This is a genomic window from Actinomycetospora lutea, from assembly GCF_028737205.1.
Classification (GTDB): domain Bacteria; phylum Actinomycetota; class Actinomycetes; order Mycobacteriales; family Pseudonocardiaceae; genus Actinomycetospora; species Actinomycetospora lutea.
In genome coordinates, this window is the sequence record NZ_JAQZAL010000017.1 from 55,877 (window position 1) to 113,547 (window position 57,671).

Here is a 57,671-nt window from a genome sequence, read left to right on the forward strand (position 1 = left end):
TCGGTCACCTACGGCGCGGGCGGCTCCAGTCGGGACCGCACCGTGCGGACCACCGGGCGCATCGCCACCGACACCACGCTGACGGCGATGGCCCACCTCACGGCGGTGGACGCCTCCCTCGACGACCTGCGTCAGGTGATCGGCTCCTACGCCGCGGCCGGGATCAACAACGTGCTCGCCATCCGGGGTGATCCCCCCGGGGACAAGGACGCCGACTGGGTGCCGCACCCGGCCGGCCTGAGCTACACCGAGGAGCTGGTGCACATGGTGCGCCGCCTCGGCGACTTCTGCTGCGGCGTCGCGGCCTTCCCCTACCTGCACCCGCGCTCGGTCGACGAGGACTCCGACACCCGCTTCTTCATCCAGAAGGTGAAGGCGGGCGCGGAGTTCGCCATCACCCAGATGTTCTACGACGCCGACCAGTTCCTGCGGATGCGTGACCGGATCGCCGCCGCGGGCTGCGACATCCCGATCATGCCGGGGCTGATGCCGGTGACCACGCCGAAGTCGGCCGAGCGCGGCGCCGACTTCGCGGGCGCGCCCCTGCCGAAGGCCATGTCGGACCGCCTCGACCCGCTCGCGGACGACAAGGCCGCCTACCGCGACGCGGGCATCGACCTCTGCGTCGAGCTGTCCCAGCGGATGTTCGACGAGGGCGTCACCAACATCCACTACATCAGCATGAACCGCTCGCCGGCCGTGGTGGACGTGGTGCAGCGCCTCGGCATCGCGGCCCGGCCGGGCACCTGATCCGTCCCGTCGCCGACCCCGTCCGCACGCTGCGCGGGCGGGGTCAGCGGCGGGCGCGCGAGTGCGTGTGGGTGCGCGACGCGTTGGCCAGCGCGAACACGATCGCCACGGCCACGGCGACCACGGCGAGCAGCAGCAGCGCCCAGAGGATCCAGGACGGCGCGTCGGGGTCCGGGTACTCGACCACCGCGTTGACGTCGGTGACCGTGCCCGGGTTGAACGTCCAGCTGATGACGCCGTTCGCGGCGGTGCCGTCGGTCTGGCGGATCTCGCCCGGGAACGCGATCTTGAGCTGGACGTCGGAGCTCTCCGGCGACACGCGGGTCAGGTCGACCTGCCCGGTGACCACCACGCGGTCGCCGGCGCGGCGCATCTGCACCCGGATGGCCTGGCCGGTCGACGGGCTGACCGCGGGCAGGACCCGGGTGACGTCGTCGAAGGACAGGTCGTCGAAGCGCAGGCGGGAGCCGATGTACCCGTCCTGCTCGTAGCGCTCGACCGAGACGTCGCCGCTGAGCTCGTCGGGCACCTGCAGCGGCGGGCCCGACCCGCCCGGCGCCCCGTCGGGCGTCGCGATGTCGACGACGCCGGAGACGCGGTCCTCGGGGGAGACGGCCATGCCGGCCCGGACCCGCACGCAGCCGGCCCCCGTGACGCCGACCAGCGCGAGGACGACCGCGAGGAGGACCAGCGCGCGGCGGCTGCGGCCCGTGCCGGTCCTGGGCGTCGTCCCCGGGTCGGTGCCGGCGGTCGGGACGGGAGCGGTGTCGGGCACCCGCGCATGGTGCCAGGCGCCCCCGACGGTGCTCCTCAGGCGCGGCCCGGGTGCCGGGGCTCACTCCCGGGCTGGTCCCCGGGCTCGCCCCCGGACGGTCCCGAGGGGCCCGGCGGGTCGAGCGGCAGCGGGCGTCCGAGCACGGCGAACGGCCGGGGGTCGCTGGTGAAGCGGTGGTGGCGCAGCACGTCGCGGAACCCGAGGCGCCGGTAGAGCGACCACGCCCGGGTGGGGTTGTCCGCCTCCGGGGTGGAGAGCAGCACGTGGCGATCGACGGGGTGGGCGAGCAGCCGGCGGGCGAGCGCCTCGCCGATCCCGCCGCCCTGGACGTCGGGGCGCACGTGCAGCTCGGTGAGCTCGAAGTAGTCGGCGAGGACGGTCTCGGCCAGCTCGCGGCCGGCCGCCCCGGAGCCCAGCAGGCCCCGCCGCACCTCCTCGTACCACCACTGGCCGCGCGCTCCCGGGTAGCCGTAGGCGATGCCCCACAGGGAGCGGTCGGGCCCGATCGCGGCCGCCGCGTGCCAGCCCGGGCGGCGGGAGTGCTCGGTCCACATGGGACGGCGCTGGCGCACGGTGCCCGCCGGGTAGCCCATCGCGCGGACGTAGACGGTCAGCGCCTCGTCGAGCCGCGCCGCGAGGTCGTCGGGCGTCAGGTCGACGACGGACGCGCGGGCGGGGGCGGCGGTCACCGGCCGGCTCCCGGACCCGCGGAGGCGGGGTGCGACACCCCGTCATCTCACCACGACACCACCCCGCGGCGCGGCCCGCCGGGCGACCCGTGGGCGGCCCGTCGCCGGCCCGCGCCGCGGGTCCTGACCGCCGTCCCCGCACCCCCTCGCGGCGACTTGACGGCGCCGGACCGAACGGGTTCACTGGTCCCTATCGAACACATGTTCGATGGCTCGGGCGGCGGGGCGGGGGAAGCGCCCCGTCGCCCGGGAGTGCCGCCGGCTCCCCACGGTGGCAGGCACCCACCCGGCCCGAGCCACGGGCCGGGGAGCACGAGCCGCCGTGGAGGAACGCATCGTGGTTCGCAGTCCCTCGCCGGTCCAGGTCCGCTGCGCGGACGGCGACCCCGTCGAGTTCCATCGCCGCCCCAACCGGCGAGACAGTCACTACCTGGTCACCGAGGTGCGCGATCGCTGGATCGAGGAGTCGCGCTGGCCGTTCCTGTCGGCCATGCCCGTCGGGGGCGACCGGTGCCGCTGCTGGCGGGTGCTCGCCTGCCGCACCGACGAGCCGAACCTGCCGCCCGGCGAGTTCGTGCTGCGCATGCGCTCCGGGCCCGGCGTGTGGGACCTGCGCTGGGCCGGTGCCTGACCCCTGCTCGCCCCGCCTCGGAGGAGACCGACCGTGACCAGCGCTCTCGCGATGCCCGGACTGTTCGACACCACGCCGGCCGACGGCCCCCGCGCCGGCCTGCCCGCCGGCCCGCCCCCGCCCCCGACCGCCGTCCCGGCCCCCGCCCCGGGACGCGAGGGCCGCCCGGTGCGCTCCGCCACGCGCGGGGCCACCGGCCGGTCCGCCGAGCCCGCCCCGCCGCCACCGCCGCCCTCGCGCACCGTGGTGCAGCTGCTGGGCGCGGCGCGTGACGAGCTGCGGGCCGCGCAGGCCGAGGACGAGCCCGCCGAGCGCTTCTGCGCGGCCCACCTCGGAGCCCTGCGCGCCGCGGCGGCGGTGCTCGCGCTGCGGGCGCGCACCAAGCGCGCCTCGCGCCCCACCGACGCGTGGACGCTGCTCGCGTCGGTGGCGCCCGAGTACGGCGAGTGGGCGGCGTTCTTCGCGGCCCACTCGGCCACGCGCTCGGCCGTGGAGGCCGGGGTGCGGGGACGCGTGTCACAGCGTGACGCCGACGACATGGTCCGCCAGGCCGACCTGTTCCTCGCCCTCGTCACCCGCACCGTGGCCGGCCGGGCGCGCTGAGCCGGGGCCCGGCTCAGGCGTCCGGGGCGTGGCGGGCGCGGGCGCGGTGCGACCGCCCCGAGCGCGACCGGACGATCCGGCCGAGCAGCCCGTCGAACTGGCTCGCGATCTCGCGGGCGCCCGGGGTGTCCCACCGCTGGATCGGCACCCCGGCGCCCTGGGCCTGCTGCACGGCGCTCCGGTCGGGCAGCACGCCGGAGAGCACGAGCGGGCCGAACAGCTCGCGCAGCTCGGCCACGCGGAACTCGTGCTCCGAGGACCGCGAGCGGTACTTGTTCACCAGCACGCCCAGCGGCTGCAGGTCCGGGTTGTTCTCCCGCTCGGCCTGGACGGCCTCGAAGGCGCGCTGCACCCCGGACACGGCGAAGATCGTCGGCTCGGTCACGAGCACGGCCCGGTCGACGGCGACCAGCGCGGAGCGGGTCAGCTGGCCCAGCGAGGGCGGGCAGTCGATGAGCACCAGGTCGTACGCCGCGACACCGGTCTCCGTGGCGTCCTCGCCGTCCTGGGGCAGGGCGGCGAGCAGCCGCGCGAGCCGCCCGAGACGCTGGGAGTTCGGGTCGGGGTGGTTGTGGCGCTCCACGTCCTCCGACCCGACGAGCACGTCGACCTCGTCGCCCCAGGCACTCATGCCGATCGAGGACGCGAGCAGGGCCGCCGAGGGCTGCTCCATCGCGTGCGCGATCGTGGTCTCGGTGGGTTCGGGCTCCAGCGCCGTGGTCGCGTTGCCCTGGGGGTCGAGATCGACCACCAGGGTGCGCAGACCCGCCCGGAGCGCCGCCCCGGCCAGGCCCAGGACCACGGTCGTCTTGCCGACACCGCCCTTGAGGCTCAGGACCGCCGTGACGTGCACGCGGCGAACCTACCGGCCGGGGGCGCGTGATGGCCCATCCGGACCGCGTCGACGGACATCGGGTCCGGCCACGCGGGCCGATGAGTCGGTGACGCCGGACACCCGCCCCACGTTCTACGGTGTCGTGGTGACCCGTGCCGCGTCGTTCGCCCCGGTCGACGTCGTCGCGCGCACGCTGCGCGTCGAGCTCACCGCGGCCCGCGCCCGGCGCGACGGCGCCGCGCCGCGCGTGCTCGACGTCGGCGGCGGCAGTGGCACGTGGGCGGTGCCGCTGGCCGCGGACGGCTGCGAGGTCACCGTGGTCGACTCCAGCGCCAACGCCCTCGCCGTGCTCCAGAGCCGGGCCCGCGAGTCCGGGGTCGCCGCGGGCGTGCGCGCCGTCCAGGGCGACGTCGACGCGCTCGCCGACGCGGTCGGTCACACCGAGGCCGACCTCGTCCTCGGCCACGGGCTGCTCGAGTACGTCGACGACCCCGCCGAGTCGTGCCGTGCGCTGGCGGGCGCCGCCGCGCCGGGCGGGGCGGTCTCGCTGCTCGTCGCCGGGCGCTTCGCCGCCGTGCTCTCGCGGGTCGTCGCCGGCCGGCTCGTCGAGGCGCGCCGGGTGCTCGTCGACCCCACCGGCCGCTGGGGCCCGGACGACCCGCTGCGCCGGCGCATGGACGTCGAGGAGATCCGCACGCTCGTCGAGGCCGGCGGGCAGCTCGCGGTCGAGCGGGTGCAGGGCCACCGGGTGCTCGCCGACCTCGTGCCCGACGGCGTGCTCGAGTCCGGCTCGTCGGACCCGCTCGCCGAGCTCGAGGACATCGCCGCCGGCACCCCGCCCCTGCGCGACATGGCCGCGCGCCTGCACGTCCTCGCCCGGCGGCCGGGCTGAACGGCTCGCCCCACGGTCCCGGCGCCGACGCCGGGTGCGGCGTCCTGCACGTCGACATGGACGCCTTCTACGCGGCGGTGGAGATCCGGTCCCGGCCGGAGCTGCAGGGCCGCCCGGTCGTGGTCGGGGGCGGGCCCGAGCGGGGCGTGGTGCTCTCGGCCAGCTACGAGGCGCGCGCCTACGGGGTCCGCTCGGCGATGCCGTCGGCCCGCGCCCACCGGCTCTGCCCGCAGGCCGTGTTCCTGACGCCGGACTTCGCCACCTACGCCGAGGTGTCCCGCGCGGTGATGGGCGTGTTCCGCTCGGTGACCCCGCTCGTGCAGCCGCTGAGCCTCGACGAGGCGTTCCTCGACGTCTCCGGCGCGCTGCGTCGTCTCGGCACCACCCCGCTCGGCGTCGCGGCGCGGGTCCGCGAGGAGGTGGCCGCGAGCCAGGGGATCACGTGCTCGGTGGGCGTCGCCTCGACGATGTTCGTGGCCAAGCTCGCCTCCCGCGTCGCGAAGCCCGACGGGGTGCACCTCGTCCCCGCCGACGGTGTGCGCGCGTTCCTCGACCCGTTGCCGGTGGGCGCGCTGTGGGGCGTCGGCGCGCGGACCGAGGAGGTGCTCGGCCGCCACGGGATCACCACCGTCGCCGACGTCGCCGCGGCCGGTCCCGCGACGATGCGGCGCGCGGTGGGTCAGGCGCACGCGGCGCACCTGATCTCCCTGGGGCACGGGATCGACGAGCGCCGGGTCGACCCGCACGGCCGCGAGAAGTCCGCGGGCGCCGAGGAGACCTTCGCCCGCGACCTCGTCGACCCGGCCGTCCGGCGCCGCGAACTGCTGCGCCTCGCGGATCGCGCGGCGCGGATGTTGCGGCACCGCGGCATGCGCGCGCGGACGGTCGCGCTCAAGATTCGCTTCGACGATTTCACGACGATCACACGGGCGCGGACCCTGGCGGCGCCGACCGATCTCGCCCGCGACCTCCACGCCACCGCGGTCGAGCTCCACGACGCGCTCGGTGACACCGCGCCGGTCCGATTGCTCGGCGTCCGCGGCGAAGGACTCGTGCCGGCCGACCGCGCGCCCGAGCAGATCGTCCTCGGCGAGCCCGAGCACGGGTGGTCCGACGCCGAGCGCGCCGCTGACCAGGCGCGATCGCGGTTCGGGGTCGCGGCGATCCGCCCGGCGAGCCTGCTCGGTGATCCGGACCCGGAGCGCGCGCGATCACCGGTCGAGGCCGCGGACCCGGGCCGGGACCGTCACCGACAGCATCCGCCCGCCTCCCGTGCGGCATCGGCCCGGCGCCGAAAGGATGATCAGTGACGGCAACACGCCGGTCCGGGTAGTCGGACTGACGACGGACTCGTAGGATGGTGCTGGGTCATCAGGACGATGCCCGCCGGACCCTGACGGGTCGGGCGAACTTTCCCTTCCGGTGCCGGAGGAATCATGCCGCTCTCCGAGCACGAGCAGCGTCTGCTCGAGCAGATCGAGCGCGCTCTCTACGACGAGGACCCGAAGTTCGCGTCCACGGTTCGGGGAGGCAAGCTCCGACGCCCGTCGCGTCGCCGGCGGATCCAGGGCGTCGCGCTCTTCGTGATCGGTGTCGTGGCGCTCGTGCTCGGCGTGGTGCTGTTCAGCACCTCGACCGCGGGCATCATCGTCAGCGTGGCGGGCTTCCTCGCCATGTTCGGCGGCGCCGTCCTCGCGATCACCTCGTTCGGCGCCCGCAAGAAGGAGGCGGCCGCCGAGGGTGACGCCGCCCAGAGCGCCGCCGGCGAGAAGGAGCGCAGCCGCTTCACCTCGCGCATGGAAGAGCGCTTCCGCCGCCGCTTCGAGCAGGAGTAGCCCGCTCCGCTCGCCCGTACCCCGACGCGCCGCCGACCTCCGTGGTCGGCGGCGCGTCGTCGTTCGCGGGGACGCCGCGCCGTGATCAGGAGAGCACGGTGCGCCTCGGAGGCGCGCTCGAGGCGCACCAGGTGCTCCTGATCACCGCGACGGGCCGGGGCGCCCCACCTCGCCCCACCCCCGCTCTCCACGCCCGCGCCGAGCCCCCCACGTCCCCCCACCGGACGCCCCACCCCGCCCCACCGGACGCCCCACCCGGCGCATCCGCCCTGCTCAGACGCGGAAAGGCGGGGGAGTGCGCGGCGTGTCGGTGGACCTCCGGGTCCTCGGCCCGTCATGGTCACGTCCGGTTCCCCCACGGCTCCCCACCGTCGCTGACCAGCAAGAACTCGCACGATCGGGGACCACCACACCCACAGAATGGTTTGGCTGTGGGGCGTGGTGGGGTATGGTGGTGGACAGTGGGGCGAACGGGGCCTCACCGGGGAGGTGGGCGCCGTGTTCCTCGGCACCCATACCCCGCGATTGGACGACAAGGGCAGGTTGACGCTGCCCGCGAAGTTCCGGGACGAGCTGGCAGGGGGGCTGATGATCACGAAGGGTCAGGACCACTGCCTCTACGTGTTCCCCCGTGACGAGTTCGAGCAGATGGCCCGCAAGGTGGCCGAGGCGCCCTTCACCGACGAGCGGGTGCGCGCGTACCAGCGCTACCTGTTCGCCGGCACCGACGAGCAGCGCCCCGACTCCCAGGGCCGTATCCCGATCGCGGCCGAGCTGCGTCGCTACGCCGGGCTCGGGCGGGACTGCACCGTGATCGGTGCGGTCAACCGCCTCGAGATCTGGGACAGCGAGGCCTGGTCGCGCTACCAGGACGAGCACGAGGCCGGCTACGCCGAGGCCCAGCAGGAAGTGCTGCCCGGCGTCTTCTGACGCCGACCGCACCGACGACAAGCGAACAGGGAGCGCCCCCGCGAGGGGCGCACGGTCCGGTGCCGTGAGGCCCCGGCCCGCAGGGCGACGGCCCTGGCGCACCTTCCCCGGCGCCAGGTCCGTCGATCTGCGGACCGGGACGTGACGACATCGGACCTCGGGACACGGAGCTCGGTCGAGCCTGCCCGTGTCCCGGCAGGCGAAGGGCCGATCCCGGCCCGGGCGACGAGTCGGTGGAGGGATTCGGTGGACGAGCACGCGGAAGAGCCCCCGGGGGGAGACCCCGCGGACCGCGAGCGTCACGTCCCGGTCCTCCTCGACCGCGTCCTCGCCCTGTTCGAGCCGGCCCTCGCCGACCGCGACGCCGTGCTCGTCGACGCCACCCTGGGGGCGGCCGGCCACTCCGCCGCGCTCCTTTCTCAGCACTCGAGACTCACTCTTGTGGGTGTTGATAGAGACGAGTCGGCGCTGCGGCTTGCCCGAACGCGCCTCGCGCCCTACGCCGACCGGACGCATCTCGTGCACGCCGTCTTCGACGCGCTGCCCGAGGTGCTCGACGACCTCGGGTACGACGCGGTGCAGGGCGTCCTGTTCGACCTCGGTGTGTCGTCGATGCAGCTCGACGAGGACGAGCGCGGCTTCTCCTACGCCCGCGACGCGCCCCTGGACATGCGCATGGACCCGACGACGGGGCCGACCGCCGCGGACGTCCTCAACACCTACGCGCCCGGCGACCTGATCCGGGTGCTCCACGACTACGGCGAGGAGCGTGCGGCCCGACGCATCGTCGAGGCCGTCGTGCGTGCCCGGCGGCGGGCTCCGCTGCGCACCAGCGCGGAGCTCGTCGCCCTCCTCGAGGACGCCATCCCGGCCGCGGCCCGGCGCACGGGCGGCCACCCCGCGAAGCGCACGTTCCAGGCACTGCGGGTGGAGGTCAACGGCGAGCTCGACGCGGTGGCGGCGGCCGTCCCGGCCGCCGTCCGCGCGCTCGCGGTGGGCGGCCGGGTGGTCGTCATGTCCTACCAGTCCCTGGAGGACCGCATCGTCAAGCGCGTGCTCGCCGAGCACAGCCGCTCCAAGGCCCCGCCGGACATGCCGGTGGTGCGGCCCGAGGACGAGCCCGACCTGCGCCTGCTCACCCGCGGCGCCGAGAAGGCCGACGACGACGAGATCGCCGCCAACCCCCGGGCGGCGTCGGTGCGGCTGCGTGCCGCCGAGCGAGTGCGGGAGGCCGCAGCATGAGCAGCGCGACCCTGGCCGAGCCCCGCACGGGGACGAGCACACGACCCGACACCCGGCGCGACAGCCGACCCGACACCGGGCGCGACACCCGGGGCGACACCCGGCCCGACACCGGGCGCGACGCCGGGCGCGACGCCGCCCGCCGTGCCGGGACGTCCACGCACCCCGCCGGGCGGGCCACCGTCACGACGACCGACACCCGCTCCGGCGGCACCGCCCCCTTCGTGCTCCTGATCATGGTGCTGCTCACCGGCGGCCTGGTCGCAACGCTGTGGCTGTCGACGGCGGCGGCCGCCGACTCCTACCGCCTCGACGAGGCCCGACAGGTCGCCCGGGACCTCTCCGAGCAGACCGAGCGCCTGCACCGCGACGTCGCGGCCGCGCAGTCGGCGCCCGCCCTGGCCGCGGCCGCCCGCGCGCAGGGGATGGTGCCCGCAGGGGAGCCGGCGGTGCTGCTGGTCGCGCCGGACGGGTCCTCGCAGGTGATCGGCGACGCGAGGCCCGCGCAGGCCCTCGCGCCGCCGCCCGTGCCCGCGGCGCCGGTCGGCCCCGCCCAGAGCTCCACCGCCGCGCAGGCCGCCACCGACGGCCAGCCGGCCCCGGCGCCTGCCGGCGCCGCCGCGGCGGAGGACCAGCTGGCCGCGGTCCCGAGCCGGACCGCCGACGCCCAGAACGCCCAGAACGCCGACGCCCAGAACACCGACGCCCAGAACACCGACGCCCAGAACACCGATGTCCAGGGCGCCCAGAACGCCGACGCCCAGAACGCCCAGGACACCCCGGACGCCGACGCCGCGCCCACCCCGGCCGGTCGGTGATGGCGCGCAGCGCGCCGACCCTGAGCCGGCCGCCCGCCCGCGCGCCGGGCGGTCGCGCCCCGGGCGGCCGCCGGCCGTCGCCGCCCCCGCCGCCCCCGCGCCGTCCCGCGCGCCGTCCCGCGGCCCGCCCGCCGGACCCGCGGCGCCGACTGCGCGTCGGCCGGGTGCTGCTGGTCGCGGTGCTGCTGCTGTGCACGCTGAAGCTGATCGAGGTCCAGGGCCTGCGGGCCGGCGAGCTGTCCGCCGACGCGGCGCAGCAGCGCACCACGCGGCTCAACGTGCCCGCCGAGCGCGGCGCGATCCTCGACCGCTACGGCACGCCGCTGGCGTTCAGCGTCGAGGCGAAGGCGCTCGTGGCGAACCCGCGGCGGATCACGCAAGACTGGGACGAGCCGGCCGTCCGCGCGCAGCCGGGGGCGCCGACGCCCGACCAGCGCAAGTCGGCGATCGCGATCGGGATGGGGCGCATCCTCGGCCTCGACCCCGGCCCGATCTTCGCCTCGCTGACCTCCGACCGCAGCTACGTGGTGCTGGCCCCGCTGGTCGACCCCGGCGCGGCGCGGCAGGTGCGCGAGGCCTTCCCGGAGATCGCCGAGGAGGACCGCGAGTCGCGCCAGTACCCGGCCGGCGACGTCGCGGCGACCGTCGTGGGCAGCGCGTCCTGGAACATGGACCGCCAGAAGATCCGCGGCTCGATCGGGCTGGAGAGCGCGCTCGACACCACGCTCGCGGGCACCGACGGCTTCCGTGTCGTCGACACCGCTGAGGGCAGCGACGCCGTGATCCCGGGCACGACCCGGGCCGAGCAGCCCGCGCAGGCCGGCCGCGACGTCGTCCTGACGATCGACACCGACCTGCAGTACGCCGTCGAGCAGCGCCTGCGCGACTACACCGCGCGGGTCGGGGCCCGCAGCGGCAGCGCGGTGGTCCTCGACGCGCACACCGGCCAGGTGCTCTCGATGGCGAACTCGGGGTCGTTCAACCCCGCCGCGCCGGGCGCCGCCGGCGCGCAGCTGAGCAACCCGTCGGTGACGTCGCCGTTCGAGCCGGGCTCGGTGAACAAGATCGTGACGATGGCGGCCGCGATCGAGAACGGCATCGCCCGGCCGGAGGACGTCCTGCAGGTCCCGGGCAGCATCCGGGTGGCCGACCGGACGATCAGCGACGCCTGGTCGCACGGGACGATCAACCTGACCCTCAACGGCGTCCTCGGGCGCTCGTCGAACGTCGGCACGCTGATGACGGCGCAGCGGCTCGGGCCGGACCGGTTCGACGCGATGCTGCGCGCGCTCGGGATCGGGCAGCGCACGGGCATCGAGCTCCCCGGCGAGAGCTCCGGCTCCGTGCCGGCCCGCGAGGACTGGTCGGGCAGCACGTTCGGCAACCTGCCGATCGGGCAGGGCCTGTCGATGACGACCCTGCAGATGGCGAGCATGTACCAGGCGGTGGCCAACGACGGCGTGCGCGTGCCGCCGCGGGTGGTCGAGGCCGAGGTCGGCGGGGACGGCGTGCGCATCCCGTCGCCCGCGCCCGAGGGCGTGCGGGCGATGAGCCCGGAGACCGCCCGCACGATGCGCGACATGCTGCAGTCGGTGACCCAGGACGGCCGCGGCGGCAACCGCGGCACCGGTCCGGCGGCGGCGATCCCCGGCTACCCGGTGGCGGGCAAGACCGGGACCGCCCAGCAGGTCGACCCGGGCTGCGGCTGCTACTCGCAGTCGAACTACTGGATCACCTTCGCCGGCATGTTCCCGGCGCAGGACCCGCGCTACGTCGTCGCGCTGATGCTCGACCGCCCGCCGGGCGGCGACTCCGCGGCGCCGCTGTTCCACGAGATCGGCGCCTACCTCGCCCAGCACGGGGCCGTGCCGGTGTCGACGGCGCCGCCGCGCGAGGTGCCCCTCACGCTGCCCTGACACACGGGTCCCGCACGCCCCGCAGGCCACAGGGCCTGCGGAGTGGGCCCGGAGACGGTGAGTAGCCTGCGCGATCGTGCCCGCCGCACCGCCGAGGACGTTCGACGACACCGCCGGCCCCGCCCGGGGGCCGGTCGGTGACGGCGATTCCGCAGGCGGCCCCGACGCCACCGACGCGGGCTCGCTGCGGCCCCGCCGGACGGAGCCCGTGATGATCACTGCCGTGGCCGAGCGCATCCGCTCCGCCCGCCCCGCCGACGGGCCGGTGGAGATCGTCGGCGACGCCGACGCCCGGGTCACGGGGGCCACGCTGCGCGCCCACGAGGTCCGCCCCGGCGACCTGTTCGCGGCGCTGCCCGGCGCCCGGGCCCACGGCGCGGACTTCGCCGACCAGGCGCTGGCGCGCGGTGCCGCCGCGGTGCTCACCGACGCCGACGGCGCCGCGCGCGCGGCCGTCCGGGACGCCGGCGTCCCTGTCCTCGTGCACGCCGACCCGCGCGCGGCGATCGGGCCGGCGTCCGCCCTGGTCTACGGCGACCCCTCGAGGCGCCTCGACGTGCTCGGCGTGACGGGTACGGCCGGCAAGACCACCACCGTGTACCTGCTCGAAGCGGCGCTGGCGGCGGCCGGCGCGACCACGGGCCTCATCGGTACCGTCGAGACGCGGCTCGGCGGGCGGCGCCTGCATCCAGGGGAGCACGCCGATAGGGCGTTCACCACGCCCGAGGCGCCCGACCTGCAGGCCCTGCTCGCCCGCATGGCCGACGACGGCGCGACCCACGTGGCCATGGAGGTCTCGAGCCATGCGCTGAGCCTCGGCCGCGTCGCCGGCACCGGCTTCGCGGTCGGCGCCTTCACCAACCTGTCGGCCGAGCACCTCGACTTCCACGCCGACATGGAGGACTACTTCGCGGCCAAGGCGCGCCTGTTCGACGGGCGCGCGCGCGTCGAGGTGGTCTGCGTCGACGGGCCGTGGGGTCGCCGGCTGGTCCGCGAGGGCGGCGGGAAGCGCACCGTGACCGTCGGCGCGCCCGACGCCGACTGGCGCGCCGAGGACGTCGTCGCGCTCCCGGACGGCACGCAGCGCTTCACCGTCCACGGCCCCGACGGGCTCGTGCTGCCGGTGGCCGTGCGGCTGCCCGGCGCCTTCAACGTCACCAACGCCCTGCTCGCCCTGGCCTGCGGCGCGGCCACCGGCCACGACCCGGCGGTGCTCGCCCGCGGGCTCGCGGAGGTCCGCGTCCCGGGCCGGATGCAGCGCGTCGAGGTGGGGCAGCCGTTCCTCGCGGTCGTCGACTACGCCCACAAGCCCGCGGCCGTCGAGGCGCTGCTCGAGACCCTGCGGGCCGGCACCGAGGGGCGCCTGCTCACCGTGCTCGGCTGCGGCGGCGACCGCGACCGCGCCAAGCGCCCCGTCATGGGCCGGCTGGGCGCCCAGCTCTCCGACCACCTCTGGGTCACCGACGACAACCCGCGCTCCGAGGACCCGGCCGCCATCCGCGCCGAGGTCCTCGCGGGGGCGCGCGACGTCGACGGCGCCCTCGTCGACGAGATCGGCGACCGGCGCGCGGCCATCGCGGCCGCCGTCGCCGAGGCGCGGCCCGGCGACGTCGTCGTCGTGGCGGGCAAGGGCCACGAGACCGGCCAGCAGATCGGCGACGAGCAGCTGCCGTTCTCGGACGTCGAGGAGCTCGAGCGCGCCCTGCGGGCCGGTGATCGCCCGTGATCGACCTGACCCTCGCCGACGTCGCCCGCATCACCGGGGGACGGCTGCACGGCGCCACGGGGAAGGAGCGGGTTACCGGCTCCGTCGAGTTCGACAGCCGCGCGGTCGGCGCGGGCGGGCTCTTCGTCGCCCTGCCCGGCGAGCGGGTCGACGGCCACGACTTCGTCGACGCCGCGATGGCGTCGGGCGCGGCCGGGGTGCTCGCGGCCCGCGAGGTCGGCGCGCCCTCGGTGATCGTGCCGCCGCTCGAGGCCGTGTCCAGCTCCTACGTCCTCGCCGCCGACTCCGGCGGCGCCGGGGCGGGGGTGCTCGCCGGCCTCGCCCTGCTGGCCCGCCACGTCGTCGACGTCCTCGCCGCCGACGGCCTGCTCGTCGTCGGCATCACCGGCTCGTCGGGCAAGACCTCGACGAAGGACCTCACCGCGCACCTCCTCGAAGGGCTCGACGACCGACCGGGCGAGACCGTCGCCCCGCCCGGGTCGTTCAACAACGAGCTCGGCCACCCCTGGACCGCGCTGCGCGCGACGCGCTCGACCCGCCACCTCGTCCTCGAGCTCTCGGCCCGCGGGCCGGGGCACGTCGCCGCGCTGTGCCGGGTGGCGCCGCCGCGGATCGGCGCGGTGCTCAACGTCGGGTCGGCGCACCTGGGCGAGTTCGGGTCGCGCGAGGCGATCGCGCAGGCCAAGGGCGAGCTGGTCGAGGCCCTGCCGAGCGACGGTGTCGCCGTGCTGGGCGCCGACGACCCGGTGGTCGCCGCCATGGCGCGGCGCACGGTCGCGCGCGTCGTGCACGCCGGGCGGGCGCCGCAGGCCACCGTCCGCGCGGACGACGTCGTGATCGACGACGCCGGGCGCGCCGCGTTCCGCCTGGTCACCCCGGCCGGCGAGGCCCCGGTCCGGCTGGCGCTGCACGGCGCCCACCACGTCGACAACGCGCTGGCCGCCGCGGCGATCGCGCTCGAGGCGGGCCTGCCCGTCGCGGCGATCGCCGAGCGTCTCGGCACCGCCGCGCCCCGCTCGCGCTGGCGCATGGAGCTCACCGAGCGCCCCGACGGCGTCCGGGTGCTCAACGACGCCTACAACGCCAACCCCGAGTCGATGCGCGCGGCGCTCGCGACGCTGCGGGCGATGGGCGGGCGCCACACCGCGGTGCTGGGCGTCATGGCCGAGCTCGGCGACGACGCCCCGCGGGCCCACACCGAGATCGGGCGCGAGGTCGCCCGCACCGGGGTGGAGCGGCTGATCGTCGTCGGGGACGCCGCCCGGCCCCTGCACGAGGCGGCCGCGTCGGAGGGCGTCGACTCCCGCCTGGTGCCCGACGCCGCGGCGGCCGCCGAGCTGGTGAGCGCCGGCATCGCCCCGGGGGACGTGGTCCTGATCAAGGCGTCACGGTCCGCCGGACTGGAGAAGGTCGCCGAGACGCTGGTGAACGGAGGATCCCGATGAGGGGCGTGCTGGTGGCGGCGGGGGTCGCGCTGGCCGTGTCGATCCTCCTGACCCCGTACGTGATCCGCCTGTTCATCAAGCAGGGGTTCGGGCAGGAGATCCGCGAGGAGGGGCCGCAGAGCCACCGCGGCAAGCGCGGCACGCCGACCATGGGCGGCGTCGCGATCCTCGCCGCGGTGTGGATCGGCTACCTCGCCGCGCACCTCGTCGGCGACGTCGCGATCTCGGCGTCGGCGCTGCTGGTGCTGATGCTGATGACGGCGCTGGGGGTCGTCGGCTTCCTCGACGACTTCATCAAGATCCGGCGCCAGCGCAACCTGGGCCTGAACAAGACCGCGAAGCTCGTCGGCCAGTTCGTCAGCGCCGTGGTGTTCGCGGTGCTGGCGCTGCAGTTCCCCGACGAACAGGGCCTGAGACCGGTCTCCACGAACCTCTCGTTCGTCCGCGACATCGCGGTGGTGGGCTTCGGCGCGGTCGGGTTCGTGCTGTTCTGCTACCTCATCGTCACGGCGGCCTCGAACGCGGTGAACCTCACCGACGGGCTCGACGGCCTCGCCGCGGGCACGTCGGCGATGGTGCTGGCGACCTACCTGATCGTGTCGTTCTGGCAGTTCCGCAACGCCTGCGGGGTGCAGATCGAGGCGGGCTGCTACCAGGTGCGGGATCCGCTCGACATCACGCTCGTGGCGGCCGCGGCGATGGGGGCGTGCATCGGGTTCCTGTGGTGGAACGCCGCCCCGGCGCGCATCTTCATGGGCGACACCGGCTCGCTCGCGCTCGGCGGGCTCTTCGCCGGCCTGGCCATGGTGACGCGCACCGAGCTGCTGCTGGTCGTGCTCGGCGGCGTGTTCGTCGTCGAGGCGCTCTCGGTGGTCATCCAGGTGGCGGTCTTCCGGACGACGCGCCGGCGACCGTTCCGGATGGCGCCCTTCCACCACCACTTCGAGCTCGCGGGCTGGGCGGAGACCACGGTCATCATCCGGTTCTGGCTGCTCGCGGCCATCTGCTGCGCCCTGGGGCTGGGTCTGTTCTACAGCGAATGGCTGGCGGCCTCGGGTGGCTAGCCGGACGCGAAGCGCAGCGGAGCCGGACCATTGAGCTGGCCCGACCGTCACGTCCTCGTCGCCGGGGCGCGCCGCACCGGGATCGCCGCGGTCGACGTGCTGCGCTACCTCGGCGCGCGGGTCACCGTCGCCGACGGCGACCCCGCCCAGCTCGACACCCTCGGCGAGCGGCCCGTCGGGCGGACGCAGGACATGGCGAGCGTGCCCGACGGCGTCGACCTCGTGGTGACGAGCCCCGGCTTCCGCACCGACTCCCCGCTGGCGCAGGCGGCGCGGGCCGCGTCGGTGCCGATGGTCGGCGAGCCCGAGCTGGCCTGGTGGCTGGGCGACGACCCGGCGGTGTGCCCGGACGGGCCGCCGCGCTGGCTCGCGGTCACCGGCACCAACGGCAAGACCACCACGACGACGATGCTCGAGGCGATCCTGCGCGCGGCGGGGGAGGACACGGTCGCCTGCGGCAACATCGGCCTGCCCGTCGTGGACGCGCTGCGCGCCGGGCACCGGGTGCTCGCCGTCGAGCTCTCCAGCTTCCAGCTCGAGTGGTCGCCGTCGGTGCGCCCGTACGCCGGCGCGGTGCTCAACCTCGCCGAGGACCACCTCGACTGGCACGGCTCGATGGCCGCCTACGGCGCGGCCAAGGCGCGGGTGCTGCGCGGGGAGGTCGCCGTCGGGGGCCTGGACGACCGCGAGGCGGCGGCGCTGCTGCTCGCCGCGCCCGCGCCGCGCCACGTCGGCTTCACCCGCGGCGAGCCGGCCCCCGGCGAGCTGGGGATCGTCGACGGGCACCTCGTCGACCGAGCCTTCGGCGACCGTGTCGTGCTGGCGGAGGTCACCGACGTCGCCCCGCCCGGCCCGCCGGGGGAGGCCAACGCGCTCGCGGCGGCCGCGCTCGCGCGGGCGCACGGGGTGCCCCCGGAGGCGGTGGCGGACGGGCTGCGCGCGGTCGCGCCGGGCCCGCACCGGGGCGCCGTCGTGGCCGAGGCCGGCGGGGTCCGCTGGGTCGACGACTCGAAGGCCACCAACCCGCACGCCGCCGCGGCCTCGCTCGCCGCGCACCACCGCGTCGTCTGGGTGGCCGGCGGGCTGCTCAAGGGCGCGGACGTCGCCGACGTCGTCGTGGCCCACCGCGGGCGGCTCGCCGGGGCCGTCGTCCTGGGCCGCGACCGCGCGGTGGTGGCCGCCGCGCTTCGGCGACACGCCCCCGAGGTCCCCGTCCTCGACGTGGGCGGGGGCGACGATGGGCCGGTGAGCGAACCCGAGCACGGCACCGACGGCATGCTGCGCGCGGCGCGGGCGGCCGCCACCCTGGCCCGGCCCGGCGACACCGTGCTGCTCGCCCCGGCCGCGGCGTCGATGGACATGTTCCGCGACTACGCCGCGCGCGGGGACGCGTTCGCCGCCGCGGCGCGCACGGTCGCGGGCGGGGTCGGTCCCCACGGGGCGGCGACCACCCCCGACGTCGAGACGTCGCCGACCCCGTGAGCGCGCCGGCCCGCGGTCCGGGCCGGCAGCGTGGTGCGGGGCGGGGTCCCTCCCGGCCCGGCGTCCTCGCCGCCGCCCGCTCGGCGCTGCACCAGTGGCTCGAGCGCCCGCTGACGTCGCTGCACCTCGTGCTCGCCGTGTTCGGGCTGCTCACCGCGCTCGGGCTGGTCATGGTGCTCTCCGCGTCGGCGGTGTCGGCGTACGCCGCGGGCGGGTCGTCCTACGGGGTGTTCTTCCGCCAGGCCGTGTTCGCGCTGGTCGGCCTCGCCCTGTTCTGGCTGGGTCTGCGGGTTCCGCCGCGCAAGCTGCGCGCGGCGAGCCCGTGGCTGCTCGCCGGCTGCCTGGTGCTGCTGGTCCTCGTGCTCGTACCCGGGCTGGGCGCGGTGGTCAACGGGTCGCGCAGCTGGTTCCGCGTCGCGGGCCTGTCGCTGCAGCCCTCCGAGCTGACGAAGATCGCGCTCGCGCTCTGGGGCGCCCACGTCCTCGTGCGCCACCGGCCCCACCCGCGCACCTGGCGGGCCGCGCTGATGCCGCTGCTGCCGGTGTCGCTCGCGGTCCTCGGGCTCGTGCTCGCCCAGCCCGACCTGGGCACCACGGTGTCGCTGATGATCATCGTGTTCGCGCTGCTGTGGTTCGCGTGCGCCCCGCTGGGCCTGATGGCCTTCATCGTGTCGAGCGGCGTCGTCGCCGCGGTGGTGCTCGGCGTCGTCGCCACCTACCGGCAGAGCCGCATCACCGCGTTCCTCAACCCGGACGCCGCCGACCCGCTCGGCCCCGCCTACCAGGCCCGCCAGGCCCTGTTCTCCCTCGCCGACGGCGGCCTGTTCGGCGCCGGGCTCGGCCAGGGGCGCGCCAAGTGGGACTACCTGCCCAACGCCGACAACGACTTCATCTTCGCGATCATCGGCGAGGAGCTCGGGTTCGTCGGCGCCGGGGCGGTGATCGCGCTGTTCGCGACGCTCGCCTACGTCGGCCTGCGGATCGCCGTGCGCAGCGTCGACCCGTGGATCCGCGTGGTCGCCGCGACGCTGACGGTGTGGCTCGTCGCGCAGGCCTGCATCAACATCGGCTATGTCGTCGGCCTGCTCCCGGTGACCGGCATCCCGCTGCCCCTGGTGTCCTCGGGCGGCACGTCGCTCGCGCTCGCGCTGCTCTCCGGGGGCCTGCTGGCCAACTTCGCGCGCCACGAGCCCGAGGCGGCGCGGGTGCTGCGCGCCCACGGCCAGGGCCGGCTCGCCCGCCTGCTGCGCCTGCCCGAGCCCGAGGTCGCGGCGCGTCCGGCGGCCCGGGGAGGGGCCCGGTGAACCGCGCCGAGGGCGAGCCGGACGATGGGGGGATGGACACCCCGTTCTCCGTGGTCGTGGCCGGCGGCGGCAGCGCCGGGCACGTCGAGCCCGCCCTCGCCACCGCCGACGCGGTGCGCCGCCTGCGCCCGGACGCGCGGATCACGGCCCTGGGCACGGAGAAGGGCCTCGACACCCGCCTGATCCCCGCGCGCGGCTATCCCCTCGAGCTGATCCCGCCCGTGCCGCTGCCCCGCAAGCCGAACGCCGACCTCGCCCGGCTGCCCTGGCGCGTGGCGCGCTCGGTGCGCCGCACCCGGGCCGTGCTGCGCGAGGTCGGCGCCGACGTCGTCGTCGGCTTCGGGGGTTACGTGGCGCTGCCCGCCTACCTCGCGGCCGCCTCGATGCGCCTGCCGATCGTCGTGCACGAGGCCAACGCCCGGGCCGGGGTCGCGAACAAGGTCGGCGCCCGGTTCGCGCGCGAGGTCCTCGCCGCCGTGCCGGGCAGCGGGCTCGCCGGGGCCCGGGTCATCGGGATCCCGCTGCGCCGGGCGATCACCGACCTCGACCGGGCGGGGCTGCGCGCGCAGGCCCGTGAGCACTTCGGGCTCGACCCGCAGGCGCCCGTGCTGCTGGTCTTCGGCGGGTCGCAGGGCGCGCGCTCGCTCAACGAGGCCGTGTCCGCCGCCGTGCCCGCGCTCACCGCCGCCGGCGTGTGGATCCTGCACGCGCACGGCCCGAAGAACGCGCCGACCGTCGGGGCGCCCGGCTACGTGCCCGTGCCCTACCTGGAGCGGATGGACCTCGCCTACGCCGCGGCCGACGTCGCCCTGTGCCGGTCCGGGGCGATGACCGTCGCCGAGGTCTCGACGGTCGGGCTGCCCGCGGTCTACGTGCCGCTGCCGCACGGCAACGGCGAGCAGGAGCTCAACGCGAAGCCGGTCGTGGACGCCGGCGGCGGGGTGATCGTGCCCGACGCGGAGCTCACCGGGGAGAAGGTCGCCGACCTCGTCACCGGGCTCGTCGCCGACCCCGCACGGCTCGCCGCGACCGCGGAGGCGGCCCGGCGTTCGGGGCACGCGGGGGCGGACGAGACACTGGCGCGGACGGTGCTCGACGTGGCGGGTCACGTGGGCGCGAGCGCGACGGGGAGGACGTAGGCATGGGCGCGACGGACCAGGCGGAGCAGGCCGGACGCGAAGCGCAGTGGAGCCGGTCCCATGACTCCGTCGAGCCCGGCGTGCCGCCCCTGCCCCGGCTGCTGTCGCGCGTGCACTTCATCGGCGCCGGCGGCGCGGCGATGAGCGGCATCGCCCGCATCCTGCTCGCGCGCGGCGCCCTGGTGTCGGGCTCCGATGCGAAGGACTCCCGCGCCGTGCTCGCCCTGCGCACGCTCGGCGCCGAGGTCACCGTCGGCCACGACGCCCACAACCTCGACCTGCTGCCCGGCGGCCCGACGTGCCTGGTGACGACGAAGGCGGTGCACCAGGCCGACCCGGACAACCCCGAGCTGGTCGAGGCCGCCGCCCGCGGCATCCCGGTGCTGCACCGCTCCGCGGTGCTCGCCGAGCTGATGGCCGACCACCGCGCCGCCTGCGTGTCGGGCAGCGCCGGCAAGACCTCGACGACCTCGATGCTCGTGGTCGCGCTGCAGGCCTGCGGCGAGGACCCGTCGTTCATGATCGGCGGCGACCTGCTCGCCTCCGGGTCGAGCGCCCACCACGGCCTCGGTGACGTCTTCGTCGCCGAGGCCGACGAGAGCGACGGGTCGTTCCTGGCGTACTCCCCGGCCGTCGCGATCGTCACCAACGTCGAGCCCGACCACCTCGACCACCACGGCACCGCCGAGGCCTACATGGCCGTGTTCGACGCCTTCGCCGCGCGCATCGAGCCCGGTGGCGCGCTCGTGGTGTGCGCCGACGACCCGGGCTCGGCGACGCTCGGCGACCGCGCCGCGGAGGCCGGGGTGCGCGTACGCCGCTACGGCCGGGCGGCCACCGGTCCCGACGACGTCCGCGTGCTCGACTACCGCGCCGAGGGGGCCACCGGGATCCTGCGGATCGCGATCGCCGGGCAGGAGCACGAGCTGCGCCTCGGGGTGCCGGGGGAGCACCAGGCCCTCAACGCCTGCGCCGCCCTGCTCGCGGGCCTGGACCTCGGCGCCCCGATCGACGGCCTGCTCGGCGGGCTCGCGGGCTTCGACGGCGTGCGCCGGCGCTTCGAGTACCGCGGCACCGCGGCCGGCGTACGGGTCTACGACGACTACGCGCACGCGCCCACCAAGGTCGCCGCCCAGCTGCGCGCCGCCCGCCCGGTGCTCGGCGAGCACGGCCGGCTCATCGTCGCGTTCCAGCCGCACCTGTACTCGCGCACCCGCGACTTCGCCGCCGAGTTCGGCGCCGCGCTCTCGCTGGCCGACGAGGTCGTGGTGCTCGACGTGTACGGCGCCCGCGAGCAGCCCGAGCCCGGCGTCAACGGCGAGCTGATCGCCCGCCAGCTCACGCTGCCCCAGGAGAACGTGCACTACGAGCCCTCGTGGGGCCAGGTGCCGGCGCTGCTCGCCGACCTCGCCCGGCCCGGCGACCTCGTCGTGACGATGGGCGCCGGCGACATCACCGTCCTCGGTCCCGAGGTCCTCTCCGAGCTCGAGCGCCGCGAAGCGCAGGCCGACCCGCGGTGACCGGCGCAGCATGACCGGCGCAGGATGACCGGCCCGGCCCGACCCACCGGACGACCCGGCCGCAGCGGCCGGGCCAGCCGGTCGGGACGGGCGGGCCGCACCGAGCGGGGCCCGCGCCCCGAGAAGGCGGCGCGCGCCGACCGGCGCTCCGGCGGGGCCGGCGCCCGGCCCGAGGGGGCCGCGGCCGGCTCCCCGGGGCGGGCGCGCCGCCCCCGGCCCGCGGCCCCCGGGCCCGCCCGGCCGCGTCGCGGGCTCTGGATCGGGCTCGCCGTCGGCGTCCTGCTCGTCGCCGCGGTCGTGGCCCTGACAGTGTTCTCGCCGCTGCTCGACGTGCGCGAGGTCCGGGTGGCCGGGGCGGCGCCCGACCAGGACGAGGCGGTGCGCGGCGCGGCGGCCGTCGCGCCGGGGACCTCGCTGCTGTGGCTCGACGGCGACGACGTGGCCGAGCGCGTGCGCTCGCTGCCGCGGGTGGCGACCGTCGACGTGTCCCGCGACTGGCCCGGCACCCTCGTCGTCACCGTCGCCGAACGCGAGCCGGTGCTCGCCGCGCCCGCCCCCGGCGGCGGCGTGGTCCTGATCGACGCCACCGGCTTCGGCTACCGCACGATGCCCGCCCGCCCGCCGGGCGTCCCGGCGCTCATCCTGCCGCCCGGGGTGCTCCCGTCGCCCGACGACCCGGGGACCCGCTCGGCCGCCGACGTCGTCGTCGCCCTGCCGGCCTCGCTGCGCGCCGATCTGCTCGAGGTGCGCGCCAACGGTCCCTACGACGTCGCGTTCCTGCTCACCGGCGAGCGCGAGGTCCGCTGGGGCGCCGACGGCGACAACGAGCGCAAGGCCGCCGTGCTCGCCGCGCTGCTGACCCGTCCCGGCTCGGTCTACGACGTCTCGACGCCGGACCTCGCGGTCGTGCGCTGACTCGCTTCGCTCAGATCGGGCGAGCGCTCAGCACCGGGCGAGTTCAACCGTCAAGGAGTGGTCGAGGGTTCGCGGCGTGCGACGACCGTCCGGCGAGCGGGTGACGTGAGGTCGGGACACGCCCGGCGCGCCTCGTGGAAATGCGGCGTGGGGCCTGCCTACCGTGCGCGTGTCGCCAGGAATCCTCACCGTAAACCTCCACTCGAGGTCGAGGGTCGCGACACGCCGGACCCGGACGACACCGTCGCCTAGACCCAGCTCGAAAGGCGGATCCATGACGCCCCCGCACAACTACCTGGCCGTGATCAAGGTGGTCGGCATCGGTGGTGGCGGCGTCAACGCCGTCAACCGCATGATCGAGGTCGGCCTCAAGGGCGTCGAGTTCATCGCGGTGAACACCGACGCGCAGGCGCTGCTCATGTCCGACGCCGACGTCAAGCTCGACGTCGGCCGCGAGCTCACCCGCGGGCTCGGCGCCGGTGCCGCGCCCGACGTGGGCCGCCGCGCCGCCGAGGACCACCGCGAGGAGATCGAGGAGGTCCTCAAGGGGGCCGACATGGTCTTCGTGACCGCCGGCGAGGGCGGCGGCACCGGCACCGGCGGCGCGCCGGTGGTCGCGAGCATCGCCCGCAAGCTCGGCGCGCTGACCATCGGCGTCGTGACCCGGCCCTTCAACTTCGAGGGCAAGCGCCGCGCCACGCAGGCCGAGAACGGGATCACCGAGCTGCGCAACGAGTGCGACACGCTCATCGTGATCCCCAACGACCGGCTCCTGCAGCTCGGCGACGTGGGCCTGAGCCTCATGGACGCCTTCCGCAGCGCCGACGAGGTGCTCCTCTCCGGTGTCCAGGGCATCACCGACCTCATCACCACGCCGGGTCTGATCAACCTGGACTTCGCCGACGTCAAGAGCGTCATGTCCGGGGCGGGCAGCGCGTTGATGGGGATCGGAGCGGCGCGCGGCGAGAACCGTGCGGTCGAGGCGGCGGGCAAGGCGATCAACTCGCCCCTGCTCGAGGCCAGCATGGACGGCGCCTATGGCGTGCTGCTCTCGATCGCCGGCGGGTCGGACCTCGGCCTGTTCGAGATCAACGAGTCGGCGTCGCTGGTCCAGGAGGCCGCGCACCCCGAGGCGAACATCATCTTCGGGACGGTCATCGACGACTCGCTCGGCGACGAGGTCCGGGTCACCGTGATCGCCGCCGGCTTCGACTCCGGCTCGCCGACCCACAAGAAGCTCGAGCCGCAGGCGCTCGCCTCGGCGTCCGGGAACGCCACCGCCTCCGCGCAGGCCGGGCAGGTGCACCGCCCGGGCAACGGCAACGGGCACGGCAACGGCGCCGCGGTTGGCGGGCCCACGCCCGCGGTCTCGGCCGCCCCGACCATCCCCGCCGCGCCCGCGGTCGACCGCAGCGCCGTCGAGCGCCCCGCCACGCCGGCCACCCCGGCGGCCACCCCGGCCGGGGCCTCCGCGTCGAGCGCCGACGCCGCCGCACCGCCCGCGTCGTCGGTCGAGAGCACCACCGCGCTCCCGCGCACGGAGGGGGAGCTGGCCGGGTCCTCGACGAGCTCCACGACCAGCTCCCCGGCGCCCCGCGCCGCCGACGAGGACGACGTGGACGTCCCGTCGTTCATGAGACGCTGAGGACGTGGCTGCCGGCTCCCGATCCGCGACCGCGCACGACGCCGACGGCGGCGCCCCCGCTCCGTCGGTGCGTGTCCGGCGTGTCCTGACCACCCGCGCCGGGGGCCGGTCGGCGCCGCCGTACGACCGGTTCAACCTCGGCGACCACGTCGGGGACGACCCGTCCGCGGTCGCCGCCAACCGCCGCCGGCTCGGCGAGGGCATCGGACTGGGACCGGAGCGGGTGGCGTGGATGAACCAGGTCCACGGCACGGACGTCGCGGTGGTCAGCGCGGCCGGCGGGGAGATGCCCACGGCCGACGCCCTGGTCACCGACCGCCCGCGCCTGGCCCTGGCCGTCGTCGTCGCCGACTGCGTGCCCGTGCTGCTCGCGGACCCCGTCGCCGGGGTCGTGGCGGCGGCGCACGCCGGGCGTCGCGGGGCCGCCGCCGGTGTCCTCGAGCGCACGCTCGAGGCGATGGCCGGGCTGGGCGCGGAGACCGGGCGGGTCGAGGTGCTGCTCGGCCCGGCCATCTGCGGCGAGGACTACGAGGTGCCCGCCGCGATGCGCGACGAGGTCGAGGCCGCGCTGCCCGGCAGCGCCGCCACCACGCGCCTCGGGACGCCGTCGCTCGACCTGCGCGCCGGCCTGCGGTGCCGTCTGGCCGACCTCGGCGTCACGCGCGTCGACGTCGACGCCCGCTGCACCTTCGAGGACGACCAGCTCTTCAGCCACCGCCGCGCCCAGCCCACCGGACGCCTCGCCGGGGTGACGTGGTGGGAGTACCCGCGGCCGTGACCGCGCCGGGCCACGACGAGGACGCGGACCACGACGCGCGGCGCGCCGAGCTCGCCGACGCCCTGGCCGCCGTGCGCGAGCGCGTCGCCGACGCCGCCCGGGCCGCCGGCCGCGACCCCGCCGAGGTGGGTCTGCTCGCGGTGACCAAGACCTGGCCCGCGTCCGACGTCGCGCTGCTCACCGATCTCGGCCTCGCGGCGTTCGGGGAGAACAAGGAGCAGGAGGGGGCGGCCAAGGCCGCCGAGCTCGCCGCCCTGCGCCCCGACGCCCCGGTCCGCTGGCACGTCGTGGGCCGGCTGCAGCGCAACAAGGCCCGCAGCCTCGTGCGGTGGGCGCACGCCGTCGACTCGGTCGACTCGCCCCGGCTCGTCGACGCCCTCGAGAGCGCGGCGGCGAAGGCCGTGGACGCCGGCGAGCGCGTCGACCCGCTCGAGGTGCTCGTCCAGATCAGCGTCGACGGCGACCCCGACCGCGGCGGCGCGCCCGTCGCCGAGGTGCCCGGGCTCGCCGATCGCGTGGCGGGCTCCGCCCACCTGCACCTCGGCGGCGTGATGGCGGTGGCGCCGCAGGGGATCGCGCCGGCCGAGGCCTTCGCCACGGTGTGGGAGCTCGCGCAACGGGTACGCGCGGCGCACCCGCGCGCCACGACACTGTCGGCGGGGATGTCGGGGGATCTCGAGGACGCGGTCGCGTACGGGTCGACGTGCGTGCGTGTCGGAACGGCGCTGCTCGGCCGACGGTAGCTAGCGTTCCGTGTGAGTGAACGACACGGATGTGACTCACCGCGTTGGGGCGCGAGGGGTCTCGTCGGACAGGGGAGACGGCCATGACCACTCTGCACCGGGTGAAGGCGTACTTCGGCATGGTCCCGGCCGACGAGCTGGACGACTACGACGGCTACGGCGACGACCGGTACGACCGCGACCGGCTCCCGGCCGAGCGGCAGTCCGGGGACCGGCACCGCTACGGCGCCGACCGCTACGACGAGCGCTTCGACGACCGCTACGACGGCCGCGACTCCTACGAGAGCGGCTACTACGGGCGCGGCCGGGGCACCGAGGACGTGCGGGACGTGCGGGACGTGCGGGACGTCCGCGACGCGCGGGAGGCCCGCGAGTCCCGGTTCGACCGCTACGACCGGTACGAGGACTCCCGCGACCGCCGCACGCCGCGCCCGCGCGACCCGGAGGTCACCGAGATCCGGCGCGACGACGAGGCGACCGAGGCGGTCTCGCGTGCCGGCCGCGGGCGCAGCTGGGCCCCCGCGGGCGGCCCGGGCCACACCTCGGTGCGTCCCACCACGCCGCGCACCCCGCCGTCGCTGTCGGCGTCGTCGGCGTCGTCGGCGTCGTCGGCGTCGTCGGCGGCCACGTCCTCGTCCTCCGCGTCGTCGGGCACGGCCGCGGCGTCCGCCGCGTCCGCGCCCGCCAAGAGCGCCACGTCCTCGGACGCCGACCCGCAGAGCGCGCCGGCCGAGATCACCTCGCTGCAGCCCAAGAGCTACAACGAGGCCCGGGTGATCGGCGAGCGCTACCGCGACGGCATCCCGGTGATCATCAACCTGACGGAGATGGACGACGTCGCGGCCAAGCGCCTCGTCGACTTCGCCGCCGGCCTGGCCTTCGCCCTGCGCGGGTCGATCGAGAAGGTCACCAACCGCGTGTTCCTGCTCTCACCGCCGAACGTCGAGGTCTCGGCGACCGAGCGCCGCAAGCTCGCGGAGACCAACTACGCGTCCACGTCCTGACGGCCGGCGCCGCCCCGGCGCGGTTCGTTCAGGAGATATCCGCTACGTTCTGCGCCCCGTGGGTGCTCGGTGGCTCACGGGTGCGGCCCGGCGGGCGATGGACGTCACGACGGTCGTCGAGAGTGATCGTCACGGGTCCGGACGGTTCGCTGCGCGGCCGAACGGGCGACGACGGGAGCGGCGCGCCGGATGGGCACTCCCGTGCGCCGAGCGTGTCCTCCCCGCTACCCGGAGCCCGGCCAGCCCGGGAACCGGTCCTGTCACCGCATGTAGAGGGTCACGGATCGTCACGACCCGACCGGCGGATCGCCGTCCGGCTCCGGAATCGGTAGGTCTGTGGGTTTTCGCGGGCCTGTTCGTGGCGCTGCGTCACCATTCGGGCGGTGAGGGGAGCGCGTCACTGGACCCGTCCATTATGGTTCTGGCGCTCGCAGAGGTCATACTCTGCGAGTGGCGGAGCTCGAAGAGCCCGAGGTACCTGGGGTTCCGCAGCCGAGGAGTGCTTGAGGAGATCCGATGCCGCTGACCCCCGCCGACGTTCACAACGTCGCGTTCAGCAAGCCACCGATCGGGAAACGGGGCTACAACGAGGACGAGGTCGACGCCTTCCTCGACCTCGTCGAGGCCGAGCTGGGCCGGCTGCTGGAGGAGAACAACGACCTCCGCGAGCAGGTGGAGCAGCTCGAGCAGCAGCTCTCGTCGGCGCACGCCGACCTCGATGACGCGCGCAGCAAGGCCGGCGCGGCGCAGAACGCGGGCTCCGGCCCGCAGACCCAGGTCTCGGCCCCGCCGCCGAGCCGCCCGGTCGAGGACGCTCCCCGCACCGTCCAGCAGCCGATGCCGCCGCAGCAGCCCCAGCAGCCGCCCATGCCGGCCCAGACGCAGCAGGCCGTCGTGCCGCCGCCGTTCGGGATGTCGGAGCAGGGTCAGGGCGGCGGCGGTGGCGACCACCACGTGCAGGCCGCCAAGGTCCTCGGGCTCGCCCAGGAGATGGCCGACCGGCTCACCGCCGAGGCCAAGTCCGAGGCGGACGGGATGCTCGCCGACGCGCGCACCAAGTCCGAGCAGCTCCTCTCCGAGGCGCGCACCAAGTCGGACAGCATGGTCAACGAGGCGCGCACCCGCGCCGAGACGATGCTGAACGACGCGCGCACCCGCGCCGAGACGCTCGAGCGCCAGGCGCGCGACAAGGCCTCGACCCTCGAGCGCGACGCGCAGCGCAAGCACAACGAGACGATCAGCCTCATCGAGCAGCAGAAGGGCGGGCTCGAGAAGAAGATCGACGAGCTGCGCACCTTCGAGCGCGAGTACCGGACCCGGCTGAAGACGTACCTCGAGTCGCAGCTCCGCGACCTGGACGGACGTGGCTCGGCCGCGCCGGACAACGGTCGCAACGGCTCCGGCGGGTACGCCACCAGCGGCTACGGCTCGCGCGCCGAAGCCGGCAGCTGACGGACGCCGCGCAGCCCGCTCCTGCCTGACGGCGGAGCGGGCTCGTGGCCCTGATCGGGGGTCCGACCGTTGCTGCTCCTCGTCCTGCTCTGCGTGCTGATCGCCTTCGGGCTCCTGGCCGTTGCGGTGGTCACCTCGGTGGCCACCTGGGCCTGGGGCTCGGTGATCGCCAGCCTGCTGGCCGCCGCGCTCCTCGTCGCCGACGTCGTCCGACGACGCCGGCGGGAGCGTGCGGGCCGCCAGGCCGCCGCCCCGGCGGCGTCCGGGTCCTCCGGGCCGATCGCGTCGAGCTCGTCGCCCTCCGGGATCGCCCCGGGCGTGCACTCCTCGGGCCCGGGACAGGGCTCCCCGGAGGCGGCGTCGACGTCGGTCACCGCAGGATCCGCGCCGCCCGCGGGTGGCCCGGGGGCACCGGGACACCAGGGTCAGCAGGTCCCCGGTGGTCCGCCGCCCGGACAGGGTCCGGGCGCGAACGCCGAGACGGCGGTCGCCGGCGGTCGGCGCGGAGCCGACGGTCAGCCCGGGCCCGACGGCCAGTACGGCCCCGACGGACAGCGTGGGCCGGACGGGCAGCACGGCCCCGACGGTCAGGGTGATCGCCACGGCGACCGCTCCGGTGGCGCCGCGGCCGGTGGCGCGGCCGCTCTCGGCGCAGCCGGTCTCGCGGCCGGCGCCGCGGCCTCCCGACCCTCCGGACCTCCCGCGGCCGGTGGGCCGTCGGGTGGGCCGGCCGGATCCTCGGCGGGCTCCCGGTGGGCGACCACCACCGCCCGACCCGGCGCCGAACCCTCCCGCGTGGCCGGCGCGCCCCAGGGCTCGCGTCTGCTCGGGATGCTGCCGATGCCGGGCACGCCGGCGGAGGCCCGTCTCGGCGGCGGCGCCGCGGGCGCGCCGCCCGCGCCCACCGGTGCCCCGCCCGCGGGACGCCCCGGGGGCGAGGGCGGCGACGACGCGGCCACCACCCGCATCGACATGAACGACATCTCCCGGATGCGCCACCAGGGCTCCGCGCAGCAGGGCCCCGGCGACGCCGCCGCGAACGGGACACCGGGCCGGCCCCCGCAGGGCGCGCCCGGGCAGCCCCCGCCCGGAGTGCCCCCGGTGGGCGCACCCCCGGCCGGTCAGGGTCCGGGTGGACCCCCGCCCGGCCGCCCTCCCGGAGGACCGCCCCCCGGCGCCCCGCCGCCCCCGCCGCCGGCCGCGCAGCCGGAGGAGGAGGCCGTCGACGACGCCACCCGCCAGGCGGTGGTCGGCCTCGACGACGAGGTCCTCGTCATCGACGAGGAGCCGTTGTTCCACCTCGGGCGGTGCAGCTACCTCTACGGCCGCGAGGTGATCCCGCTGCCCGTCGGCGAGGCCGTCGATCTCGGGTTCACGGGCTGCTCCTGGTGCACGCCGGTCGCGGCGCTCACCGGGGCGCAGAGCGCGGACAGCCGCCGCTGACCCCGCGCCCGTCCGCGTCGAACGGGCGGTGAACCGCCTCTCAGACCGGAGATCCCGGGCGGTTCCGGGCGTCTCCGCTCGCTAGGGTCGTCCCCTCCACCAGGGGAGGGGGGACGACGCATGGACCAACTGCCCTTCCTGCTCGGGATCGGCGCGGCCGTCGTGCTCGTCTCGGTCCTCGCCGTGCGCGTGTCGACGCGGGTCGGGCTGCCCTCGCTGCTGATCTACCTCGGGATCGGGGTGGCGCTGGGGGAGTCGGGGCTCGGCATCCGCTTCGACGACGCCGGGCTCACCCAGGCGCTCGGCGTCGCCGCCCTGGTCCTCATCCTCGCCGACGGCGGGCTCTCCACCCGGTGGACCACGGTGCGGCCCGCGCTCGGTCTCGGGATCGCCCTCTCCACGGTCGCGGTCGCCGTGAGCATCGGCGTCACCGGCCTCGCGCTCTGGGCGCTGCTCGATCTCGACCTGCGCGTCGCGTTCCTCTGGGGCGCGGTGCTGTCGTCCACCGACGCCGCCGCCGTGTTCAGCGTGCTGCGCAACCTCGGCCTGAGCGGGCGGCTGGTCGGCTCGCTCGAGCTGGAGTCCGGGCTCAACGACGCCCCGGTGTTCCTCGCCGTCGTGATCCTCTCGTCGACCGCGGCCCTGAGCTGGGTGGACCCGCTGCTGGTGATCTACGAGCTCCTCGTCGGCGGCCTGCTCGGGGCCGCGCTCGGCCGTGTCGGCGCGCTCGGCCTGCGCCGCGCCGCCCTGCCCGCGACCGGGCTCTACCCGCTGGCGACGCTCGCGGTCTGCATCCTCGCCTTCGCCTCCGGGCAGCTGCTGCACGCCTCGGGCCTGCTCGCGACCTACGTCGCCGCGCTCGTGCTCGGCAACTCCACGCTGCCCCACCGCGAGGGCTCCCGGTCGTTCGCCGAGGGCCTCGGGTGGCTGGCCCAGATCGGGCTCTTCGTGCTCCTCGGGCTCTACGTGTCGCCCCAGCGCCTCACCGACGCCGTCGTGCCGGCCCTCATCGCCGGCGCCGTCCTGCTCTTCGCCGCCCGGCCGCTGTCGGTGGCCGCGGCCGCGATCGGGTTCCGGGTGCCCTGGCGCGAGCAGGTCTTCCTGTCGTGGGCGGGCCTGCGCGGTGCCGTGCCCATCGTGCTCGCACTGATCCCGCTGACCTCGGGCCTGCCGGGCGCGCGGGCGCTCGTCGACGCGGTGTTCGTGCTCGTCGTGGTGCTCGTGCTGGTCCAGGGCACGACGCTGCCGTTCGTGGCCCGCCGGCTCGGGCTCGCCGGGGACTCGCGGGTCGAGCAGATCGAGGTCGACGCCGCGCCCCTGGACACGCTGCGCGCCGACCTCCTGCAGATGACCGTCCCCATCGGCTCGCGGATGCACGGCGTCTACGTCCGCGAGCTGCGCCTGCCCGAGGGCTCCGGGCTCAGCCTCGTCGTCCGCGACGGGACGAGCTTCACCCCGCAGGGCGAGAGCCGGATCCAGGAGGGCGACCAGCTGCTCGTCGTCACCACCGAGACCGCCCGCGACGCCGCCGAGGAACGGCTGCGCTCGGTCGACCGCTCCGGGCGCCTGGCCCGCTGGCGCGGCGACACCGGCGGCACCCCGTCGCTGCGTTCCGGCGATCGCGGCACCCCGCCGAGGGACGGGACCGGCCCTGGGACGATGGGACGGTGAGCAGCGCACCCACCGAGCCCGACAGCGCCCCCGAGGCGCCCGGGGACCGCCCGCCCAAGCGCATCGGGATGCTGGTGGCCATCGCGGTGGCGATCGTGCTCCTCGACCTCGTCACCAAGATCGTCATGGTGTCGTGGCTGGCCGACGGCGAGCGGGTGCCGCTGATCGGCGACCTGGTGTCGTTCACGCTCATCCGCAACCCGGGCGCGGCGTTCTCCTTCGCCACCGGCATGACCTGGGTGCTGACGCTGGTGGCGCTCGCCGTCGTCATCGGGATCGCCCGCTTCGCCCGCCGCCTGCGCTCGAAGGGCTGGGCGCTCGCGCTGGGCCTCGTGCTCGGCGGGGCGCTCGGCAACCTCGTCGACCGGTTCTTCCGGGGGCCCGGCCCGCTGCAGGGCCACGTCGTCGACTTCGTGTCGGTCGGCTGGTTCCCGGTGTTCAACGTGGCCGACTCGGCGATCACGATCGGCGGCGCGCTGCTCGTGCTCCTGGCGCTGCTGGGCCGGGACCTCGACGGCACGCGCGCCGGGGCGAGCACCGAGGACACCGAGGGCCCCGAGGGCACCGAGAAGGACGCGGCATGAGCCTGCGCACGCTGCCCGTGCCTGACGGGCTCGACGGGATGCGCCTGGACGCCGGTCTCGCGCGGATGCTGGGACTCTCGCGGACCGTCGTCGCCGAGCTCGCCGCCGACGGCGCGGTCCGCCTCGACGGGTCGACGGCAGGCAAGTCCGACCGGCTCGTGGCCGGCGCCTGGCTCGAGGTCGAGCTGCCCGAGCCCGCCGAGGCGACGCCGGTCGTCACCGCCGAGGCCGTCGAGGGCCTGGTGGTGCTGCACGAGGACGACGAGATCGTCGTCGTCGACAAGCCCGTGGGCGTCGCCGTGCACCCGAGCCCCGGCTGGTCGGGCCCCACCGTCGTCGCCGGGCTGGCCGCGCTGGGCATCCGCATCGCCACCGGCGGCGCCGCCGAGCGCCAGGGCGTGGTGCACCGCCTCGACGCCGGCACCACCGGGGTGATGGTGGTCGCGAAGTCCGAGCGCGCCTACTCGGTGCTCAAGCAGGCGTTCCGCGAGCGCACCGTCGCCAAGGTCTACCTGGCCGTCGTGCAGGGCCACCCCGACCCGAGCGAGGGCACGATCGACGCCCCCATCGACCGCCACCCCAAGCAGGACTGGAAGTTCGCGGTGGTCACCGACGGGCGGCCCAGCGTCACCCACTACCGCACGCTCGAGGCGTTCCGCGCCGCGTCGCTGCTCGAGGTGGAGCTCGAGACCGGGCGCACCCACCAGATCCGCGTGCACTTCTCCGCGGTGCGCCACCCGTGCGTCGGCGACATCACCTACGGCGCCGACCCGGTGCTCGCCCGCACGCTCGGGCTGACCCGGCAGTGGCTCCACGCCCACCGCCTCGGCTTCCACCACCCCGCCGACGGGCGCTGGGTGGAGTTCGTGAGCGAGCCGCCGGCCGACCTCGCGCAGGCCCTCGACACGCTGCGGGCGGCGAGCTGAGCAGGCCGGAGGACGACCCGGAGCCCGACGAGGACGACGACGGGCCCCGTCCGCGCTGGCCCACCGTCGCGATCGTCCTCGCCGTCCTCCTCGTCGTCACGCTGGTCACGGCCTGGGTGGCCGGCGCCGGACGCGGTCCGGGCACCGGCGGCGTCCCCGGGAGCACCGACGCGACGCGTCTCGGGCCGGCGGCGGGGGAGACCGTCGCGGGCTACCTCGAGCGCACGCACGCGGTCCCGCCCGGGCCCGCGGGTCCGCGGCCGACGCTGGTGACCTTCGCCGCGGAGCAGGACGTCGCCCGGGCCGCGGCGCTGGTGGACGGCACGACCCCGCGCCAGGCGGTGTTCCGGGTGCCGCTGCCACGGGTGCAGACCGCCCTGCGCACGGTGACCCTGGGACCGGTCGCCCCGGGGGAGGCACTGCGCCTGGCCGAGGCGCAGGCGGCCAACCGGGCGGGCGAGCAGGCCCGCACCACCACGGGACGGCCCGCGGCCATCGCGGCCACCGAGTCGGCCCGGCTCGCCGCGGGGTGCGCGTGCGTGCTCGCGGTGGTCGTGGACGCCGACCCCGCGCTCGCCCCCGCGCTGGCCGCCCGGCCCGGTGTCCGCGCGGTGGAGGTGGCGCCCGCGGACGCCCGCCCCGCCGCGCTCGCGGTGTCGCCGCTGCTGCCCGAGCAGACGCAGACCGTCGGTCCCGTGCCGGACGACGGGCCCGTCCCCCCGCCGTAGCGCGCTCGTGACCGAGCCGACAGGTCACGGCGCGGGGTCGGCCCCACGGGCACGGCGTGGGGGAGGACGATGGCGGGTAGAGCGGTGAGGAGCCGCCCGTCGGCGGGGCCCTGAATCGTCACGGCCAGCACCGACGACTCGGATGCGAGAGGAGTGCGGGCACCATGACCGCCGATCCGTCGTCCCGCGACGAGCCCGCGGGCACGTCGATCACGGACGCCGACCCGCGGCCGCACGTCGTCGTCCTCGGCGCCGGCTTCGCCGGCCTCTCCGCCGTGCGTGCCCTGCGCAAGGCCCCGGTGCGGGTCACCCTCGTCGACCGGCACAGCTACAGCACGTTCCAGCCGCTGCTCTACCAGGTGGCGACGGGCGCGCTGAACCCCGGCGACATCACCTACGGCGCCCGCGGGTTCGCGGCCCACACCGGCGCGTTCTTCCGCAAGGGCGAGGTCACCACGGTCGACCCCGAGACCCGCACGGTCTCCCTCGACGTGGGCCCCGACCTGCACTACGACTACCTGGTCGTCGCCAACGGCGTCACCACCAACTACTTCGGTGTCCCGGGGGCCGCGGAGCACGCGTTCCCGATCTACACCCGCGGCGAGGCGCTGGCCGTGCGCGACCGCATGACCGGCTACCTCGACCACATCGCCGCCACCGGCGAGGCGCGCGGCGCCTCGGTGGTCGTGGTCGGCGGCGGGGCCACCGGCGTCGAGATGGCGGGCACGCTCGCCGAGCTGCGCAACACGGTGCTGCCCAGCCGCTACCCGGAGCTGGACCCGAGCGAGGTCCACGTGGTGCTCGTGGAGATGACCGACGAGGTCCTCCCGCCGTTCGCACCCCGGCTGCGGGAGTACGCGGCCCAGCAGCTGCGCGCCCGCGGGGTCGAGCTGCGCCTGGAGGCCGCGGTCAAGGAGGTGCGGCCCGACTCGGTGCTGCTCGCCGACGGCACCGAGCTCCCGGCCCAGATGACCGTGTGGGCCACCGGCGTCGCCGCGCACGAGCGCGTGAAGGGCTGGGGCCTGCCGCAGGGCCGGGGCGGGCGCATCGTCGTCGGCGGCGACCTGCGCGTCGCCGAGCACCCCGAGATCCTCGTCGCGGGCGACATCGGGGTCATCGAGGACGACGCGCTGCCCCAGCTCGCGCAGCCCGCGCTCCAGACCGGCCGGCACGCGGGTCGCACGATCGCGCGGCTCGTCGCGGGCGAGCCCACCGAGCGCTTCCACTACAAGGACAAGGGCACGATGGCGACGATCGGCCGGCTCTCGGCCGTCGCCGACATCGCCCACGGGCCCAAGCTCGTCGGCGTTCTCGCCTGGCTGACGTGGATGTTCGTGCACATCTTCGCCCTGCTGGGTAACCGCAACCGCATCATGGTGTCGCTCGGGCTGGCGTTCCGGTATCTCGCGCAACGGCGCGGGGTCATGGTCGTCGGCGACGACTGACGTCACACCCCGGACCGCGCGGCCTGGCTACGCGAGCCGGAGCGTGACGTGCGAGGCTGCCGCACCGACGAGCCCGCACACCTCCCCTCGACGACTGCAGGAGCGAAGGCATGGCGCCCACCCCCGTCAACGTCACCGTCACCGGAGCGGCCGGACAGATCGGCTACGCGCTGCTCTTCCGCATCGCCGCCGGCGACCTGCTGGGGGAGGGCGTGCCGGTCCGGCTGCGACTGCTGGAGATCCCGCAGGCGGTGAAGGCCGCCGAGGGCACCGCGCTGGAGCTCAACGACAGCGCGTTCGAGCTGCTCGACGGCATCGACGTCTTCGACGACGCCGCGAAGGCGTTCGAGGGCACCAACGTCGGCCTGCTCGTCGGGGCCAAGCCCCGCAGCAAGGGCATGGAGCGCGCCGACCTGCTCGAGGCCAACGGCGGGATCTTCAAGCCGCAGGGCGAGGCCCTCAACGGCGCCGCGGACGACGTCAGGGTCCTGGTCGTCGGCAACCCGGCCAACACGAACGCCCTCATCGCGCGGTCCAACTCCGACGTCCCGGCCGACCGCTTCACCGCGATGACGCGCCTGGACCACAACCGCGCCGTCGGCCAGCTCGCGACCAAGTTCGGCGTGCGGGTCGGCTCGGTCACCAAGATGACCATCTGGGGCAACCACTCGGCCACCCAGTACCCCGACGTCACCTACGCCGAGGTCGACGGCAAGCCGGTCGGCGACCAGGTCGACCAGAGCTGGCTCACCGACGAGTTCATCCCGCGCGTGGCCAAGCGCGGCGCCGAGATCATCGAGGTGCGCGGCGCCTCGTCGGCGGCGTCGGCGGCCGCCGCGGCCATCGACCACGTGTACACCTGGGTCAACGGCACCAAGCCGAACGACTGGACCTCGGCGGCGATCGTCTCCGACGGCTCCTACGGCGTGCCCGAGGGCCTGGTCTCGTCCTTCCCGGTCACGGCGTCGAACGGCCGGTTCGAGATCGTGCAGGGTCTGGAGATCAGCGACTTCTCCCGCGAGCGGATCGACGCGTCGGTCAACGAGCTCGCCGAGGAGCGCGAGGCGGTCCAGAAGCTCGGCCTCGTCTGACCGTCCCCCCCGTGCCCTCCCGTGTCCCGCGCGGGAGGGCACGGTCGTGTCCGGGGGTGTCGCAACCGATCCGAGATACCTTCGGTACTCGGATTCCGTCGACATCTGAGTACCGGCGGTATTCCATTCTCCCGTGACGACGAGGATGAGCCGGGCCGCCCAGACCGAACGCAACCGCGGACGGGTCCTCGACGCGGCGCGGCGGGTGTTCCTCGCGGCGGGCTACCACGGGGCGAGGCTCGACGCGATCGCCGAGGAGGCGGGCTTCTCCAAGGGCGTCGTGTACTCGCAGTTCGCGGGCAAGGCGGACCTGTTCCTCGCGCTCCTCGACCAGCGCATCGTCGAGCGTGCGGAGGCGAATGCCGAGCTCGCCGCCGACCACGCCGGCGTCGAGGGCCTCCACGCCCTGCTGGTGGCCAACACGCGCCGTGAGCAGGAGGACGCCTGGGCCCAGCTGCTCATCGAGTTCCGGGTGGCCGCGGCACGCGATCCGGAGCTCAACGCCCGGTACGCCGCGCTGCACGAGCGCACGCTCGAGCACTTCGGTGAGACCGTCCGGCGGGTGCTCGAGCGGGGCGGGCTCGTCCCGGTCTACCCGCCGCGGGTGTTCGCGGGCCTGATCCTCGCCCTCGGCACCGGCCGGGTGCTGGAGGACGCGGCCGGGACCGCCCGGTTCGACGTCGAGATCGTCGTCGACCTGCTCCGCCGGCTCGTCGAGCCGGCGCCGTCATCGAGGGAGGCGTCGTGATGTCGACGACCCTGCACCCCGCGGCACACCCGGCCTCGCAGGCCGCGGCGTTCCCCGCCTACCGTGATCGCCTGCAGCGCGAGCTGCTGCCGGCGCTGCCGGGGATGATCGCGCGACTCGCCTGGGACCGCCCGCGGATCGTGGCCCACCAGCGCGACCGCCTGCGGGCCCTGCTCGCGCACGCCGTCGAGCACTCGCCGTTCCACGCCCGCCGGCTGGCCGGGATCGACCCCGACACCGTCGACCCCCGCGACCTGTCCGCACTCCCGGTGATGACGAAGGCCGAGTTGATGAGCCGGTTCGACGACGTCGTCACCGACCGGCGCGTCTCGCTCCGGCGGGCCGAGGACACCCTGCAGGCGACCCGGGACGTGCCGCGCCCGATCCTCGGGGAGTACCTCGCCTTCACCTCCGGCGGCAGCTCCGGTCGGCGAGGCATCTACGTGCTGGACCGCCCGGCGCTGCTCCAGTTCGTGGGCTCGCTGTGCCGCGGTCTCGTCGCACGGATCGAGCAGGCGGGCGGGCCCCCGCCGGGCGGGCTGACCGTCGCGATGGTCGGTGCCGCCTCGGCGGTGCACCCCACCGGCGGGGCGGCGGCCCTCGCCGGCGGGCTGCTGCCGTTCCACTTCGTGCCCGTGCCGGCCACGAGGCCGGTCGCGGAGATCGTCGCGCGACTGGACGCGCTGCAGCCGCCGTTGCTGTACGGCTATCCCTCGGTCCTCGCCCGGCTGGCGGCCGAGCAGCGGGCCGGCCGGCTCCGCATCCAGCCCCGGATGGTGACGACGACGAGCGAGACCCTGACCCCGCCGCTGCGGGCGGCGATCGAGGAGGGTTTCGGGGTGCCGGTCGTGAACACGTTCGGGTCCACCGAGGGCCTGGTCGGCGCCAGCGCGCCCGACGACGAGACCGTCGTGTTCGCGGAGGACGGCTGCATCGTCGAGCTGGTCGACGAGCGGCACCGCCCCGTCCCGCCGGGCACGCCGTCGGCGAAGATCCTGGTCACCAACCTCGAGAACCACGTCCAGCCGTTGATCCGCTACGAGCTCGCCGACGTCGTCACCGCCGAGCCCGGCGGGGGACACCTGCGCGGGACCGTGCAGGGCCGTGCCGACGAGACGTTCCGGTTCGGCACCGTGGACCTGCACCCGCACGTCGCGCGCACGGTGCTCGTGCAGACCCCGGAGGTGGCGGAGTACCAGGTCCGCCAGACCGTCCGCGGGCTCGACGTGACCGTCGTCCCCGGCGACACGGCGTTCGAGCCGCCCGCGCTGGTCGACGGACTCGCCGACCGCCTGCGGTCCGCGCTGGCCGCCGCCGGCCTCCCGCGCGCGGACGTCACGGTCACGGTCGCCCCCCGGCTCGAGCGGGACGCGCAGACCGGCAAGCTGCGCCGTTTCGTGCCGCTCTGACGTCCCGCCGTCGGGCACACTCGTCCCCGTGAGCAGCGAACCCGTCGAGGTCTTCCACGGCGACGACCTGGCCGAGGGCGATCCGACGCCCGGGATGCGGCGGGAGGTGGCGTTCTCGACCGACGCCCTGTGGGCCGGGCTCGTGCACACCGAGCCCGGCGCCGCCTCCGGGTGGCACCACCACGGTGACCACGAGACGAGCCTGTACGTGGTGCGCGGGGCGATGCGGCTGGAGTTCGGCCCCGGCGGCGAGGACGTCGTCGAGGCCGGCCCGGGCGACTTCCTGCGCGTGCCGCCGCACACCGTGCACCGCGAGTCGAACCCCACCGGCGAGCGGTCCACCGCCGTCATCGGGCGTGCCGGCGAGGGCCCGCCGACGGTGAACGTCGAGGGGCCGGACCCGGCATAGACCCCGCCCGCCCCCGTGGGGCAACCTGGAGGTCATGACCCTCGGAGCCGTCCTCACCGCCATCGTGACGCCGTTCGCCCCCGACGGTGCGGTCGACGAGAAGGCCTTCGTCGACCTCATGGGCCACGTGTACGCGAACGGCTCCGACGGGCTCGTGGTGTGCGGGACCACCGGCGAGGCGTCGACGCTGTCCACCGAGGAGCACCTGCGCCTCGTGGAGCTGGCCGTCGAGCACCGGCCCGCGGGCGCCTCGATCGTCGCCTCCACCGGGTCGAACGACACCCGCCACGCCTGCGAGATGACCGAGCGGGCCACCGAGCTGGGCGCCGACGCGATCCTCTCGGTGACCCCGTACTACAACAAGCCCAACCGGCGGGGCCTGCTCGCGCACTACGGCGAGGTCGCGCGGGCCACCGACAAGCCCGTCGTGCTCTACAACATCCCCTCGCGCTGCGTGATCGACATCCCGAACGAGCTCCTCGCCGAGCTCGCCCAGATCGAGCGGATCGACTACGTCAAGCAGGCCAACAACGCCAACCTCGCGCCCGTCGACGGGCTCGGCATCTACGCCGGCAACGACGACCTGTTCGGCTCGGTCCTCGAGATGGGCGGCTGCGGCGGCATCCTCGTCGCGAGCCACGTCGTGGGCGCCGAGATGCGCCGCATGGTCGACGAGCCCGACCAGCGCGCCGAGATCGAGGCCTCGCTCAAGCCGGTCTTCGACGCCCTCGGGGTCACCACCAACCCCATCCCGATCAAGGCGGCCCTCGACCTGCTCGGCCACCGCGCCGGCGGCCTGCGCCTCCCGCTCGTCGAGGCCGACGAGCACGAGCGCGACGTCGTCCGCACCGCGCTCGCGGGTGTCGGGCTGCTCTGACGCCTTCGCCGCGCGCCCGCGCGTGATCACGGGTACCTGGTGCGCCTCGGGTGCGCCGCCGGGGCCCACAGCGCGCTCCTGATCATCGCCGGCCCCGGCGTTGTCGGGGGTCCGGCGCATGCTGCTCGACGGGACGACCCCGAGGAGGAGCCATGGGCGGCAGGCGCAGGCGCGACGGCGGGCGGCGGGCGGCGACGGTCGAGGCACGGCGGCAACGGCGGACGCGTCCTCCGCACACCCGGGCGACGCGGGCGGTGGAGCCGCGGATCACCGCGCCGCTGCTGAGCGACTGCGAGCTCATCGAGCAGTTCCCCCACGCCTTCGACGACGACCCGGACGACGAGCTCGACCTCTGGGTGGAGGACGAGGAGGAGGACGACGAGGACGACGCACCCGACCTCGTCGACGTGCTGCGGGAGCGCCTCCGCGAGGTCGTCGTGGCGACGGTCGAGCAGCGCGACCCCGAGGTCGCCCGCGCCTTCGTCGCGCGGGGCGACCGGACGCTGATCGAGGTCGTCGCCGGCGCGTGGCTGGCGAAGGCGCGGCGACGCTTCCCGCGGGCCGACCTGGCGGCACGGGCCGCGGCGTGGGTCGCCCGCACCCTCGGCGAGGCCGGGCCGGCGGTGGACGACGCCGCTCGCGTGCTCGGGCCGGCGGCGCAGGAGGCGCTGCGGGAGCACTTCCTCCGGGCGCCCGAGGACGTCGTGGTCGCGAGGATCTGGCTGCTGGCCGCCGTCGTGGTCGTCGGGGGAGCCGGAGGTGACCGGTGGCTCGACGTCCTCCTGCTCGACGAGCACCGCTGACCGGACGGCCCTTGTCACGCAACGGAAGGGGCGCCGGTGACTCCTGTGACGAGCCCGGATCCGGGCGACACGCCGGGCCGGCGGAGATGAGCAGCGACGACGACCGAGGCCCTCGGGGAGGGGCGGCGCTGTCGGGGGGCGCGGCTACCGTGTACCTACACGCCGACCACGTCCTGCAGCGCCGGGACCGGTCGACGGCACCCCGACCCCGGCCCCGGAAGGGATGTCCCGCGACGTGACCGGCGACTCGTTCGTCCACCTGCACACGCACACCGAGTTCTCGATGCTCGACGGTGCCGCGCGGCTGGACGACCTGTTCGCCGAGGCCGCGCGGATGGGCATGCCGGCCCTGGCGATGACCGACCACGGCAACACCTTCGGCGCCTACGAGTTCTGGAAGAAGTCGAAGGCGCACGGGGTCAAGCCGATCATCGGCATGGAGGGCTACCTCGCGCCCGGCAGCCGTCACGAGCGCAAGCGCGCGACGCTCGGCGGCCAGGTCATCAGCGATGACAACCCGGGCCAGATGTACACCCACATGACGCTGCTGGCCGAGAACACGGAGGGGATGCACAACCTCTTCCGGCTCTCGAGCCTCGCGAGCCTCGAGGGCTACTACTACAAGCCCCGCATGGACCGCGAGCTGCTCGAGACCTACGGCAAGGGCATCATCGCGACCACCGGGTGCCCGTCGGGCGAGGTCGCGCGCTACCTGCAGCAGGACGACTTCGACGGCGCCTGCCAGGCCGCGAGCGACTACCGCGACATCTTCGGCGCGGACAACTTCTTCTGCGAGCTGATGGACCACGGCATCGAGATCGAGCGCCGGGTCCGCGACGACCTCTACGACCTCAAGAAGAAGCTCGACCTGCCGGGCCTGGCCACCAACGACCTGCACTACACGTACGCCAAGGACGCGAAGCCGCACGAGGTCCTGCTGTGCGTGCAGACCGGCAAGACGATGAACGACCCGAACCGCTTCCGGTTCGACGCGCAGGACTTCTACCTCAAGAGCGCGCAGGAGATGCGCGCCCAGTGGGACGGCGTGTTCCCCGAGGCCTGCGACAACACCCTGGCCATCGCCGAGCGGGTGAACGTCGAGTTCACCGAGGGCCGCGACCTGCAGCCGGTGGCCCCGGTGCCCGAGGGCGAGACCGAGGGCAGCTGGCTGGTCAAGGAGGTCGAGCGGGGGCTGCACTGGCGCTTCCCGAACGGCTTCTCCGAGCGGTACCGCAAGCAGGCCGACTACGAGGTGTCGGTCATCATGCAGATGGGCTACCCGGGCTACTTCCTGGTGACGGCCGACCTGCTGAACTACGCGCGCTCGGTCAACCTGCGCGTCGGGCCGGGCCGCGGGTCCGCGGCCGGCAGCCTCGTGGCCTACGTCCTGGGCATCACCGACCTCGACCCGATCCACCACAAGCTGATCTTCGAGCGGTTCCTCAACCCCGAGCGCGTCTCCATGCCCGACATCGACATGGACTTCGACGAGCGCCGGCGCGGCGAGATGATCCGCTACGTCACCGAGAAGTACGGCGAAGAGAAGATCGCGCAGATCATCACCTACTCCACGATCAAGGCGAAGGCCGCGATCAAGGACTCGGCGCGCGTGCTCTACGGGCAGCCGGGCTACGCGGTGGCCGACCGGATCACCAAGTCGATGCCGCCCGCGGTCATGGGCAAGGACATCCCGCTGTCGGGCGTGTTCGACCCCAGCCACAAGCGCTACTCCGAGGCCGCCGAGATGCGCGCGCTCTACGAGTCGGACGCGCAGGTCAAGGAGATCGTCGACACCGCCAAGGACCTCGAGGGCCTCAAGCGGCAGTGGGGCGTGCACGCCGCAGGCGTGATCATGTCCAAGGAACCGCTGATCGACGTCATCCCGATCCAGCGGCGCGAGGCCGACGGCGCCATCATCACGCAGTTCGACATGGGGGTCTGCGAGACCCTCGGCCTGCTGAAGATGGACTTCCTGGGCCTGCGCAACCTCACGATCATCGACGACGCGCTCACCAACATCCCGCTCAACGGCAAGGAACCGCTCGACCTCGACAACCTCGGGCTCGACGACACGGCCACCTACGAGCTGCTCTCCCGCGGCGAGACGCTCGGGGTGTTCCAGCTCGACGGCGGCCCGATGCGCGACCTGCTGCGGCGCATGGCGCCCACCGAGTTCGACGACATCTCCGCGGTCGGCGCGCTCTACCGCCCGGGCCCGATGGGCGCCAACGCCCACAACGACTACGCCGACCGCAAGAACGGGCGGCAAGAGGTCACCCCGATCCACCCGGAGCTGGAGGAACCGCTCAAGGAGGTCCTCGGCGAGACCTACGGCCTGATCGTCTACCAGGAACAGGTCATGGCGATCGCCCAGGTGCTCGCGGGCTACTCGCTGGGCAAGGCCGACCTGCTCCGTCGCGCCATGGGCAAGAAGAAGAAGGAGATCCTCGACAAGGAGTACGAGGGTTTCGCCCAGGGCATGAAGGACAACGGCTACTCGGCCGCGGCGATCAAGACGCTGTGGGACATCCTGCTGCCGTTCTCCGACTACGCGTTCAACCGCGCGCACTCCGCGGCGTACGGCGTCGTCTCCTACTGGACGGCCTACCTGAAGGCGAACTACCCCGCCGAGTACATGGCCGCGGTGCTCACCAGCGTCCGCGACGACAAGGACAAGGCCGCGATCTACCTCGCCGAGTGCCGGCGGATGGGGATCACGGTGCTGCCGCCGGACGTCAACGACTCGGTCCGCGACTTCGCCCCGGTCGGCGACGACATCCGCTTCGGCCTCGGCGCCATCCGCAACGTCGGGACGAACGTCGTCGACGCGATCGTCGCGACCCGCCGCGAGAAGGGCGCGTTCAGCGACTTCTCCGACTTCCTGCGCAAGGTCCCGCAGCAGGTGTGCAACAAGAAGACGGTCGAGTCGCTGATCAAGGCCGGTGCCTTCGACTCGCTGGGCCACCCGCGCAAGGGGCTCGCGCTGGTGCACGCCGAGGCCGTCGACGCGGTGATGACCACGAAGAAGGCCGAGGCCGACGGGCAGTTCGATCTCTTCGGCAGCTTCGACGACGGCGACACCGCCGACACCACGGGCATGTTCGACGTCAAGGTGCCCGAGGGGGAGTGGGAGTCCAAGCACCGCCTCGCCCTCGAGCGCGAGATGCTCGGTCTCTACGTCTCGGGCCACCCGCTCAACGGCATCGAGCAGGTGCTCGCCAGCCGCGCCGACACCCAGATCACCAAGATCCTCGAGGGCGACGTCGCCGAGGGCGCCCAGGTCACGGTCGGCGGCATCCTCGCGAGCGTCACGCGCCGGGTGAACAAGAAGGGCGAGCCGTGGGCGTCGGCGCAGATCGAGGACCTCGCCGGCGGCATCGAGGTGCTGTTCTTCCCGCGCACCTACGCCGCCGTGTCGATCGACGTCGCCGAGGACGCGATCGTGCTGGTCAAGGGCAAGGTCAACAAGCGTGACGACCGGGTGAGCCTGTTCGTCGAGGACCTCGCGGTGCCCGACCTGTCCGGGGGTGTCGGCGGCGCGCCGGTCAAGGTCGTCATCGAGAGCGCGCGGTGCACGCCCGAGCGGGTCGGCAAGCTCAAGGAGGTCCTCGTCGCCCACCCGGGCCCGAGCGAGGTCCACCTGACGCTGCTCGCCGCCAACGGGGCGAGCCACGTCCTGCGGCTCGACGACGGGCTCAAGGTCACCAACTCGGGCGCGCTGATGGGTGACCTCAAGGCCCTCCTGGGTCCACGCTGTCTGGGCTGAGCAGGCCTCATCAGGAGGAGCAGGGTCATGAGCGGCCGGGTGGTGCACTTCGAGATCCCGTTCGATGACGGTGACCGGGCGCGCGCGTTCTACGGCGCGGTCTTCCGCTGGACGCTGCAGGACATGCCGGGCATGGACTACACGATCGCCATGAGCGGGCCCGTGGGCGAGCAGGGCGCGCCCACCGAGCCGGGCTACATCAACGGCGGGATGTTCCGCCGCGGCGAGGACGAGCCCCGCAGCCCCGTGATCGTCGTCGACGTCGGCGACATCGACGAGACGCTCGAGCACGTCAGCAGCTACGGCGGCGCGGTCCTCTCGCCCAAGACCCCGGTGGGCGCGATGGGCTTCGCCGCCTACTTCCGCGACACCGAGGGCAACGTCGTCGGCCTGTGGGAGAGCGCGGGTGATTGATCCCGCGGGCGGCGGTCGGTACGTCGCCCTCGGGAGCTCGTTCGCCGCGGGGCCCGGCATCCCGCCGCAGGTCGACCGCGGCGTGCTGCGCTCCGGACGCAACTACCCGAGCCTGCTCGCCGAGGAGATCGGGCTGCCGCTGGTCGACGTCTCCTGCTCCGGGGCGACCACCGCCCACCTGCGTCACGACCGCCAGCCCACGCTCGCCGGGCCGGTCCCGCCGCAGGTCGAGGCGGTCACCGCGGACACCGCGCTCGTCACGGTCACCGCGGGCGGCAACGACGTCGGCTACCTCGGCATGCTCGTCTCGGCCGGCCTGCGCGGGACGCTCACCGCGCGGCTGCCGTGGTTGCCCGCGCCGGTGCGCCGCCGCCTCGGGTACACGGTCGCGGTGCCGCCGCCCGAGGCGTTCGCCGAGGTCCGGGCCGCCCTGACCGCACTGGTGGACGACGTGCGCCGCCGCGCGCCCGGGGCCCGCGTGGTCCTCGTCGACTACCTCACCGTGCTCGGCCGCCACGCCACGCCCGACACCGTGCCGCTGAGCGCCGCGCAGATCGGCGAGGGCCGGCGCGTCGCCGCGGGCCTCGTCGCGAGCTTCGCGGCCGCCGCGACCGACGCGGGCGCGGACCTCGTGGTCGCGTCCGCGGCGAGCGGGGACCACGGGGTCGGCGCGCCCGATCCGTGGGTCTCCGGCCTGGCGATGGGGTTCCCCGGGCTCGGGGGTCCGCGGCCGTTCCACCCGACCGCGGCCGGGATGGCGGCCGTCGCCGCCCCGGTGGCGAAGCGACTGAGCGCCGATCCCAGGGCTTGACCCGGGCCCGTGCCCCGGCGCACGGTCGGGAGATGGCCGCCCCCACGCAGGACACGCGCAGCTCCGACGACCAGATGCCGGCGTTCCGGCCCTCCCAGGAGGGCATCGTGATGCCGCAGCCGCCGACGTTCGCCACGAGCGCCGAGGAGCGCCTGCACCGCAAGCAGCAGCTCGCGGGCGCCTTCCGCATCTTCGGGCGCTTCGGGTTCGGCGAGGGCATCGCCGGCCACATCACGGTGCGCGACCCCGAGGATCCGCACATGTTCTGGGTCAACCCGTTCGGCATGAGCTTCCGGCACATCCGTGTGTCGGATCTGATCGCCGTGAACCACGAGGGCGACATCGTGCACGGCAACCGGCCGGTGAACCAGGCCGGCTTCGTCATCCACTCCGCGGTGCACCACGCCCACCCCGAGGTCGTGGCCGCCGCGCACGCCCACTCGGTGTACGGCAAGGCGTGGTCGTCGCTGGCCCGCCCGCTCGACCCGATCACCCAGGACGCGTGCACCCTCTACGAGAACCACGGCGTGGTCACCGAGGGGCGCGGCGCCGTCGTGCTCGACCCCGAGGTCGGACGCGCCCTGGCCACCGGGCTGACCGGACGCCGGATGGTGTTCCACCAGAACCACGGCATCTTCGCGGTCGGCGACACGGTGGCCGAGGCCGCGTGGTGGTTCATCAACACCGAGCGCAACTGCCAGGCGGCGTTGCTCGCCGAGGCGGCCGGCACGCCCACGCAGATCGACCACCAGAACGCCAAGTTCACCGCCGAGCAGACCGGCACGCCCTACGCCGGCTGGTTCTCCTACCAGCCGCTGTGGGACGAGGTCGTGCGCACCGACCCCGATCTGTTCGACTAGCACCCACCGGCGAAGATGGCGCCGTGATCGTCGACGCCCACGTCCACGTCGCCCACCTCGCGCGCCTCAAGGTGCCGTGGGAGCAGTGGATCGGGCCCGCGGGGACGGGTGAGGCGTGGTCGGCCTGCTACGACAGCGACGGCGCCGCGATCCCCGAGAAGGTCTCGGCGCTCTTCGCCGGCGCGGGGGTCGACCGCGTCCTGCTGTTCTGCGAGTACAGCCCGAAGGCCACCGGGTGGCAGACGATCGAGGACATGCTGCCGCTCGTCGACGCCGACGCCGAGCGGTTCCGGATCGTCGCCAACGTCAACCCGCACGTGCACCACCCGGTGGCCGCGGAGCTCGACCGCCAGCTCGACCTGGGCGCCGTGGCCCTCAAGGTGCACCCGGTGCACGCCGGGATCGCGCCCAACGACCCGCAGCTCTACCCGGCCTACGCGCGCTGCCTCGACCGCGGCGTCCCCGTGATCGTGCACACCGGCCCGTCGGTGTTCCCGGGCGCCACCGGCCGTCTCGGCGACCCCGTCCTCGTCGACGACGTCCTGCGCGACTTCCCGGGCCTGACGCTCGTGCTCGCCCACGGCGGGCGCGGCTGGAGCTACGAGGCCGCCGCCTCGCTGGCGCTGACCCGCGAGAACGTCTGGCTCGACCTCGCCGGCCTGCCGCCGCACAAGCTGCCCGTCTACTACGAGCGGTTCGGCTTCGAGCGCGTCGCGCGGAAGTCGGTGTTCGGCACCGACGCGCCGTCGGCCGATCCCGCCCGCAACATCGCCGCGATCCGGGAGCTCGGGCTCGGCGACGAGCTCACCGAGGGGCTGCTCGGCGGCCACGCCCTGCGCGTCTACCCCGGCCTGGTCGACCCGCCCACCCGCGCCTGAGGCTCCCGGACGCCCGTGCCGTGGGGTACCGTCAGGTCCGGGACCGATCGGTCCCGGACCACACGGTCCGCCGCCGGCACGAAGGAGCGTCGTGGCACGGACGCCCGCACCCGACACCCGCGACCGCATCCTGACCACCGCGTCGCGCCTGTTCTACGAGCACGGCGTGCGTGCCGTGGGCATGAACCAGGTCATCACCGAGGCCGGCACCGGCAAGAACCTGCTCTACTCGCACTTCCCGGCGAAGACCGACCTCGTGGCGGCCTACCTCGAGCGGGCCCGCGACATCCGCGCCGCGCAGGGCCGCCGCGCCCGCGAGGCCGCCGCCGACGACCCCCGCGCGCAGCTGCTCGCCCTCGTCGAGGAGGTCGCGACGACCACGGCCCGCCCGTGGTTCCGCGGGTGCGCATTCCGCAACTACCTCGCGGAGTTCCCCGACGACGCCGACCTCGGCGACGCGGACGGGCCCCCGACGCCCGCCGGGGTCGCCCGCGCCGTCCTCGAGGACACCCACCGCCAGCTCGCCGACCTCGTCGCGGCGCTCGGCGTCGCCGACCCCGAGCGCCTGACCGAGGAGCTCTGGCTGCTCGTCGACGGGCTCTACCTGCAGGCCGCCTACCGCGACCGCTGGGACGCCCACGTCGCGTCCGAGGCCGCGGTCGACCTGGCCCGCCGGCTCGTCGACGAGCGCCCGTCGTGAGCGCGAGCCCGCGCACCGTCCTGCTCATCACCTCGGCGGCGGCGTTCCTGTCGAGCCTCGACCTGTTCATCGTCAACCTGGCGTTCCCCGCCATCCGCGCCGACTTCCCGGGCAGCGACCTCGGTGCGCTCTCCTGGGTGCTCAACGGCTACACGGTGGTATTCGCCGCGTTCCTGGCCCTCGCGGGGCGCCTGGCCGACCGCGTCGGCCACCGGCGGGTGTTCCTCGTCGGGCTCGCGGTGTTCACGCTCGCGTCCGCGGCCTGCGCGGCCGCCCCGTCGGTGCCGCTGCTGGTGGCCGCGCGGGCGGTCCAGGCGCTCGGCGCGGCGCTGGTGACGCCGACCTCGCTGTCGCTGCTGCTCGCGGCGTTCCCCGCCGAGCGCCGCTCGCACGCCGTCGGCGCCTGGGCGTCGATCGGCGCCGTGGCCGCCGCCCTCGGGCCGCCGCTGGGCGGGCTGCTCGTCGAGGCGTCGTGGCACTGGGTCTTCCTCGTCAACGTGCCCGTCGGCGTCGTCGCGCTGGTCGCGGGGCTGCGGGCGCTGCCGGGAGACGCCGCGCGGCGGAGCTCGACCGGCGAGGACGCGGGGGTCGTGCCCCAGGACGCCGGCGTGCCCGACGTGCTAGGCGCGGTGGGCCTGGTCGTGGGGGTCGGCGCGCTGGCCTACGCGCTGGTCCGCGCCCCCGACCTGGGGTGGGCGTCGGTCCCGGTGCTCGCGGGCCTCGGCGTCGCGCTGCTCGGGCTCACCGGGGTGGTGTGGCGCTCGCGGCGTCACCCCGTGCCCGCGCTGGACCTCGCCGTCGTCCGCACCCCGGTCGTCGGGTACGCCGCGTTGACGATGATCGCCTTCACCACCGGGTTCGCCGGCATGCTCGTCGCCAACGTGCTGTTCCTGACCGGGACGTGGGGCTGGTCGGCACCGGTCGCCGGGCTCGCGCTGGCGGTGGGGCCCGCCGTGGTCGTCGGGGTGTCGCGGCTGTCGGGCCACCTCACGGGGCGGTTCGGCATCGGGCGCGTCGTCGTCGTGGGCGGGCTGGTGTTCGCCGCCGGCCCGACCTGGTGGGCGCTGTGGCTCGACGCGACCCCGGGCTACGCGGTGGGCATGCTGCCGGGCCAGATCGCCACCGGGCTCGGCGTCGGCCTGATCCTGCCCGCCCTGTCGTCGGTGGTCGGCGTGGCGCTCCCGGCCCACCGCTGGGGCACCGGCTCGTCGCTGATCACCACGGCGCGCCAGATCGGGTCGGTGCTCGGGGTGGCGCTGCTCGTGTCGGTGATCGGCACCCGCACGACCGGCCGGCCCGAGGAGCTCGGCCTGCTGCGGGCGGGCTGGGTGGCGCTGGCCCTGGCCGGTGTCCTGGCGGCGGCGTTCGCGGTCGCCCTCGCGCGGGCGGAGGCCGCCGCGCGGGCACGGCCGGTCCCGGAGCCGGAGCCGGAGCCGGAGCCGGAGCCGGTGGTCGCGTCGGACCCGGATTGCCCGGCCCGTCGGGCGGGGTAGACATCTCCCATGGCCATCGCAACGACGAACCCCGCGACCGGGGAGACCGTCAAGGAGTTCGACGCCCTCACCGAGGCGCAGCTGGAGGAGAAGCTCCAGCGCGCCTGGGATGCGTTCCAGAGCTACCGCGACACCACGTTCGAGCAGCGCGCCGGCTGGCTGCGGGCGGCGGCGGACATCTTCGACGCCGAGAACGAGCGCCTGGCCGAGCTCGCGACCCTCGAGATGGGCAAGACCTTCGCCGCGGCGAAGGCCGAGATCACCAAGTGCGCGCTGGGCTGCCGCTGGTACGCCGATCACGCCGCCGAGGACCTCGCCGACGTCGAGTGGCCGAAGCCGAAGACGGCCCCGGAGCACGCGCGCATCTTCACGCGCTACCAGCCGCTCGGGCCCGTGCTCGCCGTGATGCCGTGGAACTTCCCGTTCTGGCAGGTGCTGCGCTTCGCCGCGCCGGCGCTCATGGCCGGCAACGTGGGCCTGCTCAAGCACGCGTCGAACGTCCCGCAGGTGGCCCTGGCCATCGAGGACGTCCTCACGCGCGCCGGCTTCCCCGACGGCGCGTTCCAGACGCTGCTCGTCGGCTCCTCGGTGATCGAGGGGATCATCGACGACGACCGCGTCCGCGCCGTCACCCTCACCGGCAGCGAGCCCGCGGGCCGCGAGGTCGGCGCCCGCGCCGGGCAGAACGTCAAGACCAGCGTGCTCGAGCTCGGCGGCAGCGACCCGTTCATCGTCATGCCCTCGGTGGAGGACCTCGACGAGGTCGTCACCGCCGCGGTGTCGAGCCGCATGCTCAACAACGGGCAGTCCTGCATCAACGCCAAGCGGTTCATCGTCCACGAGCAGATCGCCGACGAGTTCACGCAGAAGCTGGTGGAGAAGATGGAGTCGCTGACGATGGGCGACCCCATGGACGAGGGCACCGACCTCGGCCCGATGTCGCAGGGCAACGGGGTCGACGACCTCGACGAGCAGGTGCAGGACTCGATCAAGTCGGGTGCCCGGCTGCTGACCGGCGGCGAGCGCGTCGACCGGCCCGGCAACTGGTACCCGGCGACGGTGCTGACCGACATCCCGAAGGAGGCCCGCGCCTACCGCGAGGAGCTCTTCGGCCCCGTGGCGCTGGTGTTCCGCGCGAGCGACGCCGACGACGCGATCCGCATCGCCAACGACTCGGACTTCGGGCTGGGCGGCAGCGCCTGGACCGCCGACGAGGACGAGAAGATCAAGTTCGCCACCCAGGTCGAGTCCGGCATGGTCTACATCAACAAGATCACCGAGTCGACGCCCGAGGTGCCGTTCGGCGGCGCGAAGAACTCCGGCTACGGGCGCGAGCTCGCGAGCTTCGGGCCGCAGTCGTTCGTCAACGCGAAGACGATCTGGATCCAGTAGCTCACAGGCCGAGGGCGGTCGCGGCGCGGCGCGTCGCGTCCGCCCAGGCCGTGTGCCGGCCGTGGAAGACCTCCGCGGCCCGGTGCCCGATCCACGGTGCGGGCAGCAGCGCGTCGGGCAGGCCCGGGTCGAGGAACGGGAAGCGGCGCCACGCGTCGACCAGGCGGATCTGCGCCGCGAGCACCGCGGCGTCGTCGACGGGCGCGAGGTCGGCGAAGGCGCCGACGAACTCCTCGTAGCGCGCCTCGAGGTCGCCCAGGTCCCACGCCCGGGCCGCGAGCTCGACCGCGCTCAGCCCGCCGTGGTACTCGCCGGTGACGACGTGGGCGTCGGTCGGCCCGTTCTCGGCGAGGACCTCGCGCACCTCGTCGAGGCGATCCGTGTCGGGGGAGACCCACATGCCCGCGGCGGGCGAGCCGAGCCCCGCCCACGCGAGGCGGGTGCGCAGCCGGTGGCGCCGCGCGCGCTGCTGCTCGGGGACGCTCGCGACGACGACGAGCCAGCGCCCGTCCCAGGCCGCCCGCGCCCGGCCGTGCGCGTAGATGCGCGCCGCGCCCTCGGTCAGCAGGTCGCGGCCCCAGGGCGTCAGGTCCCAGCGCACGCGCCGCCCGACCCGCTCGGAGACGAGCATGCCGTCGGCCGCGGTGCGGGCCAGCGCCTGGCGGGCCGACTTCTCCTCGACGCCGACGAGCCCGAGCACGTCGACGACCGTCTGGGTCCACACCGGCTCGCCGCCGGGCAGCACGACCTCGCCGAGCACGGTGACGAGCAGCGAGCGCGCGCTGGTGGCCGCGACCTCGCGCCGCCGCGAGAACGGGTCCGGCCTCGCGTCGGGGGCGCTCTCGTCGGCGGTGGACATCACCGGTGATCCTAGGGCTCGCGACGGCCCACGCCGTTACGGTGCGCGGATGACGTTCCCGGCGGCCACCGAGCAGTCCCTGCGCGACCGGGACCGCGCGCACGTCTGGCACCCCTACGGCCCCATGCCCGGGCGGAGCGACCCGCTCGTCGTGCGCTCGGCGCAGGGGGTGCGGCTCACCCTCGACGACGGCCGCGAGCTCGTGGACGGGATGTCGTCGTGGTGGGCGGCGGTGCACGGCTACCGGCACCCCGCCCTCGACGACGCCGTCGCCCGCGCCACCGGCGCGATGAGCCACGTCATGTTCGGCGGGCTCACCCACGACCCGGCGGTGGCGCTGGCCGAGCGGCTCGTCGCGCTGACGCCCGAGCCGCTGCAGCACGTGTTCCTCGCCGACTCCGGGTCGGTGTCGATCGAGGTCGCGCTGAAGATGTGCCTGCAGTACCAGCGGGCCCGGGGCCGGCCGGGCCGCACGCGGATGATGACCTGGCGCGGCGGCTACCACGGCGACACCTTCGGCGCGATGAGCGTGTGCGACCCCGATGGCGGGATGCACGCCGCGTGGACCGGGTTCCTGCCGCAGCAGGTGTTCGCCGACCGGCCCCCGTCCGCCGGAGAGGACGGCACCGTCGATCCCGGCTACGACGAGCACCTGCGGGCGGTGGCCGACGCGCACGCCGGCGAGGTCGCGGGCATCGTCGTCGAGCCCGTCGTGCAGGGCGCGGGCGGGATGCGCTTCCACGACCCGCGGCACCTGCGCACCCTGCGCGAGATCGCCGACGCCCACGACCTCGTGCTCGTGTTCGACGAGATCGCCACCGGGTTCGGGCGCACCGGCACGCTCTTCGCCGCCGAGCAGGCGGGGGTGTCGCCGGACGTGATGTGCCTCGGCAAGGCGCTGACCGGCGGCTACCTCACGGCGGCCGCGGCCCTGTGCACGCCGGCGGTGGCGACGGCGATCAGCGAGGGCGAGGCCGGCGGGCTCATGCACGGGCCGACGTTCATGGCCAACCCCCTCGCGGCGACCGTGGCGGCGGCGAGCATCGACGAGCTGCTGCGCCGCGACTGGGCCGGCGAGGTCGCGGCGCTCGGGGCGGGGCTGCGCGAGGGGCTGGCGCCGGCGCGCGCGGTCGAGGGTGTGCTCGACGTGCGCGTGCTCGGCGGGATCGGCGTGATCCAGCTCGACCACCCCGTCGACGTCCCCGCGGCGCAGGCCGCCGCCGAGGCGCACGGGGTGTGGCTGCGCCCGTTCCGGGACCTCGTCTACGCGATGCCGCCGTACGTGACGCCGGCCGAGGACGTCCGGCGGATCGGGGCGGCGATGGTCGCCGCGGCCGGTGCCGGGTGACCGCGGTCGACCCGGTCTGAGTCCGTCGTGAGCGAACTTCGGGGCTATGGCCCCGACGTCCGCTCACATGCCGCGGATGGTCGAGCGGGCCGGGGTGTCGTCGGCGGTCTGGATGGTCGCGGCGAGCGCGCGCAGGGTCTCGCGGTCGGCGTCGTCGCGGACGGCGATCGAGAACTCGACGTCGGTGACCACGTGGCCGAAGCGCTCCAGCAGCCGCTCGCCGATGACGTCGTACGTGCCGATCACCGCGAACCGGTCGAGGGTCTCGTCGTCGATCATCTCCGGGAGCTCCTCCCAGCGCTGGGCCTTGGAGAGCTCCTTCGCCTCGTCCACGAGGTCGGACAGGCCCAGGTGGTCGAACGCCGCGCGGTACCCCGGGGTCGAGGCGTAGAAGGCGATCCGGGCGCGGGCGTCGCGGACCTTCACCGCCAGCTCCTCCTCGGTCCGCGCCGAGGCCACCAGCGGCTTCATCGCGACCCGGAAGCCGTCGAGCGAGCGCCCGCCGCGCGCAGCGCCGCGCCGGACCGCGGGCAGCATCACCTCGCGGATGTACGACGGTGTGCACACCGGGTGGGGTCGCACACCGTCGGCGACCTCGCCGGCCACCGCGCACATGTTGGTGTTGACCGCCGCCAGGTGCACCGGGATGTCCGGGTGCTCGATCGGCCCGGCGTCGAACAGCGGCACCATGAGGTCGAGGTGGTAGCGCTCGCCGTGGTGGGCCAGGGGTGCGCCGGTCTGCCACGTCGTCCACACCGCGCGCATCGCCTGCACGTACTCGCGCATCCACGGCGCGGGCGGCGACCACTCGATGCCGTAGCGGCGCCGGATGTGCCCGCGCACCTGCGTGCCCATCCCGAGCGTGAACCGCCCGCCCGAGAGCTTCTGCAGCGTCCAGGCCTGCAGCGCCATCACCGTGGGGCTGCGCGGGAACGCGATCGCCACCGCGGTGCCCAGCCGCAGGGTGCGCGTGGCGGCCGCGGCGAGCGTGAGGACGGCGAACGGGTCGTCCTTGGTCTCCTCGACCGCCATGCCGCCGTAGCCGATCTCCTCGAGCAGCGCGGCGTTCGCGGCCACCGCACGCAGATCCAGCGGGGTGTCCGGCGTCCGCAGCCCCGGGTCGACCTTGCCCAGCGGCAGCAGCGTCTCGAGGCGCATGCGGTCACCGTAGGGTGGCCGCCGTGAGCTGGCTCGGTGCGTGGCTGGAGGAGACGGCGGCGGCGCGCGCCGGGGCGGGCCTGCGCCGGACGCTGCGCCCGCGCGAGGCCGCCGACCCCGTGGTCGACCTCGCCTCCAACGACTACCTCGGCCTCGCCCGCGACCCGCGCGTCGTCGAGGCCGGCGCGGCCGCGCTGCGCACGTGGGGTGCCGGGTCGACCGGATCGCGGCTGGTCACGGGCTCGACGCGGCTGCACGGCGAGCTCGAGGACGCCCTCGCCGACTTCACCGGCAGCCCGGCGGCGCTGGTGTTCTCCTCGGGCTACACCGCCAACCTCGGCGCGGTCACCGCGCTCAGCGGCCGCGGCGCGCTGGTGGTCTCCGACGTCGCCGCGCACGCCTCGCTCGTCGACGCCGCCCGGCTCTCGCGCGCCCGCGTCGAGGTGGCCCGCTGCACCGACCCCGCGGCCGTCGACCGGGTGCTCACGGCGCGCGACGAGCCCCGCGCCGTGGTGGTCGTCGACGGCGTGGACAGCGTCGACGGGGGGATCGCCCCGCTCGCCGAGCTGCACGCCGTCTGCCGGGCCCGCGACGCCGTCCTGATCGTCGACGACGCCCACGGCCTGGGCGTCCGCGGCCCCGGCGGGAGCGGGACGCTCGTCGAGTCCGGGCTCGCCGGCGCGCCCGACGTCGTGCTCACCGCGACGCTGTCCAAGTCGCTCGGCGCCCAGGGCGGCGTGGTGCTCGGCGACCGCGCGGTCATCGAGCACCTCGTGGACACCGCCCGGCCCTTCATCTTCGACACCGGGCTCGCCCCGGCCGCCGCGGGCGCCGCGCTGGCCGCCCTCGGGATCGTCCGTGCCGAGCCCGAGCGGGTCGCGGCGCTGCACGCGGCGGCCGCGACCGTGGCCGCGTCGGCGCGCGCCGCCGCCCCCGCCCTGGACGTGCCGGCGCCCACCGCGGCGATGGTGCCCGTGGTGCTCGGCGATCCGGAGGTCGCCGTCGCCGCCGCCGCGGCGTGCGCCGAGCACGGCCTGCGCGCCGGCTGCTTCCGCCCGCCCTCGGTGCCGCCGGGCACGTCACGCCTGCGGCTCACCGCGCGCGCCGATCTGACCGCCGACGACCTCGCGCTCGTCGACCAGGTGCTGCACAAGGTGCTCTCCCACGTCCGCTAGCCGGCGACCCTCGGGCCGGTACGTCCGCCCGGTCGCGCGTGACTAGGCCGAATCACCCAGCGTGGAACGCGTGGTCACGCAGGGTGTCATCGCGGTACCGTTCGGGTACTGGAGTCGGAGCCGACGAGCGCGCGACCGGGGGAGGACAGCGTGACCGCGTTGCTGCGCCCCGGGCGCGAACCCTCGCAGCACACGTTGCTCGTCTCCGACGCCGTCGACCAGGGCCGGCGGGGCGCGGCGTCCTGGGTGGAGCAGGAGCTCTCCCTCGGCTCGAAGGTCTACTACAAGGGCTGGCTGCCCGACGGCGGACGCCGTGACGGGCACTGGCTCACCGGCCCGAGCGGCCCGCGCGGCGCCCGCGACGCCCTGACCACCGGGCAGCTCGAGTTCCTCGACTTCCCGACCCTGGTCGAACGCTCCGGCGCGACGTCCGACGGCGTCCTCGCGGTGTACCGCGGCGAGGTCGAGCGCGCCCTCGACGAGCTGTGGCCCACCGTGGCCATGACCCAGGAGAGCCCCGAGCTCCCGATGGCCGACGACGCCCGCCTGGTCTCGGAGTACGCCCGCTGGGAGGCGGGCTTCGACGACCTCACCCACCGGTGGCCGGTCCGGATGCTCTGCCAGCTCTGCGTGGCCGCCGAGAGCGAGCGCGCGGTGTGGGAGACCGTCGCCGTGCACCACCGCGACGTCGTCGACGGCTTCTGGTCGGCCACCGCGGACGACGGGCACTGGCAGCCGCGCGGCGACCTCGACGCGCACGTCGCCCGCCGCTTCGGGGCCGCGGTGCACGGCGCCCTGCGCACGGCCCGCGAGGGCGAGCACGGCCCCGACCTGCACCTCGACCTCTCGGGCGTCGACTTCATGGACGTCGCCTGCGCCGAGATCCTCATGCTCGCCGCCCGCTCCGCGCCCGTCGACCAGCACGTGGTGCTCCACGGCGGCCCGCGGTTCCTGCGGCGGCTGTTCGACGCGGTCGGGCGCCCGCCGTCGGTCCGCGAGAGCGAGGACGCGCCGTGACGGGCGGTCTGGTCCAGCCCGGCCTGGTCCATCTGGGGCTGCTCTTCGACGGCCCCGACGACCTGGTCGCGAGCGCGCTGCCCACGCTCCGCAGCGCCCTCGACGGCGGCGACGAGATCCTGGTGGCCGCCGACCGCGCCGTCGTGCGCCGCCTGCGCGAGGCCTTCGGGTCCGAGGCCCGCCGGATCACCTTCCCGCCGCCGACGTCGCTGGTCCGGTCCACGGAGCCCGACTTCCTCGCCGCCGTGCGCGGCTGGGTCCGTCCCGGCCGGCGGACCACGGTGCTCGGCCAGTACCTGCCGACGATGTCCGCCCGTGACTGCGCCTTCGGCGAGGACGCGGTGGGTGTCGTCCGTAGCGACCTGCCGCTGACGCTGATCTGCTGCTGTCGCCGCGACCTCCACCCCGACCTGGTCGCCGTCCTGGAGCGCACCCACCCGCAGATGGCCACGGCGATCGGCGTCGTCGACAACCCCGGGCACCGCGCCCCCGCGACGGCGAGCCCGACGCCCGCGGCCCTGTGGGGCGAGGTCGCCGCCCGGGTCGGGGTCGACGGCCTCGCCGACCTCGCCGCGCTGCGCCGCTGCGTGGCCGCGGTCGCGGCACGCGCCGGCCTGGAGGGCGACGCCGTGCGCGCCGCCGTACTCGCCGTCCACGAGGCCGCGGTGCTCGCCGTGCGCCGGGGCGAGCCCGACCACGCCCACCTCACCCTCGAGGTCCGCGCACAGCCGGGGCAGGCGGTGTTCTCCGAACTGACCGGGCCGCACGGCATCCCGGTCCGACCGGGCCCGAGCGGCGACCCCCTCGCGCACCTGCGCCCGTTCTGCGCCCGCGCCGCGGTCCACGACGAGGCCGAGCGCCGGGCGGTCCGGGTCCTCTCCACGGTCTGAGGCGCGGCTACCGTCCTGCACCGTGCGGACCCTGATCGTCACCGGCACCGGGACCGACGTCGGCAAGACGGTGGTGGTCGCCGCCGTCGCCGCCCTGGCGCGGGCGGCGGGCGAGCGCGTCGCCGTGGTCAAGCCGGCCCAGACCGGCGTCGCCCCCGGCGAGGACGGCGACCTCGCCGCGGTCGTGCGCCTCGCCGGTGACGTCGACACCCGCGAGCTCGCCCGCTTCCCCGAGCCGCTCGCGCCCGCGACCGCGGCCCGGCGGGCGGGGGCGACGCCGGTGATGGCCGCGCAGGTGGTCGAGGCCGTCCGGGCGCTCGACGCCGACCTCGTGATCGTCGAGGGCGCCGGCGGGCTGCTGGTCCGGCTGAACGATCTGGGCGAGACCCTCGCCGACGTCGCCGCCGGCCTCGCCGCGCCGGTGGTGCTGGTCGCCAGCGCGGGCCTGGGCGTGCTCAACACCGCCGCCCTGACCGCCGAGGCGCTGGCCCGACGCGGGCTGGCGCTGGCCGGGACGGTCGTGGGCGCCTACCCCGAGCACCCCGACCTCGCCGAGCGGACCAACCTCGCCGACCTGCCGGCGGTCACCGGGGCCCCGCTGCTCGGTGTCCTGCCCGCCGGGCTCGGGGCGGCGACGCCGGAG

The 57,671-nt window shown here is 75.3% G+C and carries 53 protein-coding genes (2 of these 53 running past the window's edge); 48 read left to right on the forward strand and 5 right to left on the reverse strand.

The genetic code is table 11. The annotated features are described in order from the left end of the window. Positions 1-750: the 3' portion of a methylenetetrahydrofolate reductase gene (locus PHK61_RS19055; RefSeq protein ID WP_274282590.1), read on the forward strand. It extends 138 nt beyond the left edge of the window; 750 of the gene's 888 nt are visible here — the last part of the coding sequence; its start codon lies off the left edge, out of view; it ends in the stop codon at positions 748-750. Between the two features lie 43 nt (positions 751-793). On the opposite strand, the gene PHK61_RS19060 is transcribed toward PHK61_RS19055, so the two are convergent. After that, positions 794-1,525: an LppM family (lipo)protein gene (locus PHK61_RS19060; protein ID WP_274282591.1), complete on the reverse strand. Its 732-nt coding sequence runs from the start codon at positions 1,523-1,525 to the stop codon at positions 794-796. Positions 1,526-1,560: 35 nt separating this feature from the next. Beyond that, positions 1,561-2,214 (reverse strand): GNAT family N-acetyltransferase, encoded by a 654-nt coding sequence (locus tag PHK61_RS19065; RefSeq protein ID WP_274282592.1) that lies wholly within the window; start codon positions 2,212-2,214, stop codon positions 1,561-1,563. A gap of 337 nt (positions 2,215-2,551) precedes the next feature. On the opposite strand from PHK61_RS19065, the gene PHK61_RS19070 reads away from it, so the two are divergent. Together PHK61_RS19070 and PHK61_RS19075 are read left to right on the forward strand one after the other, a co-directional pair. Beyond that, a complete protein-coding gene (locus PHK61_RS19070; protein WP_274282593.1) occupies positions 2,552-2,845 on the forward strand; it encodes a hypothetical protein in 294 nt (97 codons plus the stop codon). Positions 2,846-2,878: 33 nt separating this feature from the next. Next, positions 2,879-3,448 carry an SAV_6107 family HEPN domain-containing protein gene (locus tag PHK61_RS19075; RefSeq protein WP_274282594.1) on the forward strand — a complete coding sequence of 190 codons (570 nt, stop codon included), beginning with the start codon at positions 2,879-2,881 and terminating at the stop codon, positions 3,446-3,448. Positions 3,449-3,461: 13 nt separating this feature from the next. Here the strand turns inward: PHK61_RS19075 and PHK61_RS19080 are convergent, their stop codons facing one another. After that, positions 3,462-4,301 carry a ParA family protein gene (locus tag PHK61_RS19080; protein WP_274282595.1) on the reverse strand — a complete coding sequence of 280 codons (840 nt, stop codon included), beginning with the start codon at positions 4,299-4,301 and terminating at the stop codon, positions 3,462-3,464. A gap of 127 nt (positions 4,302-4,428) precedes the next feature. Here PHK61_RS19080 and PHK61_RS19085 point away from each other — a divergent pair, with 127 nt between their 5' ends. From PHK61_RS19085 to PHK61_RS19280, 40 genes are all read left to right on the forward strand, one after another. Beyond that, a complete protein-coding gene (locus PHK61_RS19085; RefSeq protein WP_274282596.1) occupies positions 4,429-5,175 on the forward strand; it encodes a methyltransferase domain-containing protein in 747 nt (248 codons plus the stop codon). A gap of 44 nt (positions 5,176-5,219) precedes the next feature. Further along, positions 5,220-6,485, forward strand: coding sequence for a DNA polymerase IV (dinB, locus tag PHK61_RS19090; RefSeq protein WP_337993981.1), 1,266 nt, complete (start codon positions 5,220-5,222; stop codon positions 6,483-6,485). A 126-nt stretch (positions 6,486-6,611) separates the two neighbouring features. Beyond that, the gene (locus PHK61_RS19095) at positions 6,612-7,010 is read left to right on the forward strand and encodes a DUF3040 domain-containing protein (RefSeq protein ID WP_274282597.1); all 399 of its coding nucleotides are present in this window, start codon (positions 6,612-6,614) and stop codon (positions 7,008-7,010) included. Positions 7,011-7,508: 498 nt separating this feature from the next. Beyond that, positions 7,509-7,940, forward strand: a complete 432-nt coding sequence (mraZ, locus tag PHK61_RS19100; protein ID WP_274282682.1) for a division/cell wall cluster transcriptional repressor MraZ — start codon at positions 7,509-7,511, stop codon at positions 7,938-7,940. A gap of 246 nt (positions 7,941-8,186) precedes the next feature. Continuing rightward, on the forward strand, positions 8,187-9,182 hold the full coding sequence (rsmH, locus tag PHK61_RS19105; protein WP_274282598.1) for a 16S rRNA (cytosine(1402)-N(4))-methyltransferase RsmH: 996 nt from the start codon (positions 8,187-8,189) through the stop codon (positions 9,180-9,182). After that, positions 9,179-10,000, forward strand: a complete 822-nt coding sequence (gene ftsL / locus PHK61_RS19110) for a cell division protein FtsL (protein WP_274282599.1) — start codon at positions 9,179-9,181, stop codon at positions 9,998-10,000. Before rsmH ends, ftsL begins: the two co-directional genes overlap by 4 nt. Further along, the gene (locus PHK61_RS19115) at positions 10,000-11,916 is read left to right on the forward strand and encodes a peptidoglycan D,D-transpeptidase FtsI family protein (RefSeq protein WP_274282683.1); all 1,917 of its coding nucleotides are present in this window, start codon (positions 10,000-10,002) and stop codon (positions 11,914-11,916) included. Before ftsL ends, PHK61_RS19115 begins: the two co-directional genes overlap by 1 nt. A gap of 211 nt (positions 11,917-12,127) precedes the next feature. Further along, positions 12,128-13,642, forward strand: a complete 1,515-nt coding sequence (locus tag PHK61_RS19120) for a UDP-N-acetylmuramoyl-L-alanyl-D-glutamate--2,6-diaminopimelate ligase (RefSeq protein WP_274282684.1) — start codon at positions 12,128-12,130, stop codon at positions 13,640-13,642. After that, the gene (locus tag PHK61_RS19125) at positions 13,639-15,087 is read left to right on the forward strand and encodes a UDP-N-acetylmuramoyl-tripeptide--D-alanyl-D-alanine ligase (protein ID WP_274282600.1); all 1,449 of its coding nucleotides are present in this window, start codon (positions 13,639-13,641) and stop codon (positions 15,085-15,087) included. Before PHK61_RS19120 ends, PHK61_RS19125 begins: the two co-directional genes overlap by 4 nt. Further along, positions 15,084-16,151 (forward strand): phospho-N-acetylmuramoyl-pentapeptide-transferase, encoded by a 1,068-nt coding sequence (gene mraY, locus PHK61_RS19130; protein WP_274282601.1) that lies wholly within the window; start codon positions 15,084-15,086, stop codon positions 16,149-16,151. The genes PHK61_RS19125 and mraY overlap by 4 nt, the downstream gene beginning before the upstream one ends. Positions 16,152-16,181: 30 nt before the next feature. Next, positions 16,182-17,633: a UDP-N-acetylmuramoyl-L-alanine--D-glutamate ligase gene (gene murD, locus PHK61_RS19135; protein ID WP_274282602.1), complete on the forward strand. Its 1,452-nt coding sequence runs from the start codon at positions 16,182-16,184 to the stop codon at positions 17,631-17,633. Continuing rightward, positions 17,630-18,937, forward strand: coding sequence for a putative lipid II flippase FtsW (ftsW, locus tag PHK61_RS19140; RefSeq protein WP_274282603.1), 1,308 nt, complete (start codon positions 17,630-17,632; stop codon positions 18,935-18,937). Before murD ends, ftsW begins: the two co-directional genes overlap by 4 nt. A gap of 32 nt (positions 18,938-18,969) precedes the next feature. Then, positions 18,970-20,076 (forward strand): undecaprenyldiphospho-muramoylpentapeptide beta-N-acetylglucosaminyltransferase, encoded by a 1,107-nt coding sequence (gene murG / locus PHK61_RS19145; protein ID WP_274282604.1) that lies wholly within the window; start codon positions 18,970-18,972, stop codon positions 20,074-20,076. 2 nt (positions 20,077-20,078) lie between these two features. Beyond that, a complete protein-coding gene (gene murC / locus PHK61_RS19150; protein ID WP_420791409.1) occupies positions 20,079-21,596 on the forward strand; it encodes a UDP-N-acetylmuramate--L-alanine ligase in 1,518 nt (505 codons plus the stop codon). A 24-nt stretch (positions 21,597-21,620) separates the two neighbouring features. Then, positions 21,621-22,511, forward strand: a complete 891-nt coding sequence (locus PHK61_RS19155) for a cell division protein FtsQ/DivIB (RefSeq protein ID WP_274282605.1) — start codon at positions 21,621-21,623, stop codon at positions 22,509-22,511. Between the two features lie 274 nt (positions 22,512-22,785). After that, entirely contained in the window at positions 22,786-24,156 is a 1,371-nt protein-coding gene (gene ftsZ / locus PHK61_RS19160) for a cell division protein FtsZ (protein WP_274282606.1), read from the forward strand. 67 nt (positions 24,157-24,223) lie between these two features. Next, positions 24,224-24,934: a peptidoglycan editing factor PgeF gene (gene pgeF / locus PHK61_RS19165; protein WP_274282686.1), complete on the forward strand. Its 711-nt coding sequence runs from the start codon at positions 24,224-24,226 to the stop codon at positions 24,932-24,934. After that, on the forward strand, positions 24,931-25,677 hold the full coding sequence (locus tag PHK61_RS19170) for a YggS family pyridoxal phosphate-dependent enzyme (protein ID WP_274282607.1): 747 nt from the start codon (positions 24,931-24,933) through the stop codon (positions 25,675-25,677). Before pgeF ends, PHK61_RS19170 begins: the two co-directional genes overlap by 4 nt. Positions 25,678-25,760: 83 nt before the next feature. Continuing rightward, positions 25,761-26,681, forward strand: a complete 921-nt coding sequence (locus PHK61_RS19175) for a cell division protein SepF (RefSeq protein ID WP_274282608.1) — start codon at positions 25,761-25,763, stop codon at positions 26,679-26,681. Between the two features lie 516 nt (positions 26,682-27,197). Further along, complete coding sequence (gene wag31, locus PHK61_RS19180) at positions 27,198-28,133, forward strand: DivIVA-like cell division protein Wag31 (RefSeq protein WP_274282609.1); 936 nt, start codon at positions 27,198-27,200, stop codon at positions 28,131-28,133. Between the two features lie 69 nt (positions 28,134-28,202). After that, positions 28,203-29,576: a hypothetical protein gene (locus PHK61_RS19185; RefSeq protein ID WP_274282610.1), complete on the forward strand. Its 1,374-nt coding sequence runs from the start codon at positions 28,203-28,205 to the stop codon at positions 29,574-29,576. A gap of 120 nt (positions 29,577-29,696) precedes the next feature. After that, the gene (locus PHK61_RS19190) at positions 29,697-31,247 is read left to right on the forward strand and encodes a potassium/proton antiporter (protein WP_274282611.1); all 1,551 of its coding nucleotides are present in this window, start codon (positions 29,697-29,699) and stop codon (positions 31,245-31,247) included. Then, positions 31,244-31,831, forward strand: a complete 588-nt coding sequence (gene lspA / locus PHK61_RS19195; RefSeq protein WP_274282612.1) for a signal peptidase II — start codon at positions 31,244-31,246, stop codon at positions 31,829-31,831. The genes PHK61_RS19190 and lspA overlap by 4 nt, the downstream gene beginning before the upstream one ends. After that, positions 31,828-32,757, forward strand: coding sequence for an RluA family pseudouridine synthase (locus PHK61_RS19200; RefSeq protein ID WP_274282613.1), 930 nt, complete (start codon positions 31,828-31,830; stop codon positions 32,755-32,757). The genes lspA and PHK61_RS19200 overlap by 4 nt, the downstream gene beginning before the upstream one ends. A 116-nt stretch (positions 32,758-32,873) precedes the next feature. Then, positions 32,874-33,485: a hypothetical protein gene (locus tag PHK61_RS19205; RefSeq protein ID WP_274282614.1), complete on the forward strand. Its 612-nt coding sequence runs from the start codon at positions 32,874-32,876 to the stop codon at positions 33,483-33,485. 164 nt (positions 33,486-33,649) lie between these two features. Next, on the forward strand, positions 33,650-34,930 hold the full coding sequence (locus PHK61_RS19210) for an NAD(P)/FAD-dependent oxidoreductase (RefSeq protein ID WP_274282615.1): 1,281 nt from the start codon (positions 33,650-33,652) through the stop codon (positions 34,928-34,930). Between the two features lie 110 nt (positions 34,931-35,040). Continuing rightward, positions 35,041-36,021, forward strand: coding sequence for a malate dehydrogenase (locus PHK61_RS19215; RefSeq protein WP_274282616.1), 981 nt, complete (start codon positions 35,041-35,043; stop codon positions 36,019-36,021). Positions 36,022-36,154: 133 nt separating this feature from the next. Then, positions 36,155-36,769, forward strand: a complete 615-nt coding sequence (locus tag PHK61_RS19220) for a TetR/AcrR family transcriptional regulator (protein WP_274282617.1) — start codon at positions 36,155-36,157, stop codon at positions 36,767-36,769. Then, entirely contained in the window at positions 36,769-38,178 is a 1,410-nt protein-coding gene (locus tag PHK61_RS19225; protein WP_274282687.1) for a phenylacetate--CoA ligase family protein, read from the forward strand. Before PHK61_RS19220 ends, PHK61_RS19225 begins: the two co-directional genes overlap by 1 nt. A 28-nt stretch (positions 38,179-38,206) precedes the next feature. Then, the gene (locus PHK61_RS19230) at positions 38,207-38,587 is read left to right on the forward strand and encodes a cupin domain-containing protein (RefSeq protein WP_274282618.1); all 381 of its coding nucleotides are present in this window, start codon (positions 38,207-38,209) and stop codon (positions 38,585-38,587) included. A gap of 34 nt (positions 38,588-38,621) precedes the next feature. Beyond that, on the forward strand, positions 38,622-39,464 hold the full coding sequence (gene dapA / locus PHK61_RS19235) for a 4-hydroxy-tetrahydrodipicolinate synthase (protein WP_274282619.1): 843 nt from the start codon (positions 38,622-38,624) through the stop codon (positions 39,462-39,464). 152 nt (positions 39,465-39,616) lie between these two features. After that, positions 39,617-40,267, forward strand: a complete 651-nt coding sequence (locus tag PHK61_RS19240) for a hypothetical protein (RefSeq protein ID WP_274282620.1) — start codon at positions 39,617-39,619, stop codon at positions 40,265-40,267. A gap of 235 nt (positions 40,268-40,502) precedes the next feature. Further along, the gene (gene dnaE, locus PHK61_RS19245) at positions 40,503-44,033 is read left to right on the forward strand and encodes a DNA polymerase III subunit alpha (RefSeq protein WP_274282621.1); all 3,531 of its coding nucleotides are present in this window, start codon (positions 40,503-40,505) and stop codon (positions 44,031-44,033) included. Positions 44,034-44,060: 27 nt separating this feature from the next. Beyond that, positions 44,061-44,447 (forward strand): VOC family protein, encoded by a 387-nt coding sequence (locus tag PHK61_RS19250; RefSeq protein WP_274282622.1) that lies wholly within the window; start codon positions 44,061-44,063, stop codon positions 44,445-44,447. Continuing rightward, positions 44,440-45,258, forward strand: a complete 819-nt coding sequence (locus tag PHK61_RS19255) for an SGNH/GDSL hydrolase family protein (protein WP_274282623.1) — start codon at positions 44,440-44,442, stop codon at positions 45,256-45,258. Before PHK61_RS19250 ends, PHK61_RS19255 begins: the two co-directional genes overlap by 8 nt. 32 nt (positions 45,259-45,290) lie before the next feature. Further along, positions 45,291-46,118 (forward strand): class II aldolase/adducin family protein, encoded by an 828-nt coding sequence (locus PHK61_RS19260; protein WP_274282624.1) that lies wholly within the window; start codon positions 45,291-45,293, stop codon positions 46,116-46,118. Positions 46,119-46,141: 23 nt separating this feature from the next. Next, the gene (locus tag PHK61_RS19265) at positions 46,142-46,996 is read left to right on the forward strand and encodes an amidohydrolase family protein (RefSeq protein ID WP_274282625.1); all 855 of its coding nucleotides are present in this window, start codon (positions 46,142-46,144) and stop codon (positions 46,994-46,996) included. 91 nt (positions 46,997-47,087) lie between these two features. Beyond that, entirely contained in the window at positions 47,088-47,696 is a 609-nt protein-coding gene (locus PHK61_RS19270; RefSeq protein WP_274282626.1) for a TetR/AcrR family transcriptional regulator, read from the forward strand. Continuing rightward, the gene (locus PHK61_RS19275; RefSeq protein WP_274282627.1) at positions 47,693-49,189 is read left to right on the forward strand and encodes an MFS transporter; all 1,497 of its coding nucleotides are present in this window, start codon (positions 47,693-47,695) and stop codon (positions 49,187-49,189) included. Before PHK61_RS19270 ends, PHK61_RS19275 begins: the two co-directional genes overlap by 4 nt. Before the next feature lie 9 nt (positions 49,190-49,198). Further along, positions 49,199-50,581 carry an NAD-dependent succinate-semialdehyde dehydrogenase gene (locus PHK61_RS19280; protein ID WP_274282628.1) on the forward strand — a complete coding sequence of 461 codons (1,383 nt, stop codon included), beginning with the start codon at positions 49,199-49,201 and terminating at the stop codon, positions 50,579-50,581. 1 nt (position 50,582) lies between these two features. Here the strand turns inward: PHK61_RS19280 and PHK61_RS19285 are convergent, their stop codons facing one another. After that, a complete protein-coding gene (locus tag PHK61_RS19285; RefSeq protein WP_274282629.1) occupies positions 50,583-51,440 on the reverse strand; it encodes a PaaX family transcriptional regulator in 858 nt (285 codons plus the stop codon). A gap of 49 nt (positions 51,441-51,489) precedes the next feature. Between PHK61_RS19285 and PHK61_RS19290 the strand changes: the two genes are divergently transcribed. Further along, on the forward strand, positions 51,490-52,788 hold the full coding sequence (locus tag PHK61_RS19290; protein WP_274282630.1) for an adenosylmethionine--8-amino-7-oxononanoate transaminase: 1,299 nt from the start codon (positions 51,490-51,492) through the stop codon (positions 52,786-52,788). Between the two features lie 63 nt (positions 52,789-52,851). Here PHK61_RS19290 and PHK61_RS19295 read toward each other — a convergent pair whose 3' ends face one another. Beyond that, complete coding sequence (locus PHK61_RS19295) at positions 52,852-53,946, reverse strand: TIGR03617 family F420-dependent LLM class oxidoreductase (RefSeq protein ID WP_274282631.1); 1,095 nt, start codon at positions 53,944-53,946, stop codon at positions 52,852-52,854. A 23-nt stretch (positions 53,947-53,969) separates the two neighbouring features. Between PHK61_RS19295 and PHK61_RS19300 the strand changes: the two genes are divergently transcribed. From PHK61_RS19300 to bioD, 4 genes are all read left to right on the forward strand, one after another. Beyond that, positions 53,970-55,121 (forward strand): 8-amino-7-oxononanoate synthase, encoded by a 1,152-nt coding sequence (locus PHK61_RS19300; RefSeq protein WP_274282632.1) that lies wholly within the window; start codon positions 53,970-53,972, stop codon positions 55,119-55,121. Between the two features lie 150 nt (positions 55,122-55,271). Continuing rightward, a complete protein-coding gene (locus PHK61_RS19305; RefSeq protein WP_274282633.1) occupies positions 55,272-56,138 on the forward strand; it encodes an STAS domain-containing protein in 867 nt (288 codons plus the stop codon). After that, on the forward strand, positions 56,135-57,028 hold the full coding sequence (locus PHK61_RS19310) for an ATP-binding protein (RefSeq protein ID WP_274282634.1): 894 nt from the start codon (positions 56,135-56,137) through the stop codon (positions 57,026-57,028). Before PHK61_RS19305 ends, PHK61_RS19310 begins: the two co-directional genes overlap by 4 nt. A gap of 22 nt (positions 57,029-57,050) precedes the next feature. After that, positions 57,051-57,671, forward strand: the 5' portion of a protein-coding gene (bioD, locus tag PHK61_RS19315; RefSeq protein WP_274282635.1) for a dethiobiotin synthase. It continues 75 nt past the right edge of the window; 621 of the gene's 696 nt are visible here — the first part of the coding sequence; it begins with the start codon at positions 57,051-57,053; its stop codon lies beyond the right edge, outside the window.

Excerpts from the sequence above, each read along its gene's own strand:
- PHK61_RS19295 (WP_274282631.1), bottom strand. The coding sequence starts at position 53,946 with ATGCGCCTCGAGACGCTGCTGCCGCTGGGCAAGGTCGACCCGGGGCTG.
- PHK61_RS19115 (WP_274282683.1), top strand. The coding sequence starts at position 10,000 with ATGGCGCGCAGCGCGCCGACCCTGAGCCGGCCGCCCGCCCGCGCGCCG.
- murG (WP_274282604.1), top strand. The coding sequence starts at position 18,970 with ATGGACACCCCGTTCTCCGTGGTCGTGGCCGGCGGCGGCAGCGCCGGG.
- PHK61_RS19210 (WP_274282615.1), top strand. The coding sequence starts at position 33,650 with ATGACCGCCGATCCGTCGTCCCGCGACGAGCCCGCGGGCACGTCGATC.
- PHK61_RS19190 (WP_274282611.1), top strand. The coding sequence starts at position 29,697 with ATGGACCAACTGCCCTTCCTGCTCGGGATCGGCGCGGCCGTCGTGCTC.
- PHK61_RS19285 (WP_274282629.1), bottom strand. The coding sequence starts at position 51,440 with ATGTCCACCGCCGACGAGAGCGCCCCCGACGCGAGGCCGGACCCGTTC.
- PHK61_RS19290 (WP_274282630.1), top strand. The coding sequence starts at position 51,490 with ATGACGTTCCCGGCGGCCACCGAGCAGTCCCTGCGCGACCGGGACCGC.
- murC (WP_420791409.1), top strand. The coding sequence starts at position 20,079 with ATGGGCGCGACGGACCAGGCGGAGCAGGCCGGACGCGAAGCGCAGTGG.
- PHK61_RS19155 (WP_274282605.1), top strand. The coding sequence starts at position 21,621 with ATGACCGGCCCGGCCCGACCCACCGGACGACCCGGCCGCAGCGGCCGG.
- ftsZ (WP_274282606.1), top strand. The coding sequence starts at position 22,786 with ATGACGCCCCCGCACAACTACCTGGCCGTGATCAAGGTGGTCGGCATC.
- PHK61_RS19200 (WP_274282613.1), top strand. The coding sequence starts at position 31,828 with ATGAGCCTGCGCACGCTGCCCGTGCCTGACGGGCTCGACGGGATGCGC.
- wag31 (WP_274282609.1), top strand. The coding sequence starts at position 27,198 with ATGCCGCTGACCCCCGCCGACGTTCACAACGTCGCGTTCAGCAAGCCA.
- PHK61_RS19260 (WP_274282624.1), top strand. The coding sequence starts at position 45,291 with ATGGCCGCCCCCACGCAGGACACGCGCAGCTCCGACGACCAGATGCCG.
- dapA (WP_274282619.1), top strand. The coding sequence starts at position 38,622 with ATGACCCTCGGAGCCGTCCTCACCGCCATCGTGACGCCGTTCGCCCCC.
- PHK61_RS19175 (WP_274282608.1), top strand. The coding sequence starts at position 25,761 with ATGACCACTCTGCACCGGGTGAAGGCGTACTTCGGCATGGTCCCGGCC.
- PHK61_RS19250 (WP_274282622.1), top strand. The coding sequence starts at position 44,061 with ATGAGCGGCCGGGTGGTGCACTTCGAGATCCCGTTCGATGACGGTGAC.
- PHK61_RS19280 (WP_274282628.1), top strand. The coding sequence starts at position 49,199 with ATGGCCATCGCAACGACGAACCCCGCGACCGGGGAGACCGTCAAGGAG.
- PHK61_RS19240 (WP_274282620.1), top strand. The coding sequence starts at position 39,617 with ATGGGCGGCAGGCGCAGGCGCGACGGCGGGCGGCGGGCGGCGACGGTC.
- mraY (WP_274282601.1), top strand. The coding sequence starts at position 15,084 with ATGAGGGGCGTGCTGGTGGCGGCGGGGGTCGCGCTGGCCGTGTCGATC.
- PHK61_RS19120 (WP_274282684.1), top strand. The coding sequence starts at position 12,128 with ATGATCACTGCCGTGGCCGAGCGCATCCGCTCCGCCCGCCCCGCCGAC.
- PHK61_RS19215 (WP_274282616.1), top strand. The coding sequence starts at position 35,041 with ATGGCGCCCACCCCCGTCAACGTCACCGTCACCGGAGCGGCCGGACAG.
- ftsL (WP_274282599.1), top strand. The coding sequence starts at position 9,179 with ATGAGCAGCGCGACCCTGGCCGAGCCCCGCACGGGGACGAGCACACGA.
- PHK61_RS19095 (WP_274282597.1), top strand. The coding sequence starts at position 6,612 with ATGCCGCTCTCCGAGCACGAGCAGCGTCTGCTCGAGCAGATCGAGCGC.
- PHK61_RS19225 (WP_274282687.1), top strand. The coding sequence starts at position 36,769 with ATGTCGACGACCCTGCACCCCGCGGCACACCCGGCCTCGCAGGCCGCG.